The sequence below is a fragment of the Paenibacillus sp. MZ04-78.2 genome (genome assembly GCF_024213375.1).
GTDB lineage: Bacteria > Bacillota > Bacilli > Paenibacillales > NBRC-103111 > Paenibacillus_G.
On record NZ_JANAVJ010000012.1, the window covers coordinates 96,221 to 142,274 of the forward strand.

The following is a 46,054-nucleotide window of genomic DNA, read 5'->3' on the forward strand; positions in this document are numbered from 1 at the left end:
GGCTGCATCGATAATGGCTCCACTTTGGGCTGTGGAATATTCAGTTGAGTCGAAAATGGCGTCACATTCGGCTGCGGGATATTTGAGAGTGGCATGACGTGCGGTATGCCCAAACTCTGGAGAGGTCCCATATGGGGCGTTTCCATCTCTGGATGCGAACCTATGTTTGGCATGCCTATGTTCGGCGCGAGCGGAAGCTCCGAGATCGGTGACGCTTCGACAGGCAGCGGAGCTTGCGGAGCTGCCGTCGGGTGAGGGTTCGGGTTCGAGCCCGGCTTCGGAATGTAGACGACGTCTCCGGTCATCAATACATTCGGATTTTTGAGCTGCGGGTTGGCCGCAATCATGTCCGCAAGCGGAACTCCCCACGCTTTGCCCAGCTTCCAAAGCGAGTCCCCCTGAACCACGACATGCTTATACAAATAATCCGTTGGCGGGTGGGCTACCGGCTTCGGCGCATGGGGAATCTTCACCTTCTGCCCGACATCAATGACGTTCGGATCGGTAATTTGCGGGTTGGCCGCGATCAGCTTGTCGAGCTCGACGCCGTACTTTTGGGACAGCCCATAAAGCGACTCACCTTTCTTGACGATATGAATCTTCACTGCATAAACCTCCTTCAGTTGTGCGGAAGTCGTACTGACTTAAGAAAACCGCTTGATTTCCGGCCCGGAACCGGCTACGTGAAGCCCGCTGGCGCTCCGGAACAAAATGACATTACAGTTTATGCAGCAAAGTAGGCATTTGACCATCCGAATCGAAAAAAATGGTACGAAACCACGGCATCTCTCACGATCCGTGATAGAGAGAAATCCCCCATGACAAAACAAAGCTCCAAAAAAAAGAAACCTACCAACAGGCAGGTTTTCCCAAAATACATTAGTTTACCGCAAATTACCGGCGCTCCCGCCGAAATTTCGCAATCTTTTTGCTGCCGTATTGGCCATTTAAATAAATGACCTATGCCATACGGGCTAGACTTTTGCCGTTTCGGTTCCGTAAGAAAACGTAGGGTAGCAGCCCATGAGCCGGACCTGGCAGCCGATGGCCTCGATTTCTTGCAGAGCCGCAGGAAGCAGCACGGAATCCATCGAAGCCTCGATGTCGATATAAAAATAATACCTTCCCAGTTTTTTCTTCGTCGGGCGCGACTCGATTTTGGACAAGTTGATGCGCCTCCAGGCAAACGCCGAAAGCACCTGATGCAGCGCCCCTGGAAAATCCTCCGGCAGCGTAACCAAGATGGTCGTTTTCCGGTCGGCCGTCTCTTTGAGCTGCGGCTTTTCGTGACCGATCAGCACGAAGCGCGTGAAATTGTTCTGATGGTCCTGTACGCCCGCGGCCAGCGTTTCGAGCCCGTACAATGCCCCGGCGCCAAGCGGCGCAAGAGCGGCAGCAGTTGGATCGCCAAGGTCTCTGACCATGCGCGCCGCCTCGCCGTTGCTGCCGACAGGCTCCAGCTCGACATTGGGCAAATGCGTACGCAGAAACTGCTGGCACTGCGCCAGCGTGACCCCGTGAGAATAAATTTTGCGGATCGCTCCGCAAGCCGCCTCCAGCTCGTCCGAACCCCCCGGCCCGCCGGGCAAACGCAGCAGATTGATCGAAATGGGATAAACCCATTCTGCCTGAATCGGCAGGTCGACATTGTGCACAAGCCAGTCCACATGCAGGCTGACAGAGCCCTCGAATGTATTTTCGATCGGAATCACGCTGTAATCGGTCACACCATTTACCGTCGATTCGAACACATCCGCAATCAATTTGTAATTTACATATTCAAAAACATCCCGACCAAGATAATGATGTGCGGATTCTTCGGTGTACGTTCCAGGTCCGAGGAGCGATATTCGCTTCATGCCCGGTTCTCTCCCTTTATCATTTCAAATAATGTTCGTCCGCTGTCCGCAGAGGTCAATCGATGCGCCTGAACTCCCGCTCTGTCGGGATTCAGCCACATCGTCGAGGCCTCGATCCCCTCTTCCCTCAACGCTCCCCGCATGAACGCCTCAAGCTCCGCCTTCCGGGAGCTGCGGCGGTCGACGAGCGCCAGCATCGTCGGACCCGCGCCGCTAAGCGCGACGCCGAGCGCGCCGTGGTCCGTCGCTTCGGCGAGGATCTTGGCAAGCCCGGGCACTAGCGGAGCCCGGTAAGGCTGATGCAACGCGTCCTTCATCGCGCGCGCGATCATATCAAGCCGCCCGGTGCACAGGGCGGCTACCAGCACCGACGAATGGCCGACGTTGAAGACGGCGTTTTCGAGGCTCTGCTCGCGCGGCAGCACCCCGCGAGCTTTGTCTGTCGGCAGTTGGAAGTGCGGGATGGCCACCAGCACTTCCAGCTGTTCATGAGGCTCGATGCGGATATGCTCCGCCCGCTTGCCGTCCCAGAAAGCGACGACGATGCCGCCAAACAGCGAGGCCCCGACATTGTCGGGGTGCTGCTCCAGCTCCGTCGCCATTTGAAACAAATCGTCGTCGGTAAACGGACGATCGATCAGCGCGTTAGCCGCAGCCAGCGCGCCGACAATGGCCGAAGCACTGCTGCCGAGGCCGCGCGTCAGCGGGATGTCGCTGTACATCGCAATGTACAGCTCCGGATGACGGACACCCGCCCGCTCGAACACCATTTGGGCTACTTTGTATATGAGATTGCTTTTATCCGCAGGCACGCCGTTCATCTGGTCGCCAAAAAGCTCAATCTGCGTCGTCTCGGCAATCCCCATCTCAATCCAAGCATACAAATTCAATGCCATTCCCAGCGTATCGAAGCCAGGGCCGAGGTTAGCCGTACTGGCCGGCACCTTGACGCGCACTCTCCTGCTGCTGTTTTCCATAGTGACCGCGACGCCCCTAACCTTCGAGCTTGCGGATCGCTTCCATGACCGCTGCTTCGGAGTCTTGCACGACCATCGGTTCCGCACTGACGCTCTTGATGGCGATGTTCGGATCTTTAAGACCGTGCCCCGTCAGCACGCAGACAACGGATTGGCCCTTCTCGAAATAACCTGCGCTCTTCAGCTTCATGACACCGGCGATCGACGCTGCCGAGGCCGGTTCGGCAAAAATCCCTTCGCGCGCGGCAATCGTCTTGTAGGCATGCAAGATCTGCTCGTCCGTCACGAAATTAATTTGACCGCCGGAATCTTTGGCTGCCGCCTCCGCACCTTTCCAGGTGGCCGGGTTGCCGATGCGGATCGCCGTCGCGATCGTTTCCGGGTTCGGGATCGGTTCGCCGCGCACGATAGCCGCCGCACCCTCGGCTTCGAAGCCGATCATTTTCGGTAGCGACTTCGATTTGCCGTTCTCGTAGTACTCTTTGAACCCTTTCCAATAAGCGGTAATGTTGCCTGCATTGCCAACCGGAATCGCGAGATAGTCCGGCGCTTTGCCGAGCTGGTCGCACACCTCGAACGCCGCCGTCTTTTGGCCCTCGATCCGGTACGGATTGACGGAGTTCACCAGCGTGATCGGATGCTTGGCCGTAATTTCGCGTACAATCTCAAGCGCACGGTCGAAGTTTCCTTCAATGGCGATGACCTTGGCGCCATAAATCATCGCCTGAGCCAGCTTGCCGAGCGCGATGTTGTTATTCGGGATAAGCACGATGCAGTTCAACCCGCCGCGTGCCGCATAAGCGGCTGCCGCCGCCGACGTATTGCCTGTGGAGGCGCACATAATCGTGCGGCTGCCCTCTTCCATCGCTTTGGCAACGGCCATAACCATTCCGCGGTCTTTAAACGAACCGGTCGGGTTCAAGCCCTCATATTTAAAATAAATGTCGAGGTCGAGCTCGTTCGACAAATTTTCCGCGCGGACGAGCGGCGTGTTGCCTTCCTGCAGAGTGAGGAGCGGCGTATTGTCGTTCACCGGCAAATATGGTTTATAGGTCTGCAGCAGTCCCATGTATCTCATTTCGATTTAGCCCTCCACTCGGTATACGCTTTTGATCGCATGAACGACGTCCATGGCTTCGAATTGTTTCAACACCTTATTCATCGCCGCCTTGTTGGCGTCGTGCGTGACGATGATGATTTCGGCAAGCGGATTCGTTGCATTCGGGTGCTGTAGAACCGACTCCAGACTTACCCCGTGCTCGGCAAATATTTGCGTGATTTGGGAAAGCACGCCCGCTTTGTCGGCGACGTGAAGCAGGATGAAGTTTTTGGAAGCGATCTGCTCGTCGGTTTTCAGCTTCTTCTCTTTGTACGGGATGAACCCGCGGCGGCCGTTCACGCCAAGATTCAGGTTGCGGACGACAGCGACAAGGTCGGCCACGACCGACGTTGCCGTCGGCATCTCGCCCGCGCCGGGACCGTAAAACATCGTCTCGCCTACCGCTTCACCGTACACGTAGACGGCGTTGAACACTCCGTTGACGGACGCCAGCGGATGCGACGTCTTCACCATCGTCGGTTGCACGCTGATGCTGATATGCTCGTCCTGGCGCTCGGCGATGCCGAGCAGTTTAACTTCGTAACCCAAACGTTTGCCGTACGCAATATCCTCTTTCGTGACGCCGGAGATGCCCTTCACTTCCACATCCGCAAGTGCAATGTTAGCATGAAAGCCGAGCGTGCCGAGAATCGTCATTTTCCGCGCTGCATCGAGGCCTTCAACATCAGAGGTCGGATCGGCTTCGGCGTAGCCGAGCTCCTGCGCTTCCTTCAGCACACCGGCGTAAGCCGCGCCTTCCTGACTCATTTTCGTCAAAATATAATTGGTCGTCCCATTGACGATCCCCATAATCTTCGTGATCCGGTCGGAAGAAAAGCCTTCGATCAACGTGCGGATGATCGGGATACCGCCGGCTACGCTCGCTTCGTAGAAGACGTCGCATTCTTTCTCGGCAGCCTTCGCCAAAATTTCCGGGCCATGCAGCGCCATCAGGTCTTTGTTTGCCGTAACGATGTGCTTTCCGCGCTCCAGCGCGCCGAGCATCAGCTGCTTCGTCAGCTCGATGCCGCCCATCACTTCGACGATGACGTCGATCTCCGGGTTCTCGATGACATCCCAAGGATTTTCCGTCAGCATATCCGGCGAAACGCTGATATTGCGGGCTTTGTTTTTGTTCTGCACCAAAATTTTAACGATCTCGATCGGCGAGCCCGATTGGCTCATCAGATCGTGCTGATGTCCTTCCACGATGCGAACGACCCCGGTACCGACCGTACCAAGACCAAGTAATCCAACTTTGACAGGTTTCATAGGGTTCCTCCTGATTGTAATAGTGCATAAAGTAGATGGTCCCAAAAATTAGTTCTAGCCTTGCCCCACCAATGCGGCCCGGCTTACCCCTTCCTGGCTGCACAGCTTGTCGAGCAGCGAGGCGACGGTTTCGCCCATCATGGACGTTTCCACCGAGATGACGACATTGGCTACGCCCTGCAGCGGGATCGTCTGGTGGATCGTCAGCACGTTGCCCTCAAGGCCAGCAATCATCGCGAGCACCCGGGACAAAATCGCCGGCCGATGCTCCAAATCCATCGAGATCGTCACGATCCGCTCCCGTTCGAGCTTGCTGAGCGGGAAAATCCCGTCCTTATACTTGTAAAAAGCGCTTCGGCTCAGCTCCACCTGCTCCACCGCCTCGTGAATGGTTTTCACCTCTCCGCGGGCCAGCAGCTCTTTGGCCTGCACCGTCTTAATCAGCGCCTCGGGCAGTATATCTTCACGCACCAAAAAGTAGCGCTCCGTCCCGATCCGGCTATCCTGAACGGCTTGTTTTTCCGGCACTGTAACAGTCCTCTCTAAAAAGACGATTGTTTTTACCTAGTGGACATTATAGCGCAAATCGCGGACTTCCCGCAATAGGCTTTTTTCGATATTTTATGATAAAGTGGTATTCAGCAAATCCGCATTATCATAAAGGAGAGGACGAAGCTTGATACGAGCGCGTTTGATGGCTACGGCTATTTTATTTCACGGAAACGATATGCTGATGATGAAGCGCTCCCCTAACCGGACGCTGTCCCCCGGCTTGTGGGCGTCCGTGGGCGGACATCTGGAGCCGCACGAAATCGGCGATCCGGCGGCGGCGGTGCTTCGGGAAATTCACGAGGAAACCGGACTGCTGGCGGAAGATATCGCGAATCTGCGGCTGCAATACATCTTGATACGTCTTAACCAACAGGAAGTGCGCCAGCAGTTTATTTACACGGCCGAAGCCTTAAAAAGAGACGTCGGCTCGACCGACGAGGGGGAACTGCATTGGATTCCGCGCCATCAGGTGCTCCACCGCGACATCCCGTTTATTTTCCGCAAGCTGCTGGAGCATTATTTTACCGAAGGGCCCAACCCTCACGTTTGGGTCGGGACGGCAGGCTACGACGAAGCCGGTAATTCTGCCGTGCATTGGACGCAGCTCATCGACCCGCAGCAGGTTTGACCTTCTTCATGCGCGCAAAAACAAAGAGGGCGCCCTAAAAGAGCGCCCTTCCTGGAAACAATATCACTACCAACCTCACATGTTTATCACACGTTCGATTGATGCTTTCGTTTGTTCTATTCCTGTTCTACGAACTCAAATTCGAAATCCCCGATGCGAATCGTCTGGCCGTCCTTCGCGCCACGCTCACGCAGCGCTTTATCGACGCCCTTCTTCCGCAAAATGCGCGCAAACCGCATAACCGATTCATGGGTGCTGAAGTTGGTCCGCTTGATCAGCTTCTCAATGCTCGGGCTATCGATAACAAAGACCTCGTTTTCCCGGCGAATCGTGAAGTCCTGGCCTTCCTCGGCCTCCAAGCGATACACCTTGCGCTCCGACAATTCGACCAATTCTTCCACCATCGGCATTTCCGGAATGGTCTCCAGCTTATCGGCGACTTTGTACAATAGCTCTTGCACGCCGGTCCGGGAAAGGGCGGAAACCGGATAAATGTCCAATTCTTTGCCGATTTCGGCAAGCCTGCGCTTAAATTCGGCAAGCTGCTCCTCCGCACCGGGCATATCCATCTTATTGGCAGCGACGATCTGCGGCCGTTCTTCCATCTTCGCGTTATAAAGCTTCAGCTCGTCGTTGATTTTGACCCAGTCTTCAAACGGATCGCGTCCCTCAGTCGCCGCCATGTCCACCACATGGACAATGATCCGCGTCCGCTCGACGTGCCGCAAAAACTCGTGACCCAACCCTACTCCTTCATGGGCCCCCTCGATCAAACCGGGCAAATCCGCCATGACGAAGCTCCGTCCGTCACCTACCTCGACCACACCGAGATTCGGAGTCAACGTCGTAAAGTGATACGCCCCGATCTTTGGCTTGGCGCCGGATACGACGGACAATAGCGTCGATTTCCCTACGCTCGGAAAGCCGACCAGACCGACGTCCGCCATGACCTTCAGTTCAAGCACAACCCAACGTTCGACACCTTCTTCCCCGTTCTCGGCAATTTCCGGAGCCGTGTTGTTCGATGTCGCAAACCGGGTGTTGCCGCGGCCTCCCCGTCCGCCCTTGGCTATGACGACTTGCTGGCCGTGACGCGTCAGGTCGGCAATGATCTCCTGCGTATCGTCGTCGATGACGACCGTTCCCGGCGGAACCCGCACGATCATATCATCCGCATTCGCCCCGTGCTGGCTTTTATTGCGGCCCTTTTCGCCGCGCTGCGCTTTAAAGTGCTTCTGGTAGCGAAAATCCACCAGCGTGCGCAATCCTTCATCCACGCGGAAAATGACATCGCCGCCATCGCCGCCATCGCCGCCAGCCGGTCCTCCCTCAGGAACGTACTTTTCCCGCCGAAAAGCAACCAGACCGTCGCCTCCGTCTCCGCCTTTAACATAAATCTTCGCCTTGTCTACAAACATCAGGTTCACCCTCTTTATGTATCAATGCCGGTAGGACCACCACAATGTCCACACAGCCGTATGTTCGTCGTAATACGTTTCCAAATTTTCGTATATTTCTTTAAGCAATCTTTCTTTGCAATGCAGCCGCTGTGCAGCATATTTCCCTTCGTAACGGGCCGTCAGCTTCAAACGGTCTTTCATCCGGGCCAATCGTAATTCAAGAACATTCTCTTCGTCTTTGGAGTCGCCGGCTTCTTCTCTGAAACAAGCGAGCATCGCCATAACGGCATCGGCCGCTTCCTGCGGCTGCACAAGCTCCTGCAGATGGATTTCTTCTTCTAATGCCATTTCAAGACGCAGTTCTTTAACCTCTGCCTGAAATGCAAGCAAATGCACAACTAAGGAAGGAATCCCAAGCTTGGAGACATAGCTCTCCTGCCTGACCTTCTCTTTTAGTTTCTCCATTAACGGAACCAATTTATCATACTTTTTCAACTGCACGTAGCCCATCAAAATTTGGATATCGTTCATCCAGTCATGCCGGTAATGATTGAATAACCGAAGCAAACGAACGTCCGAATCCGGCCCATCGAGTAAGTCCCCTGGCGCCGTCACCGGCTTCGCCGCATCGTAAAATGGTACATCATTGGTACGACCTTGTGCGTTCGACGTCACGCTTACCCTCTCCGTTCCGGTTCGTCCTTTATCCTCCCAGTATAGCACGCTGTGCGGCAAAATTCACGGTATCCCTCCATGAACTTACCAAAATATTCCGGATTTAACTAAGAAAAAACCCCGGCGAGCATCGTTCGCCAGGGGTTTGGACGTTGATGATGGGAATTAAACTTCCACTGCTGCGGCTACAGGAGCAGCCGACACAGGGTAGACGCTCACTTTCTTACGATCGCGGCCTAAACGTTCGAATTTCACAACGCCTTCCACCTTAGCAAAAAGCGTATCGTCCGAGCCGATTCCCACGTTGTTGCCCGGGTGAATTTTCGTTCCGCGTTGACGAACGAGGATGCTTCCTGCCGTCACTTTTTGACCGTCGGCACGCTTAACGCCAAGGCGCTTCGCAATACTGTCGCGGCCGTTCTTCGTGGAACCTACACCCTTTTTGGATGCGAATAACTGAAGATTCAATTGCAACATGTCTGTCTACCTCCTTACTCGAATGATGATGTATCTTGCATCGCTATATATGCACCATACGATTGTTCAATAGATCTCAGCATGACGACCATGCTTTCCAGCAAAAGCTGTACTTTTTCGTCGATGTCCGCCTCGAGCTCCGCCGGAATCTTGACTTGAAGCAGCCCGTGCTTCATGCGCGTTCCAAGCTGAATTCCCGTCAGCGTTTCGACGGCGTTTACCGTTCCTACGGTAACGACAGAGACGCCGGCACAGACAATGTCCTTGCCCGGTTCGTCGTATTGCGCATGTCCGTCAACGGCAAATCGCTCAATCCGCCTGCCCGGCCCCCGTGTTATCGCGACCCGAATCATGGCTTCTTACGCTTGGATCTTTTCGATCACAACTTTAGTGTAAGGCTGACGATGGCCTTGCTTGCGGCGATAGTTTTTCTTCGCTTTGTATTTGTAAACGATGATTTTCTGGCCTTTGCCATGCTTTGCAACTTTACCCGATACGGAAGCGCCGGAAACGACCGGAGCGCCTACCACCAAACCGTTAGCGCCGGATACGGCCAATACGCGGTCAAACGTTACCGCTTCGCCTTCGCCTGCTTCGAGTTTTTCGATGTAAAGAACATCGCCCTCTTGGACTTTGTACTGTTTACCACCAGTTTCAATAATTGCGTACATTGTTGCACCTCCTCATGTCTCAGACTCGCCTAAAGCCAGGTGGTTTGTCCGAGCCGGACAAACGCTTGACATAACCCGCTTCGCGCGGTTACAGCATGCTATAGCAACATACTAAAACATAATATCACGAAGCCCAAACAAAAAGCAATACTTTAATGGCCGCTACCGACAAAACCGCTGCCTCCGCAAGTCGGACACGACTTCAGAGCCGCCGCCTCTTTGCTGTCCCGCACTTTTTTGCGCGTCAGCTCCACCAGCCCGAGCTTTGTCCAGCCGACAACGACCGTCTTCGTCCGGTCCTTCTTCGTTTCCCGCATCAGCTCCTCGAGCACCTGCTGACGGGAGCTTTCCGCTTCCATATCGATGAAGTCGATGATAATCAGCCCGCCGATATCGCGCAGCCGCAGCAATCTCGCAATCTCTCTGGCCGCTTCGAGGTTCGTGTCGAACACCGTCTGCTCCAGATCGATCGAGCCCGTGTACTTGCCCGTATTGACGTCAAAGACGGTCAGCGCCTCCGTCCGGTCTACGATCAAATACCCGCCGTTGTCCAGCCAAACCTTGCGTCGGAGTCCTTGTTCCAGTTGTTTCTCCACCCCGTATTCCGCAATCGGATCGGTACGAGGGCGAAGTTTGACCCGGTCGGCAAGTCCTTCGGAACGAGGGGAAGCCATAAGCCCGCGCACCTCCTGCAGCATCTGCTCGGAGCCTACTACCAGCTCCTGTACGTCGTCGCGAAACAAATCGCGGAGCAAACGCGGCAGCATTTCCAGATCGCTATAAATTTTGCGCGGCACGTCTCCGTTCGATCGGGACGTTTTCTCCAACTGCTGCCAACGGATGCGTAGCTCCTCAAGATTGGCCGCCAGCGCTTCCTCGGGCTCTCCGAGAGCTGCCGTACGCACGATGAAGCCTTCCCCGGGCCGCAGATGACGCTCCGCCATCCGTTTCAACCGGTCGCGGTCGGCGGCGCCGTCGATTTTGCGGGATACGCCGATGTAATCGGCGAACGGCATGTAGACGCCGAAGCGGCCCGGAAGCGAGAAATGCGTCGTCACGCGAGCCCCCTTGGTGCCGACAGGCTCTTTGACGACCTGGACCATAATTTGCTGTCCCACTTTGACCAAATCATGAATGGGCGGCTTTTCCTTCGGCTGCTTATCCATATGAGCCGGCAGTAAATCGTCGATATATAAAAACCCGTTGCGCTCCAGCCCGATATCGACAAAAGCCGACTGCATGCCCTGCAGCACCCGCACGACGCGCCCGATGTATATATTTCCGGCCAATTGCCCCTGATTTCGCTCGCCCTTGTAATATTCCATGAGCTTGCCGTTCTCCTGAACGGCTACCTCGGTATGCTCTTCGTCGCATTTCACCAATATACGTTTCATGTGCAGCAACACCTCGGCCCTATTGTACCATATTCTTTAGGCGAAAAGCTCGGCAAGCGACTTTCCTCTTTTTGTTTCGTCAAAGTAATGAGCGAGCACCGCGCGCTCGGGAACGACATAGCGAATGCGCCCCTTGTCGTCCAGCACGTAAACCAAATGATAACGGTCACGCATAAACAGCCGGACCACCTCCGTCACTTTACGGTTTCCCGGCACCACGATCGGTCCGGCCAGCTCTCCTTTTCCATCTCTTATGTCCTTGAACCTCGCCTCGCGATGCACCAGAAAGCGCATGAAGCGGTAAGGCGCACTGCGCCATTCGTACCAATTGGAATAAAGCAAAAACAGTCCGATCATCAGCCAATTGAGCTGTATACCGCCTTTTTCCGAGAACAGGTGCACGCCGGCGGCGCCAATCAACAGCGCGCTTAGCAGCAGGCTGACCCCGGCAGTCACCTGTATCGTTCGTTGATATGGCAGCCACAGCCCTACCAGTACCTGCATCACCTTGCCGCCGTCCAGCGGCAGCACCGGAAGGAGATTGAACAAGGCGATCAGCAGATTCGCCTGTACGAAATAGGAGCCCCACGGCTCGGAAAACAGACCCGCCGCAATCAAAAATGAACCGACCGCCATCATCCAGACGTTCTGCAGCGGTCCGGCCAAAGCGACGACGAGGTCCTGAACGGCAGGAACGCCGCCAGGCTCCTCCATTGAGGCGACGCCCCCGAAGGGCAGCAGCTGTACTTCCCTGATCCGCCAGCCGAAGCTTCGGGCAGCCGCGACGTGTCCGAGCTCGTGAATGAGGACGATTCCGAACAGCGTTGCCGTTTCGATAAAATATCCCGTCCAGACGGATAGCAGCAGCAGGATCGAAAACAGCGGATGAAACCGGTAGCGGATGCCAAACCATTCATTCCACGGCCTGCCTCTCCCCCGTCTAATCAAATGAAATCACGTCCATCGGATTGACAGGCTTACCGTTCTTCGAAACGGCAAAAAAGAGCGTTCCCGCTCCCTGCCCCCCTGCGGGTTCCGCTACCGTACCAATTGACTCTCCTCCTTTGAACCAATCGCCCGGCCGCACCTTTCCCGGCTCCAAATGCCCGTACACGGATTCCATACCGTCCGCATGGCGAAGCACCACGGCGAATCCGATATCTTCTTTCGGACCGGCAAATGTAACCAGCCCCGTATCGATGGTCGCCACGGGCGAGCCCGTTGCCGCTTCCACAAGAACCCCGCCCTGCATCGGCGTAAACGGGGCAATGAGCTTTCCGGCGACGGGCGGAAAGTAATGCTTGGATACAATAGCGACCTTCTGCGCCTCCGTATGCTTCGCAGGGTTCATCGCCGGAAGAAACGACGGTGCGCTGCCGAACTTGTTCTCGTACCATGAGGCAAGCGCGACCATATCGAACGATTCGGTTAAAGCGGCGGTTACCCACTGCTTGCCCTTGTTCGCCCAAGGACGGTCGAGAAGAAACATGCCCCATACGGCAGCAAACAGCACCCCGCTTATCAACAGCCGGACCGCAAGCCGCCCGGTGCGAGGGCCTGGATGAAAAAACGATCCTCCGTCGTCCTCCCGGCTCATGCGGGACAGTTCCCGACGCCATTTGCGGTTCCATTCCTCCTCGGGATCGGCAGGAGCGTATAAGTCCGGCCTTGGCGGCCCCTCTTGCCGGGAATAAGGTCCGGGCAATCCCTGCGGGTCGTCGGACTGGAACTTCCATTCGCCCCCAATGCCCAAGCTATTCCGGTCCCATTCCCATTCGCGAATCTCACCTCCAGACGGGAACTCGATGTGCGCATATTCCGTTTCTCTGCCTGGTCGGCGGCTTCCGCCTTCCTGCAGCTTGCGTATTTTTTCGGACCGGCGTTCCCGGACGTTTTTTCTCGTTTCCATCCCCCTGCCCCTCCCGCATTCAAGCTATACTCCATCCTATGAGCTTGTACCCGCAAATATACGGACAAGGAGTAGGAATGAACGGACTCGGTTCTGCGAAACCTCATCTTTTCTTTATACAAAAAAACACCCTTCAGCAGGGTGCTTCACTTCGCTTCGTATCGTCTTTGTTCACTCGTCCTCAAGCAGCTTGTCATCATGCAGCCGCACGCTCATGACGAGTCCCATCGCAATCATGTTGATCAACTGCGAGGTTCCTCCGTAACTGATGAACGGCAGCGTTATACCGGTCACGGGCATAATGCCGATCCACATGCTGATGTTTTCAAAAATTTGGAAAACCATCATGGAGACAATACCGATAATAATGTAAGTACCGGTGAGATGGTTGCAGTATATCGAGATGAGAATCATGCGGTAAATCAATACAAAATACATCAGCAGCAAAACGGACGCTCCGACAAAACCGAACTCTTCGCCGACAACCACGAATATCGCATCCGTGTAAACGACGGGAATCCGGTTGCTATGAACGGACGCTCCGTTCAAATACCCTTCCCCAAGCAGCGAGCCTGAGCCGATGGCGCGGATGGCATTGTCCACCTGCCATTTGTCGTCCTTGCTGGCCGTTTCCGGACTAATAAACGTATTGATGCGGTCCATCCAGTGGGTCGGCCATTTTTGGGCCTGGAAGAACTGCTGAATATCTGTATGATAATTCTCAAACAAATACAAGAACAAATAGGCGGCTCCGGCAATGAGCAGTGCCCCAATCAGCAAATAGCTTAGCCTCATGTTGCCGATCCAGTACATTCCGCACAAGATGACAACCAAAATCATCGCATTGCCAAGGTCCGGCTGGACCGCGACCAGAACCACGGGGATGAATGTAATCAAACCGATGGGAATGACATCCTGAAGCAGCTCAAGCGGCTCCCCTTTGCGTCTGGCAATGAACATCGCCAGCGTTAGAATCAAAATAATTTTAAATAATTCCACGGGCTGAAAGTCGAGCTTGACGACCGGAAGTGAAAACCAGCCTCTAGCCCCGCCGATCTTTTGACCGAACAGTAAAACGGCAATGAGAAGAAACACGCCGAATCCGTATAAATAAAAGGAGACTTTGGTTAGTATCCTATAGTCGATCAAGGTCGTAACCAAAAAAGCAATAATGGATACGATGTAAATAACCATTATTTTTGTCGGTTCAAATGCAATGGTTCTTGAGTTTAGCGTCGCGCTGTACACGAGCATCGTGCTGATGACCATGAAGGCGAGAAGTATGACTACGATGGGCACATCGATTTTTTTCAGCTTGTGCAGCACCTGACGTTCATCCTATTCCGAGAAACTTTTTCATCTTATTGAATACGCCGGATTTCTCTTCCATGGGCATCAGCGGCACTGAATCGCCAAGCATCCGCCGGGCGATATTGCGGTAAGCGATCGCTGCGCGCGAATCCGGATTCATCACGGTAGGCTCACCGAGATTCGCCGCTTTAATGACATACTCGTCATCCGGAACGATGCCAAGCAGATCGACGGCAAGGACGGAACAAATTTCGTCGATATCGAGCATTTCGCCTTTTTTGACCATATTCGGACGAATGCGGTTGATCACGAGCTTCGGCGACTCGACATTCGGCTCTTTTTCCAAAAGACCGATGATGCGGTCGGCATCCCGTACGGCGGCGTTTTCCGGCGTCGTGACGACGATCGCTTTGTCTGCGCCCGCTACTGCATTTTTGAAGCCTTGCTCGATGCCGGCCGGACAATCGATAATCACAAAGTCAAAGTCGCGTTTGAGCTCGACCACAATTTGCCGAACCGCTTCCGGCGAAATCGCGTTCTTGTCTTTCGTCTGGGCGGCCGGTAGCATATACAGCTCATCGAAGCGCTTATCCTTCACAAGCGCTTGCGGCAGTCGGCAACGTCCTTCGGCGACATCGATCAAGTCGTATATAATGCGGTTTTCAAGGCCCATCACGACGTCCAAGTTGCGGAGACCGATGTCCGTATCAACCATGACGACCTTTTTCCCCTGCAGCGCCAAAGCCGTTCCGATATTTGCGGACGTCGTCGTTTTGCCGACGCCCCCTTTGCCGGACGTGATAACGATAGCCTCTCCCATAGGTCCCACTCCTTTACCATCAAGCGTGTACATTCAAGCCGAACTTGTGCAAATGATGGATTTTGTCGATTTCCATTTTGCCGTCTTTCACGTATGCGAATTCCATGTACGTATCGAAAGCATCCCCAAGACCCCATTCGTCGGGAGGACGGCTGATAATTCCCGCGATGCGAAGCTGCGTCGGCCTCATGTGAGAAGCGGCGATCACGGACCTTTCGTCCCCGTCGACCCCCGCATGCGCCATGCCGCGAAGCGAGCCCATCACATAAATGCTGCCCGAGCTGATGATAGCTCCGCCTGGGTTAATGTCCCCTAAATATAAAATGTCGCCCTCATGCGAAAACGTCTGCCCCGAACGGACGATCCCCCGAACAATTTTCACGTCCGGGGTCCCTTGCGGCGCTCGCTCGTGCGAAGGATCTGCCGTCTCTACAGATTGGACGAGCAGGTTGCCTTTTTGACTGATGATGCTGCGCACCAATTCCCGCTGCTCCTCGGTCACCGCCCGATTGCCGAGCTTGACGTGCACATGAATGATCGGGCCGGTTAATATTTGCTGGTGCGTCTTCTCCAGTTTGTGTCTCAACTCGGCGACCACGTCGGAAAACTCGCACGCGTCGTCGAGCAAAAACACCAATCCGTCCTTCACACCTTTGATCGTCACATGATGTTTAGCTGCCGCCATAACCGCTCCTACCTCCTAAGCCTATACAATTCGGCTTGGCGCGGGCGTTCTCCTGCTGCCTTGCGTTAAAAAAATTATTCCATTTCCTCCGTCTGCTTCATCGGAAGACCCTCGAAAAGCTTCCGGATCGGCACGTAAATGGCAAGCGCAAACAACAGGTTGATCAGCATGCTTGGCAGCATCTGATGAAGGAATACCCACTCTAAGTTCGTATGTGTGACACGAAACAGCCGGAACAAACCGTAGATCGCCGTATCGTAAAACAAATTGCCCAGCCCGATCACGATCATGCTGATCACGATGCTTGAATAAATGCGTCCTTGCAGCATGCCGGCCAAGTATCCGGCAAGGCCCATTCCGAACGATACCGGCCCGAGCATGGGCGAATAATAGATGAAGTCGTGCAGCATACCAAAAACGAGGCCGTAAATGAGCGCCGTATGCCGATTGATATACAATCCGATAAATAAAACGATAACAAGTACGAAATGCGGGTCCACCTGAACCTTCGATTGCCAGGCGACGGGAACGAGCCACGGCAGAAGCGTTCCTTCGAGCAGAAACAAAACGGAGAGAATCAACCATAATTTTTTATGATTCATCGGCTCACCTTAACCTTCCGGCATCTCGATGACGAAGACTTCGCGAAGATGGTTGAAGGACGCAAACGGCTCGATCTCCGCTACATGGGTGACTGAATCGCCCTCGTACCGCTCCGTCACTTTGCCGATTTCAATGCCGTTCGGGAAAACAAGCCCTTTCCCTGCCGTAATGACCGTGTCCCCGGGCTTCAGCTTATCTTGCGGGTCGATTTTTGTCATAATCAGCTTCTGTTTATCGGGATCGTACCGCTCGATTATTCCGAACGATTCATTCTCTCTTCCTTTGATGGACACGGAAATTGCCTTGGAGTTCGAAGTGGCCTTGTCGTCGATGCCTGTAAGCAGTTGGACATCGGAATAGAAATTGGAAACCGCAACGACCCGGCCGACCAAGCCTTCAACCGACTGAACGGCCATGTTCGGGCGGATGCCGTCTTTTTCTCCCAAATTGATCGTAATCGTCTTGTTCGATTGCTGGAACGTCACCACTTCGGCAATCCGGAAATTGTACTTGTTCATCGACTTTTGCCGCTCCGTGAAGCCAAGCGCCGCCTGCAGCCGCTCGTTCTGCAGCTCCAAATCGTTCAGGCGCGTCGTATCGCGGGCGTATCTGGATAACGTTTCCCGCAGTACCGTATTTTCTTCATGAAGCGTACGCAGCCGATTCACATCTTCAAAAATGCCGGCTACAAAGCCGACCGGTTTATAAATCAATCCTTGTGTCCATGCGAGGGTATCCTTAACAAATTTCTCCGGCCAAGTTTTATAGCCCGGTTGACCGAAGGTCAACCCCATCAGCGCAATAAAACAGATGAGGCCGAGCATCAGGATCAGCAGTCTTTTATTCCCCAGTAGTTTCAATGGCTACACCTTCCAACCTGAGGCTGCGTTTAGCGCCTGGACCTGCTTGTAGGGCCGGTTCTCGTCTTGAACAAATGAATGTTCTCCAGTGCACGCCCAGTGCCGATAGCCACGCAATCCAAAGGATTCTCGGCGACCAGCACCGGCATGCCGGTTTCGCGGGACAGCAGCTTATCCAGATTGCGGAGCAAGCCCCCGCCGCCGGTCAGCACAATGCCACGGTCCATAATGTCGGCTGCCAGCTCCGGCGGGCATTTCTCAAGCGTAACCTTAACGGCCTCTACGATGCTGTTCACCGTATCGCCAAGCGCCTCGGTAATCTCGTCGGATGTCACAGCCATCGTTTTGGGCAGGCCGGACACGAGATCGCGGCCGCGGATTTCAAGACGGGTCGGCGGCTCCAACGGCAGTGCCGAGCCGATCTCCATCTTGATTTGCTCCGCCGTGCGCTCGCCGATCATCAAATTGTATGTGCGTTTAATATATTGGATGACCGATTCATCCATCTCGTCGCCGGCCACACGGATCGAACGGCTGGTGACGATGCCGCCGAGGGAAATGACGGCGACCTCGGTCGTGCCCCCGCCGATATCCACCACCATGCTGCCGGTCGGCTCCCATACCGGAAGATCGGCGCCGATGGCCGCAGCGAACGGCTCTTCGATCGTGAACGCATCTCGGGCGCCGGCTTGGCGCGTCGCATCTTCTACCGCGCGCTTCTCCACTGCGGTAATTCCCGAGGGAACACACACCATAACGCTCGGATGACGTTGGAACAAGACGCGCTGTTTCTGCGCTTGACGGAGGAAATATTTGATCATCGTCGACGTGGTCTCGAAATCGGCAATGACGCCGTCCTTCATCGGGCGGATCGCGCGGATATTGCCCGGCGTTCTGCCAATCATCTTCTTCGCGTCGTTGCCTACGGCCACGATCGTTTTCGTATCCGTGCGAATCGCGACGACAGACGGCTCGCGCACGACGATGCCTTTGCCTTTGACATAAACTAGCGTATTTGCAGTTCCCAGGTCGATACCCAAGTCTTTTGTGAATCCTCCGAACATGGTTGGTGCTCCCTTCTCTATTTGAGGCGCTGATCACGCGGAATGGTTTGTTTGATGCGGCTTACGAGGAGCTGCCGCATTGGTGCGGCAACGCATTGACGGCCCGACGGCAAAGGTTCGTCCAATTCCGAATCGACTGCCGCCCGGCCGTTTCTTTCATTATATTACATGAATCCAAGCTCCTTCAAACTCACGTAGCGCTTGTCGCCGATGACGATATGATCCAGCACGTCAATCCCGACAATTTCGCCCGCTTGGACTAATCGCTTGGTGATTTCCACGTCTTCCGGACTCGGCGTAGGGTCTCCGCTCGGATGATTATGGGCGCAGACGATCGAAGCGCTGCTGCGCTTGATGGCGGCCCGGAACACTTCGCGGGGATGTACGATGGAGGCGTTTAAGCTGCCCATCGACAAGGTTTCCTGCCCGATGACGTGATTTTTCGTGTTTAAGAACAGGCACACAAAATGCTCTTTCTGCAAATAGCGCAAATCCTCCATCAGCAGCGCAGCGACATCCTGCGGCGAGCGAATCGTAACCGTTTCGTTCATCGTGCTTCGCGCCAGCCTTCTCCCGAGCTCGATGCCCGCTTGAATCTGCAGCGCTTTGGCTTCGCCGATGCCTTTGATTTCGGTCAGCTGCTCCATGCTCATGTCCGTCAGCATGCGGAGACCGCCGCTTTGGAGAAGCAGTCGCTGGGCAACGTGAACGGCCGATTCGTGGTATGTACCCGTGCGGAGCAAAATGGCCAGCAGTTCCGCATTGCTCAGTGCTTGCGCCCCATACAACATCATGCGCTCTCTCGGTCGGTCTTCGCTGGGGACATCGCGCAAGGTCATATTGGGCGATTTCATGCATTCCCTTCTTTCTATGAGATGTCCGATTTCTCATTATAGCATGATGTTTTGTCAATTGACAGCGACCTGCAAAACCCAACGAATACAAGACAAATACGCGTTGAACAAGCTGTAAAAACCTATATATCTCTTCGGGAGCCGGAGTCGATTTCAGTCCCTTAATCCGTTGGGAAATGATGGTCGGGACAAAGATCGGCAGGCGCGAAAAACGCCGGATGAATTTATAGATCATTCCAAAATATCATTTAGATATCGTAAGATTTGTTTTCATAGTCGAATACAATCCGTTTTCTTTATAATACTTTAACATCCAATTCCTCAAGCATTTCAGACAGTAAACTCAATGACATTCCAACGACATTAAAATGATCGCCATGGATTGACTCAACAATGGTTGAACCTATGCCCTGAATCGCATATGCACCTGCTTTATCCATTGGCTCACCAGTAGCAATATAGGAGCGTATTTGCTCATCAGACAATGCTTTCATTCGAACATCGGTCACTTTTGATCTTGTAATTATTCTAGACTCTCCAACGTCAATACAAGTTATCCCCGTATAGACTTGATGAGTCGTTCCCTCAATTAATTTTAGCATTCTAAAAGCGTCTTCTTGATCCTTGGGTTTTCCTAACACCTGTTGAGAATAGACAACGATCGTGTCAGAACCAATTACAATGGATTGACTATCAGTAACCCTTGCAGTAGATGCCTTGGCTTTTCTAAGCGATAGTTCTTCGACAATTCGATCTGGAGGCAAGTCCGTAGAAATTGTTTCGTCAACATCATTGGTAATAATTTCAAACGGGAGTCTTAACATTTGGATTAACTCTTGTCGTCTGGGTGAGGATGATGCAAGCACTAATTTTTTCATTTGAGTCCTCCAATTTTTTTCCACGCGTTTCATCTCAGCAAGCCAGTCGATACCTTGCATCCCTCTTTCGCAAGGTACATTGCGCTTACGTAAACCCTACTTGATCCATCCGCTTCTGGCGGTGCGGCGAAGATGAAGCCAGATCAAGGTTTCGGATACCGCGAACGTCATAAACTGCTCCCCCGTTTCGAAAGCTTGTAAAATGGGACTTTGCCGTCCGAGTCCGCTTTGCCCTAAAGTTTGCGGAACAGCCAAAAGCCGGCCGCCAGCCCGACGATGCTGATCAGATTCAGCCGGATATGCAGATTCAGATCGTACCGAATGACCAACAAATCGGCCTTGGGCTGCCAAGTCAGCTCTACGGATTTGGTCAGAAAGGACAATACCGCATACGGTGACAGCAGTTGGCCGATGAGCGTTCCGGCGACGAGCCCGAGCAGCAGCATGAGGATGAACGTGAGCGTATTCTTTTTCAAAATATAGGATACCTCTTTCGTAGAAAATACAATCGGCTGCTTCGAAATGTCACACGTCATTATACCATAACTCACGAAGGACAAGCGGACTTTTATAACAGGAAGGAGTGAACCGGAAGATGCGAAAGCCTTGGATGCGGGCCGCTTTGCTCGCGTTCGCCCTTCTGGTGCTGCCGGGGCATGCCTCGGCTGCGAAAATTGTCGTCGACGCAGGACATGGCGGCTCCGATCCCGGGGCGATCGGGGTAAACGGCCTGCAGGAGAAAACAGTGAACCTGGACATTGCCCGTCGGCTGCGTGACCTGCTTGTCCAACGAGGGTATGAGGTAGTCATGTCCCGGGATACCGACGACTATGTTTCGCTCAAGGGACGCGTCGATTTCACCAATGCACAGCAAGCCGATCTGTTCGTCTCCGTTCATGCCAATTCGAATTTTAACGCGAGCACGCGCGGGGCCATGATGCTTTATTATGATGACGCCTACCCTCAGAGCAGCTACCCCGCCAGCGAAGAGATGAAGGCGCTCACGCCGGAGAGCCGCGAGCTAGCGCAGCAGGTACTGGACGCTTTCGTCCAAACGACGGGACTGGAGAACAAAGGGCTTCTTCCCAGTGCGGTATATGTCGTACGGATGGGAAAGGTTCCGAGCATTCTCGTGGAGACGGCGTTTCTTTCGAACGCCGCGGATGCGGAGCTGCTAGCCAGCGAGTCGATGCGCCAGACGATGGCGATCGGCATTGCCCGCGGCATTGAAGCGTACATATCGCCGCAAAGCAGCGTGTTCCCCGATCTTCGGGGACACTGGGCCCGGGGCGTCGTCCTGCGGCTGAAAGCGCGAGGCGTGGTTGAAGGCACCGGCGGGCGATTCGAGCCCGGCCGGATGATGACGAGAGCGGAGTGGGCGACGCTGCTCGGGCGGGTGTTCGGCCTGCCGGCGGCGAAGCCGGCAGGGAGCGCCTGCGCCGGTGACGGCACGGTCACCAGCGGGGTTTACCGCGACGGCGGCGAGAGCTGCGGAGCCGCCGAGGCCGGCGCAGGCGCGTACCGCGACGCGAGCGCAGGGCATTGGGCCTTCGCCGCACTCGACCGGGCGGTGAAGGCCGGCGTGCTGGAGGGCTACCCCGACGGCACGCTGCGGCCCGACCGGCCCGTGACCCGGGCGGAGGCGGCGGCAATGTTTCAGCGGCTGGCGAAGGCGCCGCAGGTTCCGGGCGCGCAGCCGCCGTTCCGGGACGTGAAGGCGGGCTTCTGGGCCGCGGATGCCATCGCCAGCCTGAAGCGGGCCGGCTGGATCGACGGGGTGACGGCGGAGCGCTTCGAGCCGGAACGGCTGATCACGCGTGCGGAAGCCGCCGCGCTGGTTGACCGCTATATGGCGGATGCCAAGACGCCGAAGAAAACTGCCACGGAACCGAAAACGCCCAAACGGACCTCTACCGGCAAGTAAGCAAGGTCCTTTATACCCAACGGAAGAGCCGCCGAACCGAAAACGGTCCGGACGGCTCTTTCCCGTACGCCTCCGCCGGCGAATTAATCTGCCGGCCGGTTAAGAAACCGCGACCGCCTTGAGCAATTCTTTCTCCGCCACGATATATTGCATGGCAGCCGTTTGCGCCTGCCAGAGGAAGGCCTGAGAAGGGTTCTTCTTGTATTCCTCAAGGGACGCCACGGCCGTATTCAAGGAATTGTTCATCTTGGGCAGCGCCTTCTTCCCGGCTTCGCCCAGACCGTCGCTGACGGTGGCAGCCGTCTGGGACCAGCTTTGATGCGTCGTCTTGATCGACTGCAGCACCTTATCGTCAAGCGCTTCCGGCTTGGCGTCGGCCGCACGTCCAATCGTTTGTGCCGCGATGAGCTTCACAAGCTTATCCCCCTGCGCAATATAATTGGAAAACACATCCACTTGCTTGCCGTTCCATTTGACTTTCGTCACTGCCGGCAAATCGAGTGTTTTGACAATCACCTCGATGTTTTTTTGCTGATAGGCTTGCGACAGCCCCAGGGCTTCGTCCCGGGTTCCGGCCAATCCCACATAGACGGGGTGCTTGTCTCCCCCATCTACCGCTCCTGCCAGTCCTTTCTTGCGAAAATCCGCAGCCGCGGCCTCTGCTCCCTGTGCGCTGCTGAATACCCCGCCTTGCAGAATGGCATACGATTTCGCCGGGATCTGCACCGCCACGCCGATCGCAGAACCGCTCGCCGGAGCTGCCGAATCCGCATTGCCCGTTTTACCGGCCTTCTCTCCTATGGAAGCCGTCCCACCGGCCCCGGCTCCCTTCGTCCCTTGCTGGGCTGTTGTCGTGCTGCCCGGAGACGTTGTTTTGCCGGAGTCCGTACCGACCGAAAACATCGACAAGACCAAAAAGCCGAACGCGACACCCGTCACAACCGCACCGACGACGGAAGCGGTAATGCGAACCCAAGAGCCGTTGCCTGGGGTTCTCCTGAAAAAGGCCGATTCCTCCTGTGTATAAGGCCGGTGCGTTCGCTCCATGCCGCCGGTCGAAACCGGCCGCTCGACGTAACCCGTTTCCGGATCGAACGACCGGCCGCCGCCCGATTCGCGAATCAATTGTTCCACGCGGTGCGTCTCGGTCTCAAAAGAGCTCTGCCAACCGCCAAAATCGGTCGTGTATTCGTTAAGCGCAGGCCCGGTCCACATCGATCCTCTTATTTTTCCAGTCTCTACCGGCGGCTTGTCCGACTCCTCACGGCTTTTGTCAGACGGCTGCTCCACGACGGTATATTCTTCCGCTCGAAGGGGGATGACCTGCGGCTCGCTCCCCGTATCCTGCCGTTCTTGCCGCTGCCCGTCCTTGTGGAAACGAACCGTCATCTTGGTCTTGTTCATTGCGCCAACTCTCCCTTGTCCATTTTCGTATTACTAGACTATGAGAATTGGTCCGCAAATAGAACCGCAGTCAACGCAGACAGCCATTTCGCGGTCCCACGCAAAAAAACCCGGCTCGCCGCTCAAACGGCGTTCCGGGGGTTTCGTTTCCTGCTGCTAAGCCAAGCGTTCCGTCAATGCCTCGGCAAGACCGGCCGCCGCTTTCCAAATGTCTCCCGCGCCCATCGTAATCACCAAGTCTCCGGGGCGCACCGACTTCAGCAAATAGGTCTGCACCTGCTCCTTGGTCGGGACGTAGCGCACGTTGGCATTGCTGTTCTGACGAATCAGCTCGACGAGCCTCGCCGAATCGATGCCTTCGATCTGCTTCTCGCCCGCCGGCGAATAGATGTCGGTAATGATCACTTCGTCCGCCTCGGGAAACGCGCGGCTGAACTGCTCGAACAAAAAGTACGTCCTCGTGTACCGCTGAGGCTGAAATACGGCGACAATCCGTTTGCCGGTCGCCTTGGCCGCCTGGATCGTCGCTTCGATTTCGGTCGGATGGTGCGCGTAGTCGTCGATCACCAAAATATCGTCGACTTCTCCGAGCACCTGGAAACGCCGCTTGGCCCCCCGAAACTCGGTAATCGCTTCCGCGATCCGGTCGAAGGATAGCCCCGCTTCCATGCAAGTAATCAGCGTAGCGAGCGCATTGTAGACGTTGTGCTTGCCCGGTACGGACAGATGAATCGTTCCGAGCGCCTCGCCGCCGCGCATGACATCGAACGATACTTTACGATCGCCAAGAACGATGTTCCGAGCCGTAAATTCCGCTTCCGCTTCGATCGCATACGTGAGGACCTCGCTATTCACGCTGGAGATCATCTCTTTCAAGTATTGGTCGTCCAAGCAAACGACGGCCTTGCCGTCCTCTTTCACCTGACTCAAAAACTTCGCATAGGCTTTTTTCAAATTTTCAAAATTGCCGTCGTAGTTTTCCAGATGATCCGCTTCAATATTGTTTACCAAGGCGATGGCAGGCTGGTACTGCAAAAACGAGCCGTCGCTCTCGTCCGCTTCCGCGACGACCCAATCGCCTTTGCCCGCCTTGGCGTTGCTTCCCACGTTCATAATTTCCCCGCCGATAATGAAGGTCGGGTCCGAGCCGCAGCGCTCAAGTACGAGCGCAATCATCGACGACGTAGTCGTCTTTCCGTGCGCGCCCGCAACCGCGATGCCTTGTTTGGCGTTCATCAGTCTCGCCAGCATTTGCGAACGGTGTAGAATCGGAATGTTCAGTTCCTCCGCCGCCACCATTTCAACATTATCCTTGGCCAAAGCCGTGGAATAGACGACGACGTCCGCGCCTTTCACATTTTGCGCCTTGTGCCCGATGAACACTTGCGCCCCTTTGGCCGCAAGCTTCTCCGTCAGCTCCTGCTGCGCCAAATCAGATCCCGAAACTTGGTAGCCCATTTCCAGCATCACCTTGGCAATGGCACTCATGCCGTACCCGCCGATGCCGATAAAATGGATATGCTCCGATGTATTCACGCCTGCGTTCACCAGCCTTTTTCAGAATCGGATTGATGCTTGATCCAGGAACGGACGTCCCCTATTAGATATAACGTGCCGGAGACGACAGCCAGGTCGTCCTGTGCCGTCAAGCGTTTAAGCTCCTCCAGCCCCGTCTTCCAGTCGGGTTCCACGATCACTTCCACGTCGTGCCTCCCGCACTCCGCCAGAAGCGATTTGGCAAGTCCGGCCAGATCCTCGGCAGCGGTCTTTTTCAGCCAATTCGGCTCGGTTAGGATAAGCGTATCCACTATTGGTAGTATATGCCTCAAATAGCCCGTATGATTCTTATTCGTCAACATTCCCATCATAAAATGGAGCCTATTGTACGAATACGTTTCCTTCAGCGCAGCGGCAAGCGACTCGGCCCCCTCGGGGTTGTGCGCGCCGTCGATCAAAATACGCGGCTCCTGCGATACCATCTCCAGCCGCCCCGGCCACTGCGCCGCTTTCATGGCACGAAGCAAATCCTCATCTTCCACGATCAGCGCATAATATTGCCGCAGCACCTCAAGCGTCATGAGCGCCACCGCCGCGTTTTTCAACTGGTGCGGTCCGTTCATGGAGATGGCGACGTCCGGAAGATCCCGGAACGTGCCGGTAAACCGGAACGTCTGCTCGTTTTCCTTGGTCGAGATCGTTTCATAACGGAACTCCCGGTCCAGCAAATAAAGCGTGCTGTTCTTGGCCTTCGCCGCTTCCTCGACGACCCGGACGACCTCCGGCTGCTCCACGGCGCTGACGACCGGGACGCCCGCCTTAATAATGGCCGCCTTCTCGGCCGCGATTTTCTCCAGCGTATCGCCGAGAAACTCCATATGGTCATGACCGATATTCGTAATGACGGAGACAAGCGGCGTCACGATATTCGTCGAATCCAGCCGTCCGCCGAGCCCCGTTTCCCAGACGACAAAGTCGGGATAAGCGGTGCGGGCAAAATACTCGATCGCAACCACGGTCGAGATCTCGAACATCGACGGCTGCCCAAACTCCTCCGCAACCTGATCGACGATCGGCTTGACTTTATTGATCACCTTCAGCAGGTCTTCGTCCGGGATATTGACCCCGTTGAGCCGAATGCGCTCGTTGTAGCTTTCAATGTAAGGAGAAGTAAACGTCCCGACGTCGTAGCCGCATGTGCGGATCACTTCGGTCAAATAGGCGCAAACCGATCCCTTGCCGTTCGTACCGGCGACATGAATAAACTTGAGACGCCGGTGAGGATGGTCGAGCAGCTCCATGAGCCGCTCCATCCGTTCCAGCCCCGGCTTGATTCCCGCCAGAGGAATAAACCGGACAACCCAGTCGATCGCTTCCCGGGCCGTCCGGAACGGCCCTTCGTTAACGCTTAGCTGTGCTTCGCTCATGATGCCTCATCCTCTCAGTTCGGCCAGCCGGGCCGACACTTTATCCCGTTTGTCCGCATAATCGGCGAGCTTGGCTTTCTCCTCGTCGATGACTTTGGCCGGCGCTTTGGCAACGAAGCCTTGGTTGGCCAGCTTCTTCTCGATCCGGTCCACTTCGCCATGCAGCGTAGCAAGCTCTTTTTCCAGACGCGCTATTTCTTGGGAAATGTCGATCAGCCCTGCAAGCGGCAAGAACAGCTCCGCCCCGGTTACGATGCCTGTCATCGCTTTGTCCGGCGTTGCGAGCTCAAGCTCGATGGAAAGCGCGGACGTGTTGCAGAAACGCCGCACGTATTCTTCGTTGCACTTCAGAATAGCCAGCGCCTCTTCGCCGGCTGGCTTCACGAGCAGCTCGACCTTTTTGCTCATTGGCACGTTCACTTCCGCACGAATATTGCGCACCGTCCGGATGATGTCCATCAGCAGCTCCATCTCGCGCACCGCGTCCGCCGCTTCAAAACGCGCCTCAAAGGTCGGCCAGGCCGCGAGCGTAATCGTCTCGCCTTCATGCGGCAGATGCTGCCAGATTTCCTCGCTGATAAACGGCATGAACGGGTGAATCAAGCGCTGCGTGCGATCCAGCACGTAGGCCAGAACGGATTTCGTCGTTTTCTTCGCCGCTTCGTCGCTGCCGTACAAGGACAGCTTGCTGAATTCGATGTACCAGTCGCACAGATCGTCCCAAATGAAATTGTACAACAGTCGTCCGGTTTCGCCGAATTCATACGCATCGATCAGTCGGGTCACTTCGCGGACGGTTTCGTTCAAGCGGTGCAAAATCCAACGGTCAGCCGTACCGAGCTCGCCGCTCAGATTGATATCCGACGCTTTGAAATCGCCCAGGTTCATCAGGACGAAGCGCGATGCGTTCCAAATTTTATTGGCAAAGTTACGCGCCTGCTCGACTTTTTCCCACCGGAAGCGGAGATCCTGTCCCGGCGTGGAGCCGGTCGAAATCATGAACCTCATGGCGTCGGCGCCGTACTTTTCGATCACTTCAAGCGGATCGACGCCGTTGCCGAGCGACTTGGACATTTTGCGCCCTTCCGCGTCGCGGACGAGCCCGTGAATGAGCACGTCTTTGAACGGAATTTGCTCCGTAAATTCGAGCCCGCTGAAAATCATCCGCGCGACCCAGAAATAAATAATATCGTAGCCGGTTACGAGCAGACTGGTCGGATAATAACGCTTCAAATCTTCCGTCTGTTCCGGCCAGCCAAGCGTGGAGAACGGCCACAGCGCGGAGCTGAACCAGGTATCCAGCACGTCGTTGTCCTGAGTCAGATGCGAGCCGCCGCAATGCGGACATACGGTAGTGTCCTCGCGGGAGACGATGACTTCGCCGCAATCGCCGCAGTACCAAGCCGGAATCCGGTGTCCCCACCACAGCTGTCGGGAAATGCACCAGTCGCGTACGTTTTCGATCCAATGCAAATAAATTTTTTCGAAGCGGTCCGGTACGAAGTTCGCGCCTTGGCCCGACTTTTGCGCTTCGATTGCGCGCTCAGCGAGCGGCTTCATTTTAACAAACCACTGCGTGGACAAATACGGCTCCACGACGGCGCCGCTGCGCTCGCTGTGGCCGACCTGATGCACGTGTTCCTCGATTTTGATCAGTACGCCGAGCTCCTTCATATCCGCCACAATCTGCTTGCGGCAGTCGAAGCGATCCATGCCCTGATACTTGCCGGCATTTTCGTTCATTTTGCCGGATTCGTCCATCACAAGCACCTGCGGAAGATCGTGGCGTCTGCCCACCTCGAAGTCGTTCGGGTCGTGCGCCGGGGTAATTTTGACCGCGCCGCTGCCGAAATCCTTCTCGACATATTCGTCGCCGACGATCGGAATTTCGCGGCCGATGATCGGAAGCACAAGCGTTTTGCCAATCAGGTGCTTGTAGCGCTCATCCTTGGGATGGACCGCGACGGCCGTATCGCCGAGCATCGTCTCCGGACGGGTGGTCGCCACAACGATGAATTCATCGCTGTCCTTCACCGGATATTTCAAATGATACAGCGCGCCCTGCACCTCTTTGTATTCGACTTCGATGTCGGAAAGCGCCGTGCGGGCAGCCGGGTCCCAGTTGATGATATATTTGCCCCGGTAGATCAGCCCTTTTTCGTACAAGCGGACAAACACTTCGCGGACCGCCTTGGACAGCCCTTCGTCCAGCGTGAACCGTTCGCGGGAATAGTCGAGCGAGAAGCCCATTTTGGCCCACTGCTCGCGGATCGTCCCGGCGTAATGCTCCTTCCACTCCCATACCTTTTCCAAAAACTTCTCGCGGCCGAGATCGTACCGCGTCACGCCTTCCTCGCGGAGCTTCTGCTCCACCTTCGTCTGCGTCGCGATGCCCGCATGGTCGGAGCCAGGCAGCCACAAGGCGTTGTAGCCCTGCATCCGTTTGGTCCGCGCCATAATATCCTGGAGCGTAAAATCGAGCGCATGACCGATATGCAGCATACCGGTAACGTTCGGCGGCGGGATAACCATCGTGTATGGCTTCGCATCCTGACGCTGCCCCGCTTTAAAGTATTGTCCCTTGAGCCAGTAGTCGTACCACTTTTTCTCGGCTTCCTTCGGATCGTAGGTTGTCGGCATAGCCATTTCCGGCGCCGCTTGTTTGGTTTCTTCCATACACTGCAACCTCCAAGTACACATCATTGTGGTTTGTTTTGAATTTTCAGGTTTACCGTACCATCGGAGAAATGGCGACAAACGAATAAAAGCCTTCCGCCGCAAAGGACGAAAGGCTCTCGCTTCCGTGGTACCACCTTTATTCCGCCCGTGCTCCGAGAAGCTGGAGGCTTCCCTTCATCCGTGCGGCACTTGAACAGATAACGGCTGTGACCGGCCGAATCTAGAGCTTCCGCTTTCAATTCGACAACTCCGGGGCGACTTCGACAGGTACGTCCTGCGGAACCTTCCAGCTCTTGCCGGCTCCGCTCTCTGAAGGGTTCGCTGTCTACTATTCCCTTTCCGCGTTTTTGCTTGCATCTATGCGTACTATGATAAACAATAGTCAGGACAGAGTCAATACAAGTATAACCAAAAACCCCCCCGGTCAAGCCTGTTTCAGCTCGGTCGAGGGGATTTTTGTAAAAAAAAGCTTCATTTCGGGATATACACGATCTGCCCTTCGGATACTTCATGGTCTCCGAGGCGGTTGTAAAGCGCGATTTCGCGAGGGTTCAGATCGTAGCGCTTAGCGATGGACTCCAGTGTCTCTTCCTTTTGCACGATGCACAGCCGGAGTCTTTTGAATCCATGCTCTTCGCCTTTGGAAGTAAGCAGCAGGTTTTTCCATTCCACCTTCTCCGCCATGGACTCCGACTCTTCCCCAAACGCTTCTTCCGGATCACGCTTTTCCTTTTTGGAAGAGTCGATGTTAAACAAGTTGGACAGCCCGAACGATTTGTAAAGCGGTGCGGGCGCCGTAGGCGGCTCGGGTGTTTTTTTGCTGCCGACGCCTACCTTCAGGTCTTTATCCGGCGCCGCGGTCGGGTGAAGATCACCGAAGGATTGGGCGGTCGGGGCTTCTTTTGATTTTTGCGCTTCCTGCGGCTTGAAAGTCTCCGGACCTTTTGCCGTCTCTTGTACGGATAGCGGAGCTGGATTTACATTCGACATAGGCTGTGGCACATTCGGTGCAGGCTGGGGTACGTTCTGCTGGGCCGCCTGGAACATGTTCGGCGTTGGCTGCGGCACGTTTTGCTGTGCTGCCTGGAACATGTTCGGCGCAGGCTGCGGCACGTTTTGCTGGGCCGCTTGAAACACATTTGGCGCAGGCTGCGGTACGTTCTGCTGGGCCGCTTGAAGCACATTCGGGGCAGGCTGCGGTACGCTCTGCGCCTGCGGCCCTGCAGGCAGCTTGCTCGTCGGCTCCACCTTCTCGCTTCGCAGCTCCCAAGATTCCGTTCCAGCCGAAGCTTGGTCCGCCGAATCGAAAAAGCCGGAAACGTCCCCGAATGCCTCATCCGTCGCCTCCGCAAGAGTAACCGTATGCGGGTCGCGAGCTTCGTGAACGAACACCACTTCGTTTTCCCGCCAAGCCTCCTGTTCCGCATCCGACACGAGCTCCAGACCGGCGAGCGACAGCACTCCCGTAATGTTCAAGCTGCGGGATGACAGCAGATCGACGTCAAAGTTTTCGATTTCAACGGCAATGTCCTCCATCCGTTGAACCCGGTTCATCGGCAGCGTAATCTCTACCGGTATCAGATGCTCCAACGTCTGATCGCTGCGGCCCAACTCATCGATAAAGGTCCCGATCAAAAACAGATTGCCGCGAAGCAGGGCTTGGTCCCCTTGCGGAATGACCTGAATATGGGGAACAAGCTCCACTCCCTCCAAGTCTTGAATGCCGATCGCCCCTTCGGACAAATGCACGCGCTCGTAAATGTCGAAGCGTAATCCGTTATGCTGCGTCGTCAATGTAAATCCTCCCTCCGTAATTCCTGCCTTTTCCACAGAATCCCGCATCGGCTCCGGCGAGTTCGAAATTCTGATATAACCATAAAAAGAAAGATGGCCCTATGCCTTCGTCTCTACAATTTATATGGCTTCAGGGGAAGGAGCATGACTACTATTTTTTCAATCGCTCATTCAGCGCAGTAAAGTCCGGGGGCCACGGGGACCGCACTTCGATGCTTTCGCCGCTCCACGGATGGGGAAACGTCAGCCGCTTGCCGTGCAGCGCCTGTCTCTCCATGCCCTCGCGCCGTCCGCCGTACAGCGTGTCGCCGATCAGCGGATGCCCCAGATGGCTTAGATGAACGCGGATTTGATGCGTTCGTCCGGTTTCGAGCCGGAGCCGCACAAGCGTCGCGGAACGATAAGACTCCACGACCTCGTAATGGGTAACGGCCCGCTCGCCCCCGGGAGAGACGCGACGGCGCGTCGCGTGATGCCGGTCCCTGCCGATAGGCGCATCCACACGGCCGCGACCCGGCCGGAGACGCCCGTGTACCAGTGCCACATAGGTCCGCTCGACTTTTTTCTCCCGCATCGCTTCGTCCAATCGGACCTGGGCCCATGGACACTTGGCCATCAGCACCGGGCCGGTCGTATCTTCGTCGAGCCGGTGAATGTGCCGGGGCCGGCATGACTGTCCCGTCGACTCCAGATGCCAGCCAACCGCATGGAGCAGCGTTCCGCCCTCCGATTCCCCGGTCGGATGCACCTTCATCCCGGCTGGCTTATCCGCCACGAGGCAAAAGTCGTCTTCGAACAGTACTTCTATCCCCGTCCATTCCGGCATATATTGCGGCGATTCCTCGGGGAACAGCCGCAGCAAAATACGGCGTCCCTGAATTTCGACGCCCGAGGTGCTCCGGAGCTTCTTCAGCGTCCGCTCGTCGATCGCATCCGGCAGAAATGCCTTTACTTCCTCTAAAGTCGAAGGCTCGGCGCTCGCCGTCCATTCCAGCCACTGGCCTTTGCGACGCCATGCGGTCATGGCAGCCGCCTCTCGGATTGGCCCGCTGCGGATGCCGCCCGCTTCTTCCGGCGTCCCCATTGCAGCCATGCCGTCAGAACAATTCCTGCAAACAAAATAAAAAACACGCCCGCCACAACGATCAATTCGAGCGTAGTACCGAACAGGCTGTATCGATTTAACATGAGCGCTTCCTCCAATGTATAGCTTATGGTCATTCTATCAATCCTTCACGGCGAACGCAAAGCGGCTACAATGCCAATTTCGCAGGATCTTCCAATCCAGCGAATGTTGTTATATCTTCTTTTCATATGTTCTTTTCATATGATAGAATAGCATAGGAAAAAAACAAAAAAATTCGACACGAAATGCCTTAATTTACGCATGGGAGAGGTTAAAACATTGAGCAGTACTCTGCGAAAAATACGACAATGGAGCAGTTGGAAAAAAGTGCTGTTTTATTTCACGGTGCTGACTTTTTTGACATCCAGCTTTTTATTTCTGACCCCGTCGGGAGGCACGATCAGGGAATGGCTCGCGGAAACGGTCATTACGACGCAGCACCGGAGCTGGGCATGGATTTTCGTCGGTGCGGAGCAGCGGGATTTGATGGTCAAGCGATTGCAGGACTTCAACGAGGAAGCCGCGCGGGAAAAGCAGAACAACAGCTTGATCAAAATTCGCAATCATCAGGCGAAAGCCCGTTCCATCGATGAGCTGATTAAGGTCGAAGATATTTCAGGAAAGTTTTGGGTGGGCAAAAAAATGTACGTCTTTGATCCCAAGACGATCCGTGTCATGACGCCTCCCAAGTCCGGAGAAGGTGAAAGAATCACCGCGATGGTCAAGCGGACAGGGGCCGTGGCCGGCGTCAATGGCGGCGGTTTCGACGATCCGGAAGGTCTCGGGAACGGCTTTGCGGCGTTCGGCGCCATTATCTCCGGGGGAGAGGTCATTTATACGGATCAGGAAGGCAGCATTCCGCAGCACATCGTCGGCTTTACGAAGGAAGGGATTCTCGTCATCGGAAAATACAATATTAACGAACTGCTCAAAATGGGCATATCGGACGCCGTCTCGTTCCATCCGCGTCTGATCGCCAACGGCAAGCCGCTGATCACAAGCGGCGACGGCGGCTGGGGCCGCGGACCCCGAACGGTGGTCGGACAAAAAGCGGACGGCACCGTCATATTCATCGTCATCGACGGACGGCAGGCGCATAGCGTAGGCGCGACGCTTAAGGAAGTGCAGGACCTTTTGCTGGAAGAAGGCTGCATCAATGCAGGCAACCTGGACGGAGGCGCTTCGTCCGAGCTCGTTGTCGACGGGGAGCTCCTTACCAAGCCATCGAGCCGTTACGGCGAGCGCAGATTGCCTAACGCATTCCTCGTCTACGACGATCCGACGTCGGTGCAAGCGGACCGCGTCTGGGACGGCATCGACAAGATCGATGCGGGCGGCTCTTACGACCACCCCGACTTCCTGCGCGAGCAGGCTGAAAAGCGGGGCAAGCAGCAGCAAAATCTGACACCGGCTATCAAGGCGGATACGGAAAAGACAAAGACGAAAACCGAAACAAGACCGGAAACAAACAAGCCTTCTGCAAATAAATCGGAAACGAACGAAAAGAGCAAGACAAGTACGGAAAAAGGCGAGAGCGCGAAACCCGGCGGCAATGCAACCAAGGAGCCGAGTACCAAAAAGCCCGGTGTTACCGGCACAGGAAGCAACGGGTCAGGTGCGGAAACGGCAGATCCAGACAAACCGTCCGGTGGACAGGGTAATACGGCGCCGACGGGCACAGGCAACGGGTCGGCAACGCCGAACGACGGCGCTTCCGGCCAAAGCGGAACCGGTAATGGGTCGTCGTCGGGAGGAAGCAGGAACGGTTCTACGGGGACCGGAAGTGGCACACCGGCCAAGACGACCGAGAAATCGGCTGAGACGAATGCGCCGGCTGCAACGCCGACGCCAACCCGCCAGCAATATCAAACGCAAACGCCGGACCAATCGGGTTCGGGTACAACTGAACCGCCGGCCAAAACGCCATGATCGTTTACAAAAATCTGTAGCAACATAACAAACGGACGGCACGTTCCCCTCCTTCGGGAGTGGACGTGCCGTCCGTTTTTATATTATAACTGCTTGAGCGCTTGGTAATGCGCCTCAATCGTCGTCTCGATATCTTCGTCGGAGTGCGCCGCGGAAACGAACATGCCTTCGAACTGGGAAGGCGGAATGCTGACGCCGTAGTCGAGCAACAAGCCAAAATACCGGTTGAACTTGCTCAAATCCGATTGTTTGGCAGTTTCGTAATTGGTCACCTGTTGATCGGTAAAGAACGGGCAAACCATAGAACCGATCCGGTTGATCGTGATCGGAACGCCCAGCTCCCGGGCATTTTGAAGCATTCCTGCTTCCAGACGGGCGGACTTGCGTTCCAGCTCTTCATAAACGCCGGGTGCTCCCAGCAGCTTAAGCGTCGTATACCCCGCAGCCATCGCCAACGGATTCCCGGATAACGTTCCAGCCTGATAAATCGGGCCTGACGGGGCAATCCGCTCCATAATCTCCCGTCTGCCTCCGTATGCCCCAACCGGCAGCCCCCCACCGATCACTTTACCCAGACAGGTAAGATCCGGCGTAATGCCAAACCGTCCTTGCGCACTGTTCAAGCCTACGCGGAAGCCGGTCATGACCTCGTCAAAGATCAGCAAACTGCCGTAGGAAGACGTGGTCTCCCGCAATCCTTCCAAGAAACCGGGAAGCGGCGGCACGACGCCCATATTTCCGGCGACCGGCTCCACAATAACGGCGGCAATGTCTTCGCCGAAATGTTCAAAAGCCGTACGTACCGAATCCAGATCGTTGTATGGCACCGTAATCGTGTTGGCCGCTACGCTTTCAGGTACGCCAGGGCTATCCGGCAGTCCAAGGGTGGCAACCCCGGAACCCGCTTTGATCAGCAGCGAGTCGGCATGACCGTGGTAACATCCTTCGAATTTCAGAATTTTACTCCTTCCGGTATAGCCACGTGCAAGCCTGAGCGCGCTCATCGTTGCTTCCGTCCCGGAGCTGACCATCCGCACCAGCTCGATGGATGGCATTCTTTCGATCACCAGCTTCGCCATCTCGGTTTCCAGCTCCGTCGGTGCGCCGAAGCTCGTACCGAGCTCCGCGGTCCGTTTTATCGCTTCGACGACCTCCGGGTGGGCATGTCCCATAATGAGCGGGCCCCATGAGCCAATGTAATCGATAAATTCGTTGCCGTCGATATCAAAGACGTGCGAGCCGCTCCCTTTATGCATATACAAAGGCGTCAATCCAACCGATTTAAACGCGCGAACCGGACTGTTGACCCCGCCCGGAATGACTTGCTTCGCTTCCTCGAACGCCCGCGCCGAACGCGCATCGGAACGTTTTCGCTGATCGTTCATCCATTCCACTCCTAACCTATTTTGAGGATAACTGCAGCCGCTCCGTCATTTCCTTGGCCGCTTCCTTGCCTTGACGAATGCAGTCCGGCAGTCCGACGCCATGAAACGCGCCTCCGGTAATCAGCACGCCCGGCATTTTGTCCGCCAAACGCTGCCGTACTCCGCGAACAAGGTCCAGATGACCTACCGGATACTGAGGCATGGAATGCATCAGCTTCGTCATTTCCGTAAACAAAGGCTCCGCCGAAATCCCCATAACTTCCTTCAAATCGTGCCGCACCGCACGGATGATCTCATCCTCCGACATGTGCTGCCAACGTTCGTCGCCGGAACGTCCGATATAGCAGCGCAGCAGCACTTTGCCGCTCGGCGCGGTGTGCAGCCACTTTTTGGACGTCCACGTACATGCGGTAATGAATCGCCCTTCCCGTCTCGGGACGAGGAAGCCCGAACCGTCGAGCTCGCGCCCGAGCTCTTTCTCGTCAAAAGCGAGAATTACGTTGGCGACCGACACGTACTCGATCCGGTCCAGCTCCTTGACCTCCGGGACCGACGAGCCGAGCAGCTTGGAGATGCCGTGAGCCGGCAGCGCGACGATAACCCCGTCCGCTTCCTCTACCGAATCGTCTTCGCTGATGACACGGTATCCGTCGTCGGTCCGCTCGATCCGGGCCACTTCGCACTGCTTGACGAACCGTACGTTGTCGAGCGCATCGATTAAGCCGTGAACGATCGTTTCAAGCCCTTCCTTATAGGAAAGAAACATCGTGTTGCGCGCCACCTCGGGAAGCGTACGGCTTTCTTCGCCGCCTGTCTTGCGGTTCTTCATCATACCGAGGATCAAGCTGCGATGCTTCTGCTCAATCGCATGAAATTGCGGGAAGGTCGCCCGCAAGCTCAAATTGTACGTATTGCCGGCATAAATGCCCGCCAGCAGCGGCTCGGCAATCTGACCGAGCACTTCCACACCCAGCCTGCGCTCCAGGAAATGCCCCAGCGATTCGTCCTCGGGCGATGTCCGTTTCGGCAGCACTAAATCCATCGCAGCCCTGAGCTTGCCTCCCAACGACAACAATCCCGTACGCATGAACGGTCCCATTTGGGTCGGTATGCCGAGCATCAGGCCGGGAGGCATCCGGTGCAGCTTGCCACCGGACAAAATATACGTTTTCCGGGAGTCCGGGTTCATGCCGGTCAATTGATCCTCCAAACCTAATTCGCGGGTCAGCTCGACCATCGGAAGCTTGCGGGCCAGAAACGAATCCGGCCCCTTCTCAATGACGAATCCGTCGCGCTTAAGCGTTTGAATTTTGCCTCCGAACGAATCGCCCTTTTCCATGATGGTAATTTTCAACGGTGCAGCGGATGTCCCGATGCTTTGCTTTAAATAAAAAGCGGCGCTCAAGCCCGTGATCCCGCTGCCAATAATAACCACATGCTTCGGACTTCGGTTCTCCTCCATCGTATCAATCCCTCTCGGTCTGCGCATAGACGACGGCGCTCAACGTTTCCATATACAGCGGATCGGTATTCAGCGAGCGGGTGCGTTCCAGCCGCAGTCCAAGCTCCCGTGCCGTCTTTTGCGCTTCAATATCGAGATCGTACAGCACTTCCAGATGATCGGATACAAAACCGATCGGACAAATCAGCACATGCCCTGCCTGCTCCTCTTGCTTCACGGTGTGCAGGACGTCGAGAATATCGGGCCCAAGCCAAGGCACGCCGGTCTGTCCGGCGCTCTGCCATCCGAACTGCCAATGGGTAATACCGCATCGCTCGGCTATCGCTTTGGACGTTTCCAGCAGTTGATCGGGATACGGGTCTTTCATTTCAAGAATTTTCTCAGGCAGGCTGTGCGCCGTAAAAATCACTTTGACATCGTCCTTCGCCACGCCCTCGAACCGGCCCAAGCCTTCCTCCACCCGCTGTTCGAGCGCTTCGATCAGTTCCGGATGAAGATGATAGCTTTTCACAAAACGCATCGAAAGCCCAAGCGAATCCGCCTTTTCTTGCGCGCGCTTGATGTAGCCGCCCACGCTCATAACCGAATAATGCGGCGCCAGCACGACGCCAACGGCTTCCGTTATCCCATCCTGAACCATCCGCTCCACGCCGTCCTCAATGAACGGGGACGCGTGCTTCAGCCCTTGATAGCATACGAACGTCGTGTCCGGGTTCTCGTTCAGCCGGGCTTCCAACGCTTGCACCTGTTTATCCGTATTTTCCCGCAGCGGGAAAAAGCCTCCCACAATCGCTTCGTAGCGATCCGTCAAATCCTTGAGCTGCTTCGGAGTCGGAGGATTCCCGCGACGAATATGCGTATAATAAGCTTCCACTTGATCGAGGCTTTCCGGCGTTCCGTAAGACATCACCAGAACCCCGATCCGTTTTGGCTGCGCAACGCTCATGCTATACACCGCTTTCCTGTTTCGTCGAGCCTTGCGCCTTCAGAGCTTGACGAGAATAGTCGTGAATGAAATCCGTCAGTTCTTTCAGCTTCTCCAGCGACGCTTCCGGGAACAGTCCGTGACCCAGATTGAAAATATAGCCCGGTTCCCGGATGCCCTCGTCAATAATCGCTTTGGCTTGCGCCTGAATAACGGACATCGGAGCGGTCAACACGTACGGATCGAGATTGCCCTGCACCGCATAGAACGAGCCTACTCTTTTACGGCCCTCCGAGATCGGCACACGCCAATCGAGACCGATGACATCGGCGTCGATACCTTGCAGGTAAGGCAGCAATTCACCGGAGCTGACGCCCGGGAAATATATTTTCGGCTGCTCCAAATGCTTCAGTTCCGCGAAAATACGGCGGATCGTCGGCAGAACGTACGTTTTGAAATCAACGGGAGACAACGCGCCGACCCAACTGTCGAAAAGCTGCACCGCTTTCGCCCCTGAGGCAATCTGCGCTTTCAGATAAGCAATCACCATATCGCCAAGCTTATCCATCAGCTTGAACCATACCTCCGGCTCCCCGTACATTAAGCCTTTCGTGTGGATATAGCTTTTGGACGGCCTGCCTTCGATCAGGTAGCTTGCGATTGTAAACGGCGCACCGGCGAACGTAATCAGCGGCACCTTCAGCTCGGCCGCCAAAATCTCAATCGTCCGCAAAATATGCGACAAATCCTGCTCCACCTGGATCGGCTTCAGCTTATTCACGTCCGCTGCCGAACGGATCGGATTGTCAATGACCGGACCGACATTTTTCACGATATCAAAATCAATGCCAATGGAAGCGACCGGATTCATAATGTCCGAATATAAAATCGCCGCATCCACACCGAGTTTTTTGACCGGCATCAAAGTAACCTCCGCCGCCAGCTCCGGCTGCTTGCAAATTTCCAGTAAGCTGTATTTCTCTTTAATTTTCCGGTATTCGGGGTCGTAACGGCCGGCTTGACGCATATACCATACGGGCAGCGTCTCGACAGGCTGTTTGCGACAGGCGCGAATAAACGTATCGCTATAACTCATGGTGCATCCTCTTTTCCGTAAACTCCCATAGTCTACTTCCCATTATGCCCTATTTGAAACGAGGTAACAACGTGTGTCAGGCTACAGTTTCCGACAAAAGTTTGACAGTGCCGCTATGCAAAAGACCGCTTCGCTCCGGGAAAAATGCCGGATAACGAAACGGTCTCTTCATCATAATCACGTATCGTGGCGGCAGTCTAATTCCGAAGCCAGCGAGCGATATCTTTGGCAAAATAAGTAATGATCATGTCGGCTCCGGCCCGCTTAAAGCCGGTCATCGTCTCCAGAACGATCGACTTCTCGTCGACCCAGCCCTGTAGGGCGGCAGCCTTAATCATGGAATATTCCCCGCTGACATTATACGCTACAAGCGGCAGGTTAAAATGGTCGCGGAGCTCGCGGATGACGTCCATATAGGCTAGGGCCGGCTTGACCATCAGCATGTCCGCGCCTTCGGCCACGTCGGATTCCGCCTCACGCAGCGCTTCCCGCACATTGGCCGGGTCCATTTGATACGTTTTGCGGTCGCCGAACTGTGGCGTGGAATGCGCCGCTTCGCGGAACGGACCGTAGAACGACGAGGCGTACTTCACCGAATACGACATGATCGGCACCTGCTCGTAGCCCGCTTCGTCAAGCCCTTGACGGATCGCATAGACGAAGCCGTCCATCATGTTCGACGGCGCGATAATGTCGGCGCCGGCTCCCGCCTGTGAAACCGCCGTTTTGACCAGCAGCTCCAGCGACGCGTCGTTCAGCACTTCCGCGCGCCCTTTCGCCTCGTCGTAATGAACGACGCCGCAGTGGCCGTGGTCCATGAACTGGCATAAGCAGGTATCGGCAACAATAAGCAGCTCCGGAGCCCATGTCTTGATTAAGCGCGACGCTTGTTGAACGATACCGTTCGGATCGTAGGCCGAGCTGGCATGCGCGTCTTTCTCGTGTGGAACGCCGAAGAGCACAATGGCCGGTATGCCCAGCTCGACGATTTCGCGGATTTCCTCTTCAAGCCGGTCGAGCGAGAAATGGTAGACGCCCGGCATCGAGCGGATTTCTTCCTTAACGTTCGTTCCGTGCGTCACAAAAATCGGATAGAGCAAGTCGTGGAGCGTAACAGTATGTTCCCGTACCAAATTCCGAATCGCAGCCGAGCCGCGCAAACGCCGGTTTCGTACAAGTGGAAAACTCATGGTTTACTCCTCCTTCTCGTATAAGCACCGGACCAAGGAAGCAACGGTCGCTTCCTTGGCCAAATAATCGACCTTCAGTCCCGCTTCCTGCGCGGTAGATGCCGTTCTCGGACCGATACAAGCAATCTTACACCCTTGCAGCAGCTTGAGCGGTTCCGTCTCGCCAAGCTCCTGCAGCGCGCGCAGCAGATTCGTAACCGTCGAGGAGCTGGTAAAAGTAACGATGTGCAGCATATTTTGCTTCAGCAGCTCAATGATCTCGGAGCCGCCCTCGGTATCCAGCACCGTTTCGTAGATATCGATTTTGGTTACGTTTAAGCCGCGCTCCCGCATTTGTTCGGGCAAATAAGTTCTAGCGATATCCGCCGTCGCAAGCAGCGCGTTCTGCCCCGGGCGCAGCTCGGGGGCAATGGCGTCCAGCAAGGCGTCCCCGTCGAATTCTGAAGGGACGACCTCCGCGAGCAATCCGTACTGCGCCAAGGCAGCCGCCGTTTTCGGACCGACCGCCGCCAGCCGGGCATTCCCCAACGCCCGAATGTCGAGCCGCAACTCCCGCAGCCGCTCCATAAAAAATTCGACGCCGTTCGCGCTCGTGAACAGGACCCAATCAAAGGTGGATAGCCGTTTCAACGCTTCGTCCCGCGCCGCTTGCGCTTCCGGACGGGAAGGCGGCCGGGTGCGGATCACCGGAAATTCCATGGCTTCCCCGCCAAGCTCGTCGATTTGCGAGGACAGCTCGCTCGCCTGACTGCGCGCACGGGTAACCAGAATACGACGACCGAACAACGGCTTGGTTTCGAACCAAGCCAGCTTGTCGCGCAGCTTGACCACTTCGCCGACTATGGTGACAGCCGGCGATTGGAAGCCTGCCGCTTTTACCTTGTCGACAATGTCCGTTAACGTACCCGTTAGCGTCTCCTGTTCCATCCAAGTACCCCACCGGATCAGGGCAACCGGCGTTTGCGGCGATTTCCCTCCGCGGATCAGCTCTGTGCAGATCTGCTCCAGATTGGCGACCCCCATCAAAAAAATCAACGTGCCGGAGGCTTGCGCCAAGTTATTCCAATTCACTTGGGAGTACGTTTTATTCTTATATTCATGACCGGTTACGATCGAAAAAGACGAAGTAAAATCGCGGTGCGTCACCGGGATGCCCGCATAAGCGGGGACGGCGATTGCGGACGTGATGCCGGGCACAATCTCGAAGCGGATTCCATGCTCCGCGAGAAGCTCCGCTTCTTCGCCTACGCGACCGAATACGCTCGGATCTCCGCCCTTAAGCCGGGTCACCGTTTTGCCCTGCAGCGCCAAATCGACGAGCAGGCGGCTGATCTCTTCCTGCTTCATCATATGCTTGTCCGGCAGTTTGCCGACAAAAATTTTCTCCGCCCCGGCTTTCATATGTTTGAGCAGACGGGGGCTGGCCAGCCGGTCATAGACAACTACGTCGGCCCGCTGAATCGCCTCCAAGCCTCTCAGCGTAATCAGCTTCGGATCGCCCGGTCCGGCACCGACAAGATAAACGACACCCTTGTTCACAACCGCTTCTCCCCTATTCTTCAGCTAATGCAAGCAGTTCGGCAGCACCTTTCGTTATCAAAGCTTCCGCCAATTGCAAACCCAATTGCTGCGGATCGTCTCCGGTCATCGTCTCTTTCAGCACCCGTTTGCCGTCCGGCGATCCGACCATACCGGTCAGTACAATAGACGGGCCGCTTCCTTCCGTCAAATGCGCATGAGCGCCGATCGGCACTTGGCAGCCGCCGTTCAATCGGCCCAGGAAGCTGCGCTCCGCGGCAACGGCAACCGCCGTCGGTTCGTGCTTGTACTTGGACAACAGGTCGAGTACAAACTCGTTATCGCCGCGGCATTCGATGCATAATGCGCCTTGTCCGACCGCCGGCAGGCACAGCTCCGGCGGCAAGTAAGCGCTGATGCGGTCCTGCCAACCGATCCGATGCAGTCCGGCGGCGGCGAGCAGGATGGCATCGAAGCCTTCCGTTTCCAGCTTGCGCAGCCGCGAGTCGATATTGCCGCGGATCGACTCAATCTGCAAGTCGGGACGGTAATGCTGCAGTTGGGAAGCCCGGCGCAGGCTGCTGGTTCCGACCTTGGCGCCCTGAGGCAAGTCGTCGAGCCCGCGGCCGTCCTGCGTGATCAAGCAGTCGCGCGGATCTTCCCGCAGAGGAACGGCGCCGACCACAAGTCCTTCGGGCAGTTCGAAGGGCATATCCTTCATGCTGTGTACCGCAAGATCCACTTCACCGTCGAGCAGCGCCTGTTCGATTTCTTTGACAAACAAGCCCTTGCCGCCGACTTTCGAAAGCGTGACGTCCAAAATCCGGTCACCCTTGGTGACGATTTTTTTCAGCTCGAATTCGGCTTCGATGCCGTGCCGCTTGCAAAGCTCGCGCAGGTGATCGATCACCTGACCGGTTTGCGTCAAAGCAAGCGCGCTTTGTCTGGTGCCTACTACAATGGTGCGCATGCGTGAAGTCAACCCCTTATCTTCTCCGTGCAAAGTCGGAAGTGCTGTATTCGCTATGTACCACTGTTCTCATTCATATCCCAATTGCCGCGCATCTACACGCAACCAGTCGCCGATCGCTTCCATACCTCGCGGCGTCGGATCTTGCAGCACCCTGCGCGCCAACTCGGCGCGCAGCTCCGCCGGGTCCGTCCGGCCGCTTCGCAGCAGCGGCAGCAGCTCCCACTCCAGCATGCCGCGAAACAGCGCCTGCCGCTTGCCCGTTTCCGGGACGGCTTGCTGTATGATGCCGCGCAGCTCATGAAGCAGCTCTACGTACGGCGCATACTCTTCGCCGAACGCTTCCTCCAGCCTGCGGCGCAGCGCCGCGGCCAACCCCGGGCTTGCGCCTGCGGTGGACACCGCGAGCGTCAACCGTCCCCGCCGGACCGCGGCCGGGACGAGAAAACCGCCGCCGGCCCCGTCGTCGGCCGCGTTCACGAACTTGCCGAGCGCCTCGGCCTCGGCGCATACCTGCGCGTTCACCGACGTATCGTCGGTGGCCGCGAACACCAGCCGCGCCTCGGCCAGCGCGGGCAGCCCGGGCGCGTACCGCGCGCGCAGCGCGCGCACCGCGCCCGAGGCTGCCCACGCTTCCAGCTGCGGCGTAAAAACGGGGCTCACGACGGTGACGCGAGCCCCCGCTTCCAGGAGCGCTCGTGCCTTGCGCTCCGCCACCCGGCCGCCGCCGATAACGGCGCATGGCCGCCCTTCAAGATCGAGCATAGCGGGATAGTAGGATTTAACGCCGGGGGACGGCCCCGGGAGCCTTCCTTCGCCAGCTTTCGTCATGTCCTACGCCCCCTCAAGACCATTGGTGGAAGTTCGAATATTGGTTAGCCAACAAAAAGTTGAGCAGCGTAATGACGAACGCGGCCAAATTCCACAACGCCAGCCGGTTGCCTGCCGATTTCATCACGAGCCGTTGAAACAAATAAAAAATATAAGCCAACAACACAAACCACGAATTCAGCACCTTCGGATCGAAAAACAACATGAAATCGCCCTCAAGCGCGATCCAGACGATCCCAAGCGACAGCGTAAGCAGCAATAGCGGAGCGCCGATGACGACGGAAACAAAGGCATAGCGGTCCGTATTTTCCAAGCTCGGCAGACGCAGCATCTGCTGCGACCACTGCTTTTCCTTCAGCTTGCGGTGCAGGAACAAGTACATGCCGGAAAAAATGGCGGATACGACGAATGCGACATAGCCGGAAATCGCCAGCGTAATATGGATAAACAGCAGTTCGTCGTTAATGTTCCAATGCGCCAAGGTCGGCGCCAGTCCCGGCCGGCTGAAGACATTAAGCGCAAACGTCGCGAATCCGAACACGTTTACCAAAAACACAAACAGCTCGATCCGGAAAAAGCGGTTCACAATCAGTGAAACGGTCACAAGCAGCCAAGATAAAATAAAAAGCGTTTCGAACATGGAAAACGCCGACAGCTTAACGTGCGTGATCAAACTGTAGATTAAATAGGCGGTTTGTAGTAGCCATACAAAAGAAAGCAACCCTGTCCCCATCCGCTTTGCGCTTCGGTTCGGACCGACAAAGTCCGAGAAGTAAAACAGGAGGCTCAGGGCATAAATATATAAAATGACATCGTACAACCAGGTTTGAGTGACCATGCTGTTCCTTTCCGGTCAAGCTTTGGCCAGAACGTCAAGCGCTTCTGCAGGCGCCGCGGCCCGCACTTTGGATAGCAGTTCTTCCTTGATCCGATCCTGCGCCGCCTCCGCCTCCTGCTTCCGTACCGCCTGCTCCACCCGTTTTTGCTCAGCCAAAGGCTCTTCCAAAGCAAAAATTTTCGTGAACATGTCCAGCGCGTCATCCCCGTGACGCTCGGCAGCCATTTCTTTAATGCGGACAATGGGATCGCGCAGCATCTGATTGACGATGCTTTTCGTTAATTTGCGAATGACTTTCAATTCGTGTTCGTCCAACTCCGGCAGCTTCTTCATCAAGCTGTCCATCGTTTCCTCGTGAATCGTGGCCGCTTTGGTCTGCAGCGCTTGAATAACGGGGCTGACGCCCAGCGTTTTCGTCCACTGCTCGAAGGCCGCCATTTCCTCGCGGATCATTTTCTCAATCTGCACCGCAGCCTTACGCCTCTCTTCCAAATGAGAGTTTACGAGCGATTGAAGATTGTCGATATCGTATAAAAAGACGTTCGGCATCTCGCCAAGCCGCGGATCAAGGTCTCTCGGAACCGCGATATCAATCATGAACAGCGGTCGCGAGCGGCGCCGCTGCAAAATACAGGATACCTGCTCGGCCGTCAGCACATAACCGACCGCTCCGGTAGAGCTGATCACGATGTCGGCTTCTTCCAAGTGCGCCAGCAGCCGGTCCATCGTACCTGCCACGCCCCGGAACTTGTCCGCCAGCTCTTGCGCCCGGCTGAGCGTCCGGTTCACGACGATCACTTTGTCGGCTCCGTTCGCGTACAGGTGCTTCACAGTCAACTCGCTCATTTTACCTGCGCCGATAATCAGCACTTTCTTATGCGCATAGCTGCCGAAAATACGTTTGCCCAGTTCGACGGCCGCATAGCTGACAGATACCGGATTTTCCCCGATGCCGGTCTCGAAATGGGCGCGCTTAGCCATCGTTACGGCTTGCTTGAACAACGTGTTGAACAAAACGCCGGTCGTCTTCTCGTGCTGAGCCAGCAGGAACGCGTCCCGAACCTGTCCCAAAATTTGCGTCTCGCCAATGACCATGGAATCGAGACCGCTCGTTACGCGGAATAAATGCTCGATCGCCTTCTCATTCTCGTAAACGTATAAATGCTCCTGAAACTCTCCGCGCGGTACGCCGAACCATTTTTCGATAAAGCCCCGCAAATAATGAGCACAGGGCTGGCGGTCGACCGCCACGTACAATTCCGTCCGGTTGCAGGTGCCCACGACGACGCACTCCATGACGCTCTTTGTTTCCTTGAGCTCCTTCAGCGCCAGCGGCAAATCCCCTTCGGCGAATGCAAATTTTTCTCTGATGGACACCGGTGCTGTGCGATAATTTAAACCCGCCACGACGATATGCATCTGGTTCACCTGCCTCCTCCTCGTAAAGTCAGTTTATTATATCACACCATGTGGAACAAGTCCGAGTTTTTGCGACAATAATTTTGAAAGTTTTATTACATGGAGGGGGGGCTCCATCCCCCTAAATCCCCCTTCGTAAGGGGGACCCCAGGGGGCTTGCCCCCTGGACCCCCGAGCTTCGATGCGCAGTTGGTGGAGTGAGCGCTTTTCCTCCTTGTGTTAACCGGCCCCTCTCTTATGGAGAGGGGCCGGTTAACACAAGGATACGCTTAACAGCGTGCGGGAACGGGTAAAGAACGTGGGAGACGCAGAGACGCGCATAAGAGCTGCTGTAGTGCAGGGATCGCGTCTGTTCAGGAGAGGCTAGCTTCCCATGGGAAGCTAGCCTCTCCTGAACACGCTTCACTGCGATGGGCTCGACTCCCACACGCTTCGGTGGGAGCGAGCGGCGAACCCCTTATCCCACAACCGTCACATTCTGCGAGAACATCAATCATTCCCTAACTTTCCTCAACATCCTATCACGCCTGACTCAAGCAGGCTGTGATTTAAATCACGCTCACTGATGCTAGACTAAATAGACATCCATGCCGCTGGCGCGGCACCATCAGAAGGATGAAAATGGTGCCGCGTCGAACTTAGTCTTTACGGC

The 46,054-nt window shown here is 55.6% G+C and carries 43 protein-coding genes and 2 other annotated features; of the genes, 3 read left to right on the top strand and 40 right to left on the bottom strand.

All coding sequences use genetic code 11. The features are described from left to right. The 6 genes from NLX71_RS11725 to NLX71_RS11750 form a co-directional block, all read right to left on the bottom strand. Nucleotides 1–605: LysM peptidoglycan-binding domain-containing protein (locus NLX71_RS11725; RefSeq protein WP_254363825.1), on the bottom strand; the 605-nt coding region annotated here is incomplete at its 3' end. Nucleotides 606–974: 369 nt separating this feature from the next. After that, nucleotides 975–1,859, bottom strand: coding sequence for a prephenate dehydratase (gene pheA / locus NLX71_RS11730; RefSeq protein ID WP_254363826.1), 885 nt, complete (start codon nucleotides 1,857–1,859; stop codon nucleotides 975–977). Then, nucleotides 1,856–2,836: a homoserine kinase gene (gene thrB / locus NLX71_RS11735; protein WP_254363827.1), complete on the bottom strand. Its 981-nt coding sequence runs from the start codon at nucleotides 2,834–2,836 to the stop codon at nucleotides 1,856–1,858. Before thrB ends, pheA begins: the two co-directional genes overlap by 4 nt. Before the next feature lie 16 nt (nucleotides 2,837–2,852). After that, nucleotides 2,853–3,914 carry a threonine synthase gene (thrC, locus tag NLX71_RS11740; RefSeq protein WP_254363828.1) on the bottom strand — a complete coding sequence of 354 codons (1,062 nt, stop codon included), beginning with the start codon at nucleotides 3,912–3,914 and terminating at the stop codon, nucleotides 2,853–2,855. Between the two features lie 6 nt (nucleotides 3,915–3,920). After that, complete coding sequence (locus NLX71_RS11745) at nucleotides 3,921–5,207, bottom strand: homoserine dehydrogenase (protein WP_254363829.1); 1,287 nt, start codon at nucleotides 5,205–5,207, stop codon at nucleotides 3,921–3,923. Nucleotides 5,208–5,261: 54 nt separating this feature from the next. After that, nucleotides 5,262–5,735: an ACT domain-containing protein gene (locus NLX71_RS11750; RefSeq protein ID WP_090669318.1), complete on the bottom strand. Its 474-nt coding sequence runs from the start codon at nucleotides 5,733–5,735 to the stop codon at nucleotides 5,262–5,264. Nucleotides 5,736–5,883: 148 nt separating this feature from the next. Between NLX71_RS11750 and NLX71_RS11755 the strand changes: the two genes are divergently transcribed. Then, nucleotides 5,884–6,387 (top strand): NUDIX domain-containing protein, encoded by a 504-nt coding sequence (locus NLX71_RS11755; protein ID WP_254363830.1) that lies wholly within the window; start codon nucleotides 5,884–5,886, stop codon nucleotides 6,385–6,387. 116 nt (nucleotides 6,388–6,503) lie between these two features. Here the strand turns inward: NLX71_RS11755 and obgE are convergent, their stop codons facing one another. The 17 genes from obgE to NLX71_RS11840 form a co-directional block, all read right to left on the bottom strand. Continuing rightward, nucleotides 6,504–7,805 (bottom strand): GTPase ObgE, encoded by a 1,302-nt coding sequence (gene obgE, locus NLX71_RS11760; protein ID WP_254363831.1) that lies wholly within the window; start codon nucleotides 7,803–7,805, stop codon nucleotides 6,504–6,506. A gap of 21 nt (nucleotides 7,806–7,826) precedes the next feature. After that, a complete protein-coding gene (locus tag NLX71_RS11765) occupies nucleotides 7,827–8,462 on the bottom strand; it encodes a Spo0B domain-containing protein (protein WP_254363832.1) in 636 nt (211 codons plus the stop codon). 165 nt (nucleotides 8,463–8,627) lie between these two features. Next, nucleotides 8,628–8,939 carry a 50S ribosomal protein L27 gene (gene rpmA, locus NLX71_RS11770; RefSeq protein ID WP_010498641.1) on the bottom strand — a complete coding sequence of 104 codons (312 nt, stop codon included), beginning with the start codon at nucleotides 8,937–8,939 and terminating at the stop codon, nucleotides 8,628–8,630. Nucleotides 8,940–8,953: 14 nt separating this feature from the next. Then, nucleotides 8,954–9,292, bottom strand: a complete 339-nt coding sequence (locus tag NLX71_RS11775; protein WP_254363833.1) for a ribosomal-processing cysteine protease Prp — start codon at nucleotides 9,290–9,292, stop codon at nucleotides 8,954–8,956. 6 nt (nucleotides 9,293–9,298) lie between these two features. Continuing rightward, on the bottom strand, nucleotides 9,299–9,610 hold the full coding sequence (gene rplU, locus NLX71_RS11780; RefSeq protein WP_254363834.1) for a 50S ribosomal protein L21: 312 nt from the start codon (nucleotides 9,608–9,610) through the stop codon (nucleotides 9,299–9,301). Between the two features lie 11 nt (nucleotides 9,611–9,621). Beyond that, nucleotides 9,622–9,710, bottom strand: a sequence feature (ribosomal protein L21 leader region). A 52-nt stretch (nucleotides 9,711–9,762) separates the two neighbouring features. Continuing rightward, nucleotides 9,763–11,004: an Rne/Rng family ribonuclease gene (locus NLX71_RS11785; protein ID WP_254363835.1), complete on the bottom strand. Its 1,242-nt coding sequence runs from the start codon at nucleotides 11,002–11,004 to the stop codon at nucleotides 9,763–9,765. A gap of 36 nt (nucleotides 11,005–11,040) precedes the next feature. After that, nucleotides 11,041–11,949: a site-2 protease family protein gene (locus NLX71_RS11790; RefSeq protein ID WP_254363865.1), complete on the bottom strand. Its 909-nt coding sequence runs from the start codon at nucleotides 11,947–11,949 to the stop codon at nucleotides 11,041–11,043. Further along, on the bottom strand, nucleotides 11,945–12,913 hold the full coding sequence (locus NLX71_RS11795; protein WP_254363836.1) for a peptidoglycan DD-metalloendopeptidase family protein: 969 nt from the start codon (nucleotides 12,911–12,913) through the stop codon (nucleotides 11,945–11,947). The genes NLX71_RS11790 and NLX71_RS11795 overlap by 5 nt, the downstream gene beginning before the upstream one ends. A gap of 171 nt (nucleotides 12,914–13,084) precedes the next feature. Beyond that, the gene (locus tag NLX71_RS11800; RefSeq protein ID WP_254363837.1) at nucleotides 13,085–14,239 is read right to left on the bottom strand and encodes an FtsW/RodA/SpoVE family cell cycle protein; all 1,155 of its coding nucleotides are present in this window, start codon (nucleotides 14,237–14,239) and stop codon (nucleotides 13,085–13,087) included. A gap of 7 nt (nucleotides 14,240–14,246) precedes the next feature. Then, on the bottom strand, nucleotides 14,247–15,044 hold the full coding sequence (gene minD / locus NLX71_RS11805) for a septum site-determining protein MinD (protein WP_254363838.1): 798 nt from the start codon (nucleotides 15,042–15,044) through the stop codon (nucleotides 14,247–14,249). Nucleotides 15,045–15,063: 19 nt separating this feature from the next. Further along, nucleotides 15,064–15,729 (bottom strand): septum site-determining protein MinC, encoded by a 666-nt coding sequence (gene minC, locus NLX71_RS11810; protein WP_036690573.1) that lies wholly within the window; start codon nucleotides 15,727–15,729, stop codon nucleotides 15,064–15,066. 74 nt (nucleotides 15,730–15,803) lie between these two features. Continuing rightward, the gene (mreD, locus tag NLX71_RS11815) at nucleotides 15,804–16,331 is read right to left on the bottom strand and encodes a rod shape-determining protein MreD (protein WP_254363839.1); all 528 of its coding nucleotides are present in this window, start codon (nucleotides 16,329–16,331) and stop codon (nucleotides 15,804–15,806) included. A 9-nt stretch (nucleotides 16,332–16,340) separates the two neighbouring features. Beyond that, on the bottom strand, nucleotides 16,341–17,192 hold the full coding sequence (gene mreC / locus NLX71_RS11820) for a rod shape-determining protein MreC (RefSeq protein ID WP_254363840.1): 852 nt from the start codon (nucleotides 17,190–17,192) through the stop codon (nucleotides 16,341–16,343). Between the two features lie 29 nt (nucleotides 17,193–17,221). Further along, nucleotides 17,222–18,256 carry a rod shape-determining protein gene (locus tag NLX71_RS11825; protein WP_254363841.1) on the bottom strand — a complete coding sequence of 345 codons (1,035 nt, stop codon included), beginning with the start codon at nucleotides 18,254–18,256 and terminating at the stop codon, nucleotides 17,222–17,224. Between the two features lie 164 nt (nucleotides 18,257–18,420). Then, on the bottom strand, nucleotides 18,421–19,110 hold the full coding sequence (gene radC / locus NLX71_RS11830; protein WP_254363842.1) for a RadC family protein: 690 nt from the start codon (nucleotides 19,108–19,110) through the stop codon (nucleotides 18,421–18,423). 296 nt (nucleotides 19,111–19,406) lie between these two features. Then, on the bottom strand, nucleotides 19,407–19,988 hold the full coding sequence (locus NLX71_RS11835; protein ID WP_254363843.1) for a Maf family protein: 582 nt from the start codon (nucleotides 19,986–19,988) through the stop codon (nucleotides 19,407–19,409). Between the two features lie 233 nt (nucleotides 19,989–20,221). After that, entirely contained in the window at nucleotides 20,222–20,464 is a 243-nt protein-coding gene (locus NLX71_RS11840; RefSeq protein ID WP_090669635.1) for a DUF4321 domain-containing protein, read from the bottom strand. 119 nt (nucleotides 20,465–20,583) lie between these two features. Between NLX71_RS11840 and NLX71_RS11845 the strand changes: the two genes are divergently transcribed. Next, on the top strand, nucleotides 20,584–21,912 hold the full coding sequence (locus NLX71_RS11845; protein WP_254363844.1) for an N-acetylmuramoyl-L-alanine amidase: 1,329 nt from the start codon (nucleotides 20,584–20,586) through the stop codon (nucleotides 21,910–21,912). 99 nt (nucleotides 21,913–22,011) lie between these two features. On the opposite strand, the gene NLX71_RS11850 is transcribed toward NLX71_RS11845, so the two are convergent. The 7 genes from NLX71_RS11850 to NLX71_RS11880 form a co-directional block, all read right to left on the bottom strand. Next, complete coding sequence (locus NLX71_RS11850) at nucleotides 22,012–23,316, bottom strand: hypothetical protein (RefSeq protein ID WP_254363845.1); 1,305 nt, start codon at nucleotides 23,314–23,316, stop codon at nucleotides 22,012–22,014. 156 nt (nucleotides 23,317–23,472) lie between these two features. After that, nucleotides 23,473–24,852: a UDP-N-acetylmuramate--L-alanine ligase gene (gene murC / locus NLX71_RS11855; protein ID WP_254363846.1), complete on the bottom strand. Its 1,380-nt coding sequence runs from the start codon at nucleotides 24,850–24,852 to the stop codon at nucleotides 23,473–23,475. 8 nt (nucleotides 24,853–24,860) lie between these two features. Beyond that, a complete protein-coding gene (locus tag NLX71_RS11860; protein ID WP_254363847.1) occupies nucleotides 24,861–26,240 on the bottom strand; it encodes a bifunctional folylpolyglutamate synthase/dihydrofolate synthase in 1,380 nt (459 codons plus the stop codon). A 6-nt stretch (nucleotides 26,241–26,246) separates the two neighbouring features. Further along, nucleotides 26,247–28,916 carry a valine--tRNA ligase gene (locus tag NLX71_RS11865; protein ID WP_254363848.1) on the bottom strand — a complete coding sequence of 890 codons (2,670 nt, stop codon included), beginning with the start codon at nucleotides 28,914–28,916 and terminating at the stop codon, nucleotides 26,247–26,249. Between the two features lie 101 nt (nucleotides 28,917–29,017). Beyond that, nucleotides 29,018–29,270 (bottom strand) — a binding site (T-box leader). A gap of 120 nt (nucleotides 29,271–29,390) precedes the next feature. After that, nucleotides 29,391–30,713: a LysM peptidoglycan-binding domain-containing protein gene (locus tag NLX71_RS11870; RefSeq protein WP_254363849.1), complete on the bottom strand. Its 1,323-nt coding sequence runs from the start codon at nucleotides 30,711–30,713 to the stop codon at nucleotides 29,391–29,393. Between the two features lie 151 nt (nucleotides 30,714–30,864). Continuing rightward, on the bottom strand, nucleotides 30,865–31,737 hold the full coding sequence (locus NLX71_RS11875; RefSeq protein WP_254363850.1) for an RluA family pseudouridine synthase: 873 nt from the start codon (nucleotides 31,735–31,737) through the stop codon (nucleotides 30,865–30,867). Continuing rightward, complete coding sequence (locus NLX71_RS11880) at nucleotides 31,734–31,901, bottom strand: hypothetical protein (RefSeq protein ID WP_254363851.1); 168 nt, start codon at nucleotides 31,899–31,901, stop codon at nucleotides 31,734–31,736. Before NLX71_RS11880 ends, NLX71_RS11875 begins: the two co-directional genes overlap by 4 nt. A 217-nt stretch (nucleotides 31,902–32,118) precedes the next feature. On the opposite strand from NLX71_RS11880, the gene NLX71_RS11885 reads away from it, so the two are divergent. Then, nucleotides 32,119–33,768, top strand: a complete 1,650-nt coding sequence (locus NLX71_RS11885) for a phosphodiester glycosidase family protein (RefSeq protein ID WP_254363852.1) — start codon at nucleotides 32,119–32,121, stop codon at nucleotides 33,766–33,768. Between the two features lie 83 nt (nucleotides 33,769–33,851). Here the strand turns inward: NLX71_RS11885 and hemL are convergent, their stop codons facing one another. From hemL to hemA, 10 genes are all read right to left on the bottom strand, one after another. Beyond that, the gene (hemL, locus tag NLX71_RS11890; protein ID WP_254363853.1) at nucleotides 33,852–35,153 is read right to left on the bottom strand and encodes a glutamate-1-semialdehyde 2,1-aminomutase; all 1,302 of its coding nucleotides are present in this window, start codon (nucleotides 35,151–35,153) and stop codon (nucleotides 33,852–33,854) included. Between the two features lie 16 nt (nucleotides 35,154–35,169). Beyond that, complete coding sequence (gene hemG / locus NLX71_RS11895) at nucleotides 35,170–36,615, bottom strand: protoporphyrinogen oxidase (protein ID WP_254363854.1); 1,446 nt, start codon at nucleotides 36,613–36,615, stop codon at nucleotides 35,170–35,172. 4 nt (nucleotides 36,616–36,619) lie between these two features. After that, entirely contained in the window at nucleotides 36,620–37,561 is a 942-nt protein-coding gene (gene hemH / locus NLX71_RS11900) for a ferrochelatase (RefSeq protein WP_254363855.1), read from the bottom strand. Nucleotide 37,562: 1 nt separating this feature from the next. Further along, the gene (gene hemE, locus NLX71_RS11905) at nucleotides 37,563–38,636 is read right to left on the bottom strand and encodes a uroporphyrinogen decarboxylase (protein WP_254363856.1); all 1,074 of its coding nucleotides are present in this window, start codon (nucleotides 38,634–38,636) and stop codon (nucleotides 37,563–37,565) included. 197 nt (nucleotides 38,637–38,833) lie between these two features. Next, entirely contained in the window at nucleotides 38,834–39,826 is a 993-nt protein-coding gene (gene hemB / locus NLX71_RS11910; protein ID WP_254363857.1) for a porphobilinogen synthase, read from the bottom strand. Nucleotides 39,827–39,829: 3 nt separating this feature from the next. After that, on the bottom strand, nucleotides 39,830–41,365 hold the full coding sequence (cobA, locus tag NLX71_RS11915; protein ID WP_254363858.1) for a uroporphyrinogen-III C-methyltransferase: 1,536 nt from the start codon (nucleotides 41,363–41,365) through the stop codon (nucleotides 39,830–39,832). Between the two features lie 13 nt (nucleotides 41,366–41,378). Then, nucleotides 41,379–42,314: a hydroxymethylbilane synthase gene (gene hemC, locus NLX71_RS11920; RefSeq protein WP_254363859.1), complete on the bottom strand. Its 936-nt coding sequence runs from the start codon at nucleotides 42,312–42,314 to the stop codon at nucleotides 41,379–41,381. A gap of 69 nt (nucleotides 42,315–42,383) precedes the next feature. Next, the gene (locus NLX71_RS11925; protein ID WP_309248938.1) at nucleotides 42,384–43,145 is read right to left on the bottom strand and encodes a precorrin-2 dehydrogenase/sirohydrochlorin ferrochelatase family protein; all 762 of its coding nucleotides are present in this window, start codon (nucleotides 43,143–43,145) and stop codon (nucleotides 42,384–42,386) included. Nucleotides 43,146–43,158: 13 nt separating this feature from the next. After that, nucleotides 43,159–43,983 (bottom strand): cytochrome c biogenesis protein CcsA, encoded by an 825-nt coding sequence (ccsA, locus tag NLX71_RS11930; RefSeq protein WP_254363860.1) that lies wholly within the window; start codon nucleotides 43,981–43,983, stop codon nucleotides 43,159–43,161. Between the two features lie 15 nt (nucleotides 43,984–43,998). Then, a complete protein-coding gene (gene hemA / locus NLX71_RS11935) occupies nucleotides 43,999–45,402 on the bottom strand; it encodes a glutamyl-tRNA reductase (protein WP_254363867.1) in 1,404 nt (467 codons plus the stop codon). Nucleotides 45,403–46,054: the final 652 nt, after the last annotated feature.

Coding starts and splice junctions, on each gene's coding strand:
- pheA (WP_254363826.1), bottom strand. CDS start 1,859: ATGAAGCGAATATCGCTCCTCGGACCTGGAACGTACACCGAAGAATCC.
- thrB (WP_254363827.1), bottom strand. CDS start 2,836: ATGGAAAACAGCAGCAGGAGAGTGCGCGTCAAGGTGCCGGCCAGTACG.
- thrC (WP_254363828.1), bottom strand. CDS start 3,914: ATGAGATACATGGGACTGCTGCAGACCTATAAACCATATTTGCCGGTG.
- NLX71_RS11745 (WP_254363829.1), bottom strand. CDS start 5,207: ATGAAACCTGTCAAAGTTGGATTACTTGGTCTTGGTACGGTCGGTACC.
- obgE (WP_254363831.1), bottom strand. CDS start 7,805: ATGTTTGTAGACAAGGCGAAGATTTATGTTAAAGGCGGAGACGGAGGC.
- rpmA (WP_010498641.1), bottom strand. CDS start 8,939: ATGTTGCAATTGAATCTTCAGTTATTCGCATCCAAAAAGGGTGTAGGT.
- NLX71_RS11775 (WP_254363833.1), bottom strand. CDS start 9,292: ATGATTCGGGTCGCGATAACACGGGGGCCGGGCAGGCGGATTGAGCGA.
- rplU (WP_254363834.1), bottom strand. CDS start 9,610: ATGTACGCAATTATTGAAACTGGTGGTAAACAGTACAAAGTCCAAGAG.
- NLX71_RS11785 (WP_254363835.1), bottom strand. CDS start 11,004: ATGAAACGTATATTGGTGAAATGCGACGAAGAGCATACCGAGGTAGCC.
- NLX71_RS11795 (WP_254363836.1), bottom strand. CDS start 12,913: ATGGAAACGAGAAAAAACGTCCGGGAACGCCGGTCCGAAAAAATACGC.
- minD (WP_254363838.1), bottom strand. CDS start 15,044: ATGGGAGAGGCTATCGTTATCACGTCCGGCAAAGGGGGCGTCGGCAAA.
- minC (WP_036690573.1), bottom strand. CDS start 15,729: ATGGCGGCAGCTAAACATCATGTGACGATCAAAGGTGTGAAGGACGGA.
- mreD (WP_254363839.1), bottom strand. CDS start 16,331: ATGAATCATAAAAAATTATGGTTGATTCTCTCCGTTTTGTTTCTGCTC.
- NLX71_RS11825 (WP_254363841.1), bottom strand. CDS start 18,256: ATGTTCGGAGGATTCACAAAAGACTTGGGTATCGACCTGGGAACTGCA.
- radC (WP_254363842.1), bottom strand. CDS start 19,110: ATGAAATCGCCCAATATGACCTTGCGCGATGTCCCCAGCGAAGACCGA.
- NLX71_RS11835 (WP_254363843.1), bottom strand. CDS start 19,988: ATGAAAAAATTAGTGCTTGCATCATCCTCACCCAGACGACAAGAGTTA.
- NLX71_RS11845 (WP_254363844.1), top strand. CDS start 20,584: ATGCGAAAGCCTTGGATGCGGGCCGCTTTGCTCGCGTTCGCCCTTCTG.
- NLX71_RS11850 (WP_254363845.1), bottom strand. CDS start 23,316: ATGAACAAGACCAAGATGACGGTTCGTTTCCACAAGGACGGGCAGCGG.
- NLX71_RS11860 (WP_254363847.1), bottom strand. CDS start 26,240: ATGAGCGAAGCACAGCTAAGCGTTAACGAAGGGCCGTTCCGGACGGCC.
- NLX71_RS11865 (WP_254363848.1), bottom strand. CDS start 28,916: ATGGAAGAAACCAAACAAGCGGCGCCGGAAATGGCTATGCCGACAACC.
- NLX71_RS11875 (WP_254363850.1), bottom strand. CDS start 31,737: ATGACCGCATGGCGTCGCAAAGGCCAGTGGCTGGAATGGACGGCGAGC.
- NLX71_RS11880 (WP_254363851.1), bottom strand. CDS start 31,901: ATGTTAAATCGATACAGCCTGTTCGGTACTACGCTCGAATTGATCGTT.
- hemL (WP_254363853.1), bottom strand. CDS start 35,153: ATGAACGATCAGCGAAAACGTTCCGATGCGCGTTCGGCGCGGGCGTTC.
- hemG (WP_254363854.1), bottom strand. CDS start 36,615: ATGGAGGAGAACCGAAGTCCGAAGCATGTGGTTATTATTGGCAGCGGG.
- hemH (WP_254363855.1), bottom strand. CDS start 37,561: ATGAGCGTTGCGCAGCCAAAACGGATCGGGGTTCTGGTGATGTCTTAC.
- hemE (WP_254363856.1), bottom strand. CDS start 38,636: ATGAGTTATAGCGATACGTTTATTCGCGCCTGTCGCAAACAGCCTGTC.
- hemB (WP_254363857.1), bottom strand. CDS start 39,826: ATGAGTTTTCCACTTGTACGAAACCGGCGTTTGCGCGGCTCGGCTGCG.
- hemC (WP_254363859.1), bottom strand. CDS start 42,314: ATGCGCACCATTGTAGTAGGCACCAGACAAAGCGCGCTTGCTTTGACG.
- NLX71_RS11925 (WP_309248938.1), bottom strand. CDS start 43,145: ATGACGAAAGCTGGCGAAGGAAGGCTCCCGGGGCCGTCCCCCGGCGTT.
- ccsA (WP_254363860.1), bottom strand. CDS start 43,983: ATGGTCACTCAAACCTGGTTGTACGATGTCATTTTATATATTTATGCC.
- hemA (WP_254363867.1), bottom strand. CDS start 45,402: ATGCATATCGTCGTGGCGGGTTTAAATTATCGCACAGCACCGGTGTCC.